This is a genomic window from Pseudomonas sp. TSRC2-2 (assembly GCF_049897785.1).
In the GTDB taxonomy this organism is placed as follows: domain Bacteria; phylum Pseudomonadota; class Gammaproteobacteria; order Pseudomonadales; family Pseudomonadaceae; genus Aquipseudomonas.
Window position 1 is genome coordinate 397,693 of record NZ_JAFCWZ010000005.1, and the last position, 46,599, is coordinate 444,291.

The 46,599-nt window shown below is 59.5% G+C and carries 32 protein-coding genes (1 of these 32 only partly in view); 16 read left to right on the forward strand and 16 right to left on the reverse strand.

Going from position 1 to position 46,599, the window contains the following annotated elements; translation table 11 throughout:
* The 6 genes from ACP7D9_RS12930 to ACP7D9_RS12955 form a co-directional block, all read left to right on the forward strand.
* Window positions 1–331, forward strand: partial view of an amino acid ABC transporter permease gene (locus ACP7D9_RS12930; protein WP_016773392.1) — the 3' end only. Its footprint begins 416 nt before the window's first position; the window shows 331 of its 747 coding nt (coding positions 417–747); its start codon lies beyond the left edge, outside the window; it ends in the stop codon at window positions 329–331.
* Entirely contained in the window at window positions 331–1,002 is a 672-nt protein-coding gene (locus ACP7D9_RS12935; RefSeq protein ID WP_426157809.1) for an amino acid ABC transporter permease, read from the forward strand. Before ACP7D9_RS12930 ends, ACP7D9_RS12935 begins: the two co-directional genes overlap by 1 nt.
* On the forward strand, window positions 999–1,733 hold the full coding sequence (locus ACP7D9_RS12940; protein ID WP_016773390.1) for an amino acid ABC transporter ATP-binding protein: 735 nt from the start codon (window positions 999–1,001) through the stop codon (window positions 1,731–1,733). Before ACP7D9_RS12935 ends, ACP7D9_RS12940 begins: the two co-directional genes overlap by 4 nt.
* A gap of 163 nt (window positions 1,734–1,896) precedes the next feature.
* Window positions 1,897–3,798 carry a sensor histidine kinase gene (locus tag ACP7D9_RS12945; RefSeq protein WP_313001029.1) on the forward strand — a complete coding sequence of 634 codons (1,902 nt, stop codon included), beginning with the start codon at window positions 1,897–1,899 and terminating at the stop codon, window positions 3,796–3,798.
* Window positions 3,799–3,842: 44 nt separating this feature from the next.
* Window positions 3,843–5,120, forward strand: coding sequence for a sigma-54-dependent transcriptional regulator (locus tag ACP7D9_RS12950; protein WP_371918398.1), 1,278 nt, complete (start codon window positions 3,843–3,845; stop codon window positions 5,118–5,120).
* An 8-nt stretch (window positions 5,121–5,128) separates the two neighbouring features.
* Complete coding sequence (locus ACP7D9_RS12955; protein WP_172828174.1) at window positions 5,129–5,458, forward strand: GlpM family protein; 330 nt, start codon at window positions 5,129–5,131, stop codon at window positions 5,456–5,458.
* A gap of 57 nt (window positions 5,459–5,515) precedes the next feature.
* Here ACP7D9_RS12955 and ACP7D9_RS12960 read toward each other — a convergent pair whose 3' ends face one another.
* Window positions 5,516–6,550, reverse strand: a complete 1,035-nt coding sequence (locus tag ACP7D9_RS12960) for an alpha/beta fold hydrolase (protein ID WP_101162121.1) — start codon at window positions 6,548–6,550, stop codon at window positions 5,516–5,518.
* A 213-nt stretch (window positions 6,551–6,763) separates the two neighbouring features.
* Here ACP7D9_RS12960 and metR point away from each other — a divergent pair, with 213 nt between their 5' ends.
* Entirely contained in the window at window positions 6,764–7,681 is a 918-nt protein-coding gene (metR, locus tag ACP7D9_RS12965) for a transcriptional regulator MetR (protein WP_313001014.1), read from the forward strand.
* 167 nt (window positions 7,682–7,848) lie between these two features.
* Here metR and ACP7D9_RS12970 read toward each other — a convergent pair whose 3' ends face one another.
* The 5 genes from ACP7D9_RS12970 to ACP7D9_RS12990 form a co-directional block, all read right to left on the reverse strand.
* On the reverse strand, window positions 7,849–8,346 hold the full coding sequence (locus ACP7D9_RS12970; protein WP_426157813.1) for a GNAT family N-acetyltransferase: 498 nt from the start codon (window positions 8,344–8,346) through the stop codon (window positions 7,849–7,851).
* Window position 8,347: 1 nt separating this feature from the next.
* Entirely contained in the window at window positions 8,348–8,986 is a 639-nt protein-coding gene (locus tag ACP7D9_RS12975) for a LysE family translocator (protein WP_101162108.1), read from the reverse strand.
* Between the two features lie 23 nt (window positions 8,987–9,009).
* Window positions 9,010–9,420: an NUDIX hydrolase gene (locus ACP7D9_RS12980; RefSeq protein WP_426157815.1), complete on the reverse strand. Its 411-nt coding sequence runs from the start codon at window positions 9,418–9,420 to the stop codon at window positions 9,010–9,012.
* 68 nt (window positions 9,421–9,488) lie between these two features.
* Window positions 9,489–10,814, reverse strand: coding sequence for an APC family permease (locus ACP7D9_RS12985; RefSeq protein WP_101162105.1), 1,326 nt, complete (start codon window positions 10,812–10,814; stop codon window positions 9,489–9,491).
* 187 nt (window positions 10,815–11,001) lie between these two features.
* Window positions 11,002–11,817 (reverse strand): carbon-nitrogen hydrolase family protein, encoded by an 816-nt coding sequence (locus ACP7D9_RS12990; protein ID WP_426157818.1) that lies wholly within the window; start codon window positions 11,815–11,817, stop codon window positions 11,002–11,004.
* Between the two features lie 125 nt (window positions 11,818–11,942).
* Here ACP7D9_RS12990 and ACP7D9_RS12995 point away from each other — a divergent pair, with 125 nt between their 5' ends.
* Both ACP7D9_RS12995 and ACP7D9_RS13000 read left to right on the forward strand, forming a co-directional pair.
* Complete coding sequence (locus ACP7D9_RS12995; RefSeq protein WP_426157820.1) at window positions 11,943–12,743, forward strand: response regulator transcription factor; 801 nt, start codon at window positions 11,943–11,945, stop codon at window positions 12,741–12,743.
* A 158-nt stretch (window positions 12,744–12,901) separates the two neighbouring features.
* Window positions 12,902–14,521, forward strand: coding sequence for an FMN-binding glutamate synthase family protein (locus ACP7D9_RS13000; RefSeq protein ID WP_101162099.1), 1,620 nt, complete (start codon window positions 12,902–12,904; stop codon window positions 14,519–14,521).
* 48 nt (window positions 14,522–14,569) lie between these two features.
* Here ACP7D9_RS13000 and ACP7D9_RS13005 read toward each other — a convergent pair whose 3' ends face one another.
* Window positions 14,570–18,124 carry a hypothetical protein gene (locus tag ACP7D9_RS13005; RefSeq protein WP_426157822.1) on the reverse strand — a complete coding sequence of 1,185 codons (3,555 nt, stop codon included), beginning with the start codon at window positions 18,122–18,124 and terminating at the stop codon, window positions 14,570–14,572.
* A gap of 407 nt (window positions 18,125–18,531) precedes the next feature.
* Window positions 18,532–19,953, reverse strand: a complete 1,422-nt coding sequence (locus ACP7D9_RS13010) for an amino acid permease (protein ID WP_426157824.1) — start codon at window positions 19,951–19,953, stop codon at window positions 18,532–18,534.
* A gap of 545 nt (window positions 19,954–20,498) precedes the next feature.
* On the opposite strand from ACP7D9_RS13010, the gene ACP7D9_RS13015 reads away from it, so the two are divergent.
* From ACP7D9_RS13015 to ACP7D9_RS13025, 3 genes are all read left to right on the forward strand, one after another.
* Window positions 20,499–23,648, forward strand: a complete 3,150-nt coding sequence (locus tag ACP7D9_RS13015) for a dermonecrotic toxin domain-containing protein (protein WP_426157826.1) — start codon at window positions 20,499–20,501, stop codon at window positions 23,646–23,648.
* A 238-nt stretch (window positions 23,649–23,886) separates the two neighbouring features.
* Window positions 23,887–27,024: a transglycosylase domain-containing protein gene (locus ACP7D9_RS13020; protein ID WP_426157828.1), complete on the forward strand. Its 3,138-nt coding sequence runs from the start codon at window positions 23,887–23,889 to the stop codon at window positions 27,022–27,024.
* Between the two features lie 192 nt (window positions 27,025–27,216).
* Window positions 27,217–32,328, forward strand: a complete 5,112-nt coding sequence (locus tag ACP7D9_RS13025; RefSeq protein WP_426157830.1) for a dermonecrotic toxin domain-containing protein — start codon at window positions 27,217–27,219, stop codon at window positions 32,326–32,328.
* Window positions 32,329–32,375: 47 nt separating this feature from the next.
* On the opposite strand, the gene ACP7D9_RS13030 is transcribed toward ACP7D9_RS13025, so the two are convergent.
* The 6 genes from ACP7D9_RS13030 to ACP7D9_RS13055 all read right to left on the reverse strand — a co-directional run bounded on the left by ACP7D9_RS13030 (window position 32,376) and on the right by ACP7D9_RS13055 (window position 39,328).
* Window positions 32,376–33,611, reverse strand: a complete 1,236-nt coding sequence (locus ACP7D9_RS13030; protein ID WP_426157832.1) for a hypothetical protein — start codon at window positions 33,609–33,611, stop codon at window positions 32,376–32,378.
* A 17-nt stretch (window positions 33,612–33,628) separates the two neighbouring features.
* Window positions 33,629–34,117 carry a CS1 type fimbrial major subunit gene (locus ACP7D9_RS13035; protein WP_426157834.1) on the reverse strand — a complete coding sequence of 163 codons (489 nt, stop codon included), beginning with the start codon at window positions 34,115–34,117 and terminating at the stop codon, window positions 33,629–33,631.
* Between the two features lie 41 nt (window positions 34,118–34,158).
* The gene (locus ACP7D9_RS13040; protein WP_426157836.1) at window positions 34,159–34,899 is read right to left on the reverse strand and encodes a molecular chaperone; all 741 of its coding nucleotides are present in this window, start codon (window positions 34,897–34,899) and stop codon (window positions 34,159–34,161) included.
* Between the two features lie 34 nt (window positions 34,900–34,933).
* The gene (locus tag ACP7D9_RS13045; protein ID WP_426157838.1) at window positions 34,934–36,181 is read right to left on the reverse strand and encodes a hypothetical protein; all 1,248 of its coding nucleotides are present in this window, start codon (window positions 36,179–36,181) and stop codon (window positions 34,934–34,936) included.
* Window positions 36,182–36,212: 31 nt separating this feature from the next.
* Entirely contained in the window at window positions 36,213–38,735 is a 2,523-nt protein-coding gene (locus ACP7D9_RS13050) for a TcfC E-set like domain-containing protein (RefSeq protein ID WP_426157840.1), read from the reverse strand.
* 107 nt (window positions 38,736–38,842) lie between these two features.
* On the reverse strand, window positions 38,843–39,328 hold the full coding sequence (locus tag ACP7D9_RS13055) for a CS1 type fimbrial major subunit (RefSeq protein ID WP_426157842.1): 486 nt from the start codon (window positions 39,326–39,328) through the stop codon (window positions 38,843–38,845).
* A gap of 496 nt (window positions 39,329–39,824) precedes the next feature.
* Between ACP7D9_RS13055 and ACP7D9_RS13060 the strand changes: the two genes are divergently transcribed.
* Window positions 39,825–40,400: a PadR family transcriptional regulator gene (locus ACP7D9_RS13060; RefSeq protein WP_101162084.1), complete on the forward strand. Its 576-nt coding sequence runs from the start codon at window positions 39,825–39,827 to the stop codon at window positions 40,398–40,400.
* A complete protein-coding gene (locus ACP7D9_RS13065) occupies window positions 40,397–41,182 on the forward strand; it encodes a siderophore-interacting protein (protein WP_426157845.1) in 786 nt (261 codons plus the stop codon). The genes ACP7D9_RS13060 and ACP7D9_RS13065 overlap by 4 nt, the downstream gene beginning before the upstream one ends.
* A 121-nt stretch (window positions 41,183–41,303) precedes the next feature.
* Here the strand turns inward: ACP7D9_RS13065 and ACP7D9_RS13070 are convergent, their stop codons facing one another.
* Together ACP7D9_RS13070 and ACP7D9_RS13075 are read right to left on the reverse strand one after the other, a co-directional pair.
* On the reverse strand, window positions 41,304–41,942 hold the full coding sequence (locus ACP7D9_RS13070; protein WP_426157846.1) for a Pr6Pr family membrane protein: 639 nt from the start codon (window positions 41,940–41,942) through the stop codon (window positions 41,304–41,306).
* 1 nt (window position 41,943) lies between these two features.
* Window positions 41,944–42,174 carry a VF530 family DNA-binding protein gene (locus tag ACP7D9_RS13075; RefSeq protein ID WP_426157848.1) on the reverse strand — a complete coding sequence of 77 codons (231 nt, stop codon included), beginning with the start codon at window positions 42,172–42,174 and terminating at the stop codon, window positions 41,944–41,946.
* A gap of 301 nt (window positions 42,175–42,475) precedes the next feature.
* Between ACP7D9_RS13075 and ACP7D9_RS13080 the strand changes: the two genes are divergently transcribed.
* Together ACP7D9_RS13080 and ACP7D9_RS13085 are read left to right on the forward strand one after the other, a co-directional pair.
* On the forward strand, window positions 42,476–43,837 hold the full coding sequence (locus ACP7D9_RS13080) for a carbohydrate porin (RefSeq protein ID WP_426157850.1): 1,362 nt from the start codon (window positions 42,476–42,478) through the stop codon (window positions 43,835–43,837).
* A gap of 219 nt (window positions 43,838–44,056) precedes the next feature.
* Complete coding sequence (locus tag ACP7D9_RS13085) at window positions 44,057–46,468, forward strand: glucose/quinate/shikimate family membrane-bound PQQ-dependent dehydrogenase (RefSeq protein WP_426157852.1); 2,412 nt, start codon at window positions 44,057–44,059, stop codon at window positions 46,466–46,468.
* Window positions 46,469–46,599: the final 131 nt, after the last annotated feature.

Consider the following 46,599-nt stretch of genomic DNA (forward strand, 5'->3'; position numbering starts at 1 on the left):
CGGTCAGGAATCCGCCGCCCGCGCGATGGGTTTCAAACTGCCGCAGATCTACTGGAACGTGCTGCTGCCCCAGGCCTACCGGATCATCATTCCGCCGCTCACCTCCGAATTTCTCAACGTGTTCAAGAACTCCTCCGTGGCGTCCCTGATCGGTTTGATGGAATTGCTGGCGCAGACCAAACAGACCGCCGAGTTTTCGGCCAACCTGTTCGAAGCGTTCACCCTGGCAACCCTGATCTATTTCACCCTCAACATGAGCCTGATGCTGCTGATGCGCCTGGTCGAGAAGAAAGTCGCGGTGCCCGGCCTGATCTCCGTGGGGGGTAAATAATGGAATTCGATTTCAGTGGCATCGTCCCGGCCATTCCCGGTTTGTGGAACGGCATGGTCATGACCCTCAAGCTGATGGCCATGGGCGTGATCGGCGGGATGATCCTCGGCACGATCCTCGCGCTGTGCCGTCTGTCTCATAACAAACTGCTGTCGAGCATGGCTGGCGCCTACGTCAATTACTTCCGCTCGATTCCACTGCTGCTGGTGATCACCTGGTTCTACCTGGCGGTGCCGTTCGTGCTGCGCTGGATCACTGGCGAAGACACACCGATCGGTGCGTTCACCTCGTGCGTCGTGGCGTTCATGATGTTCGAAGCGGCGTACTTCTGCGAAATCGTCCGTGCCGGTGTGCAGTCGATTTCCAAGGGCCAGATGGGTGCCGCGCAAGCACTGGGCATGAACTACGGGCAGATGATGCGCCTGATCATCCTGCCGCAGGCGTTCCGCAAGATGACCCCGCTGCTGCTGCAGCAGAGCATCATCCTGTTCCAGGACACCTCGCTGGTTTACACCGTGGGCCTGGTTGACTTCCTCAACGCCTCACGCGCCAGCGGCGACATCATCGGCCGCTCCAATGAGTTCCTGATTTTCGCCGGTCTCGTTTACTTCATCATCAGCTTCGCCGCCTCGCGGCTGGTCAAGCGTCTGCAGAAAAGGTTCGCCGTATGATCTCTATCAAAAACATCAACAAGTGGTATGGGGACTTCCAGGTGCTGACTGATTGCAGCACCGAGGTGAAGAAAGGCGAAGTGATCGTGGTCTGCGGCCCGTCCGGTTCCGGCAAGTCGACGCTGATCAAGTGCGTCAACGCCCTGGAACCGTTCCAGAAGGGTGACGTGGTCGTAGACGGCACCTCGATCGCCGACCCGAAAACCAATCTGCCGAAACTGCGCTCGCGCGTCGGCATGGTGTTCCAGCACTTCGAACTGTTCCCGCACCTGACCATCACCGAAAACCTGACCATCGCGCAGATCAAGGTGCTCGGCCGCAGCAAGGAAGAGGCGACCAAAAAAGGTCTGCAACTGCTGGAGCGCGTGGGTTTGTCGGCGCACGCCCACAAGCATCCGGGGCAACTGTCCGGTGGCCAGCAACAACGTGTGGCGATTGCCCGTGCGCTGGCGATGGACCCGATCGTCATGCTGTTCGACGAACCGACCTCGGCGCTTGACCCGGAAATGGTCAACGAAGTGCTCGACGTCATGGTGCAACTGGCCCACGAAGGCATGACCATGATGTGCGTGACCCACGAAATGGGCTTCGCCCGCAAAGTCGCCGACCGGGTGATCTTCATGGACCAAGGCAAGATCATCGAAGACTGCCCGAAAGAGGAATTCTTCGGCGACATCAGCGCCCGCTCCGAACGCGCGCAGCACTTCCTCGAGAAAATCCTGCAGCACTAAGGCAAAGCGCCGCTCCCCACGGTGGGAGCGGCTTGCTCGCGAAGAGGCCGGCACTTTCAACATCATCATTGACTGATCCACCGCTTTCGCGAGCAAGCCCGCTCCCACACTGGATCAATGCTGATCCCGAGATTTGTGTTGTGGTTGACCCAAGGCATCTGTGATGAAATGCGACTCCACTCTTTATCGCGCAGCGCCGCCATCACTTGCCGTGAAGCCCCGTCTGATCCGTCATCTGTTCCTGCCGCCGCTGATCATCGCCCTGATGGTCGGACTGGGTTTCATCGGCTTCTGGACCAGTGAGCATTTCGGCATCCGCAGCCTCGGCGAAAATGGCCAGCGTCAGTTGGAACTGCACGCCCGCGCGGTGGAAAGTGAAATCAGCAAATACACCTACCTGCCCAGCTTGCTGGAACTCGAAACCAGTGTTCCGCAGTTGCTGGCCGACCCGACCCCGGAACACCGACAGACGGTCAACGATTACCTCGAAGGCCTGAACCGCCGCAGCCGCAGTCGGGCCATCTACGTCATGGACACCACCGGCCGCGTCATGGCCACCAGCAACTGGCGCGATGTCGACAGTTATCTGGGTGAAGACCTGTCCTTTCGCGCCTATTTCAAGGATGCCGTGCGCGGTCAGCCCGGGCGTTTCTACGGCATTGGCAGCACCAATGGCGAACCCGGTTACTACCTCGCCCACGGCCTCGAAGAGCATGGCAAGATCATCGGCGTCGCGGTGGTCAAAGTGCGTCTGGAAGCCATGGAAGAGCGCTGGCAGCGCGCGCGTCTGGAAGCCTTCGTCAGCGACGAGAATGGCATCATCATTCTGTCCAGCGACCCGGCCAGGCGGCTGAAATCGGTGATTGCGCTCAGCGATGAGGTCAAGGAAAAACTCGCCCGCAGCCTGCAGTACTACTGGTTCCCGCTCAACGAACTGCAACCGTTGGCCCGCGAGACGCTGGCCGAAGGCGTGGAGAAACTGACCTTTCCGGCCAACAGCGAATTGCAGCCCGATGAGGACGAGATCAGTTATCTGGCGCAAACCCGATTGCTGAGCGACACACCGTGGAATTTCACCCTGCTCACGCCGCTGCAGGATCTGCGCCGCGAAGCGATCAATCAAGGCATTCTGGTGGCGGTGGCGTTCGCCCTGTTCGCCTTTCTTTTGATCGCCTGGAACGAGCGCCGCAAAGTCCTCGCCACCCGCCTCGCCGCCCGCGAGGCCTTGCAGGAAGCCAACAGCCAACTGGAGCGTCGGATTACCGAACGTACGGCCGATCTGCGCGCCAGCAACGAACGGCTGAAGAGCCAGATCCGCGAGCGCCGCCAGGCCGAAGAGACGTTGCGGCGCGCTCAGGACGAACTGGTGCAGGCCGGCAAACTTGCCGCTATCGGCCAGATGTCTACCAGCATCGCCCATGAATTGAACCAGCCGCTGGCAGCGATGCGCACGCTCTCGGGCAACACCGTGCGCTTTCTCGAGCGCGGCCAGCTCGATGTCGCCAGCACCAATCTCAAGACCATCAACGACCTGATCGACCGCATGGGCCGGATCACCGCCAGCCTGCGTTCGTTTGCCCGACGCGGCGACAACAAGGGCCAGGCCAGTCTCGGCAAAGCCGTCGACGCTGCGTTGCAAGTGCTCGGCGCGCGTCTGGAAAACAACCCGTTGCAGATTCACCGGCAGTTTGCCGATGTGCAGTTGCTGATCGATCAGACCCGCCTCGAACAGATTCTGGTCAACCTCATCGGCAATGCCCTCGACGCCATGCACGCACAAGCGCAGCCGCAATTGTGGCTGGAGGGTGAAGAGTTCAACGGCAAGTATCGTTTGCGGGTGCGCGACAATGGCCACGGCATCGACGCCGAAGCGCGCAAGCATCTGTTCGAACCGTTCTTCACCACCAAACCCGGCGAGCAAGGCCTGGGACTGGGTCTGACCCTGTCCGCGAGCCTCGCCGCCGCCACCGGCGGGCATCTGGGTGTCGAACACCCGGCGAGCGGTGGCACCACTTTCGTCCTCAGTTTACCGTTGGTAAGCCCTCTTTCTGCCGAGCCAATATGAACCCCGAACTCAGTGTGCTGATTGTCGAAGACGACCCCCATGTGCTGCTCGGCTGCCAACAGGCGCTGACCCTCGAAGATATCCCGTGCATCGGCGTGGGCAGTGCCGAAGAAGCGCTGGAGCAGGTCGGCGACAACTTTGCCGGCATCGTCATCAGCGACATCCGCCTGCCGGGCATCGATGGTCTGGAATTGCTCACCCGTCTCAAGCAACGCGATCGCAGCCTGCCGGTGGTGTTGATCACCGGCCATGGCGATATTTCCATGGCCGTCGGCGCCATGCAGAAAGGCGCCTACGATTTCATGGAAAAGCCGTTTTCGCCGGAACGTCTGGTGGACGTCGCGCGGCGTGCGCTGGAGCAACGCAGGCTCGCCCGCGAAGTGTCCTCGTTGCGTCGGCAATTGGCTGAACGTGACTCCCTGGAAGGCCGGATCATCGGCCGTTCGCCGGCAATGCAGAACCTGCGCGAACTGATCGCCAACGTCGCCGACACCTCGGCCAACGTTTTGATCGAAGGCGAGACCGGCACCGGCAAGGAACTGGTCGCCCGTTGCCTGCACGATTTCAGTCGCCGCCACGGCAAACAATTCGTCGCATTGAACTGCGGCGGTCTGCCGGAAAATCTCTTCGAAAGCGAAATATTCGGCCACGAGGCCAATGCCTTCACGGGAGCTGGCAAACGGCGGATCGGCAAAATCGAGCACGCCGATGGCGGCACGCTGTTCCTCGACGAAGTGGAAAGCATGCCGCTGCCATTGCAGATCAAGTTGCTGCGCGTTTTGCAGGAACGCACCCTCGAACGCCTCGGCTCGAACCAGAGCGTGGCGGTGGATTGCCGGGTGATTGCGGCGACCAAATCCGACCTCGACGAAGCGAGCAAGGCCGGGGCATTTCGCAGCGACTTGTACTACCGCCTCAACGTCGTGACCCTCGAATTGCCACCGCTGCGCGAACGCCGCGAAGACATCCTGCAACTGTTCGAACACTTCACCCAGCAATCGGCATTGCGCTTTGATCGTGCATTGCCGGAGCTGGACAACCAGACCCTGTCAAACCTGATGAGCCACGACTGGCCGGGCAATGTGCGCGAACTGCGCAACGTCGCCGAACGCTTCGCCCTCGGCCTGCCGGCCTTCAAGAAATCCGGCGCCAGCGCCAGTCAGGGCCTGACGTTTGCCGAAGCGGTGGAAGCCTTCGAGCGCAATCTGCTGGTCGACGCCTTGCAACGCAGCGGCGGCAACCTGACCCAGGCCAGCCAGGAACTGAGCATGGCCAAGACCACGCTGTTCGACAAAGTCAAAAAGTACGGGTTGAGCCACTGATGGATCTGATTCTGAAAGCCGCTATTGGCGCGGCAGTGGTGCTGATCCTCGCTGCGCTGTCGAAGACCAGAAACTATTACATCGCAGGTCTCGTGCCGCTGTTTCCGACCTTTGCCCTGATTGCGCATTACATCGTCGGCAAGGGCCGCTCGGTCGACGACCTGAAGACCACAATCGTGTTCGGCATGTGGTCGATCATTCCGTACTTTGTGTATCTGGCGACGTTGTACGTGATGGTCGACCGCATGCGGCTGGAAGCGTCGCTGGCCGTGGCGGCGGTAGCGTGGTTGATGGCGGCGACCGTGCTGGTAACGGTTTGGGTGCGGCTGCACAGCTGACTTGGCTGTTTCAATCACTAACGAGAAGGAGCCCGAACGTTCACCCCAAATCTGCGGTTAAAGAAGATTGCGCTTCGCCACCGGCTCGACCTGCGCCCAATGCGAAGTGTCCTCGCGATGCGCCTGCAAATACGGCAGCACCGCCGCCAGCAACGGCTCCTTGAACGCCTCCTGAAACCGATGCGCCAGCCCCGGAATCAGTTTCAACTGACTGCCCTGAATGTGCGCCGCCAGGTGTACACCATGCATCACCGGTAACAAAGGATCAGCCGTGCCGTGCACCACCAGCGTCGGCACGCGCAGCTGATTGAGCAATGCCACGCGGCTTGGCTCGGCGAGGATCGCCATGATCTGCCGCTTCACGCCTTCTGGATTGAACGCGCGGTCGTAAGACGCCGCCGCCTGTTGCAGCAAGGCCTGCCGATCATCAGTCACCGCCGGGCTGCCCAGGGCAGCGAGCAGATCGGCCTGCTGTTCCAGCGCCACTTCACGGTTCGGCGCGCCCCGCCGCGAGAGCAATTGCACCAGCGCCGCACTCGGAGCCGGCAGGCCCTCGGCGCCGGAAGTGGTCATGATCAGGGTCAGGCTTTCCACACGCTGCGGCGCCATCGCCGCCATGTGCTGGGCGATCATCCCGCCCATGCTCGCGCCAAGCACGTGGAATTGCTCAACCTTCAGCGCCGTCATCAAACCCAGCGCATCGTCCGCCATGTCGGTCAGGCTGTAAGGGGCCGAGACCGGCAAACCAAGCTTGTAGCGCAGCACTTCGAAGGTCAGATTGGCCTCGATCGGCGCCTGCCGCCAGGTCGACAGGCCGACATCGCGGTTGTCATAGCGGATCACCCGAAAACCCTGCTGACACAGCGCGACCACCACTTCGTCCGGCCAATGGATCAACTGCCCGCCCAGGCCCATGACCAGCAACAGCGCCGGGTCCGAAGGGCGGCCGATGCTCTGATAGGCAAGGCTGACCTGCGCCAGCTCGGCGTGCTCGGTCGGCACGTTCACATCACAGCGCCCGGCGGCAAACGAGCCGGCCCCGAACAAAAGCGCGGCCAACGCGGCCGCGACTGAAACAAATTTCCTGAACATGAAAAACACCAAAACGCAGCACCCCAGTAGAGCGCGAGTGTGATGAAGTTCGTGCGAGCGCGCTGCCACACTTACATGACAATTTGATGAAGAGTGCCGAGCGGTCGGCTGTAGTTTGCATCGCCGGATCTTGACAGATCGACAAAGCGAGCTTCATGAGACAAACTCACCTTCCACGCCGTCGTCACAAGTTTTCCTCATGGAGCCCCGCCAGTGCTTGAAATCCGCCACTTGAAAACCCTGCACGCCCTGCGCGAGGCGGACAGTCTGGTTGATGCCGCTGACCGCTTGCACCTGACGCAATCGGCCCTGTCCCATCAATTCAAAGAGCTCGAAGAGCGCATGGGCATGCAACTATTCGTGCGCAAGACCAAACCGGTGCGCTTCACCAGCGCCGGTCTGCGCCTGCTGCAGCTGGCCGACGCCACCTTGCCGTTACTGCGCGCTGCCGAGCGCGACATCAGTCGTCTGGCCGGTGGCACCGCCGGGCGTTTGCACATGGCCATCGAATGCCACAGCTGCTTCCAGTGGCTGATGCCAACCATCGACCAGTTCCGCGATGCCTGGCCGGAAGTGGAGCTGGATCTCGCCTCTGGTTTCGCTTTCGCGCCCTTACCGGCGCTGGCGCGGGGCGATCTGGATCTGGTGGTGACCTCCGATCCGCTGGACATCGTGGGCATCACTTACGTGCCGCTGTTTACTTACGAAGCGATGCTCGCGGTGGCCAATCAGCATGTATTGGCGAGCAAGGCGTACATCGTTCCCGAAGACCTGCTGACAGAAACGCTGATCACCTATCCGGTGGAACGCGATCGCCTGGACATCTTCACCCGCTTCCTCGAACCGGCCGACATTGAGCCTGCGCAGGTGCGCACTTCCGAGCTGACGGTGATGATGATGCAACTGGTCGCCAGCGGCCGGGGCGTCTGCGGCATGCCGCACTGGGCGCTGCACGAATACAGCTCGCGGGGGTATGTGAAGGGCAAGCGGTTGGGCGAGAAAGGCTTGTTTGCAACGCTGTATGCGGCGATTCGCACGGACATGCTCGATGCGCCGTACATGCGCGATTTCCTGCTGACCGCCAAGGACACCTCGTTTTCGACCCTGGATGGTGTCAGCGCCGTACGCTGAACCGCCTGAGCAGTAGGCCCCCTCCTACATGGAGGCCCGTGTTCGATCGTTCCCCACGCTCCGCGTGGGAATGCAGCCGGGGACGCTCCGCGTCCCTTCTGAAGCCGAACGCAGAGCGTCCGTAGAGGCATTCCCACGCAGAGCATGGGAACGATCATCTGCGCGGCTCAGATTTCACGCCACATGTGGATCTTGTCGAAATAGTCTTCGCCCACCCGCACGGCGAGTGGTTCGAGGCCGTACTGAATGAAGCCGCAGCGCTGATACAACTGAAAAGCCGCGTCATTGCCAGCGGTGACAGTGAGCTGGAGCACTTTCAGTGCCGGATGCTTTTGCGCCTCGGCCACAGCCGCCTGGACCAGATCGAAGCCCAGCCCCTGACGACGGAAATCCGCCGAGACATACATGCCGAACAGCGTGGCCTTGTGGCGCGCCTTCTCACGCGGCTCGAAAGCCAGGCCGACAATCCCGGCCAATGTCCCGGCTTCGAATGCCCCCAGCACCACATCCAGCTTGCTGGTCAGGCGCCCTTCCCACCAACTCAACAGCATCACCGCGCGTTCGCGCACGCTGGAGGTGAACGCCTGCGGATGCCGGTCATAGGCTTCAAGCATGAGTTCGCGGTAAGCCAGGGCATGGCTGGCATCCAGCCGTTCGATCGACATTTCAGGCGGTCCGCCGCTGTTCGAGCATCAGCCGTACAGCGAGGCCGCCGAGCACCAGGCCCATGAAATAACGCTGCATCGCCAGCCACGTCGGGTTGCGCACAAACCACGAGGCGATGCCTGCGGCGAACAGCGCGATCAACAGATTGACGCTGAAGCTGACGCTGATCTGCGTCAGGCCGAGGATGATGCTTTGGGTGAACACCGATCCGTGCTCAGGGCTGATGAACTGCGGAAACACCGACAGATAGAACACAGCAATTTTCGGGTTCAGTGCGCTGGTAAGAAAGCCCATGGTGATCAGCTTGCGCGACGAGTCCGGCGGCAATTGCTGCGCTTCGAACGGCGAACGTGCGCCGGGTTTCAGCGCTTGCCAGGCCAGCCACAGCAGGTACAGCGCGCCGGCCCATTTCAACACTTCATAAGCCATCGGCACGGCCAGAAACACCGCCGTCAACCCCGCCGCCGCGGCGAACATATGCACGAAGAACCCGCCGACCACACCAAGCAACGAAGTCACCCCCGCGCGGCGCCCCTGACAGATCGAACGCGAGATCAGGTAGATCATGTTCGGCCCCGGCGTCAGCACCATCAGCAATGCAGCGGCGGCGAAGATCAGCAGGTCTTGCAACGGGATCATGGCAACGTCCTTTGCGGGAATGATCAGGCGAGTGCAGTCAGTGAACGGCGATAAAACGGCAGGATGTGTTCGCGTGTCAATGGCGCCAGCTCGAGCGCCGGATCAGTGGCCGGATCGACCCAGATGACCTCTTCGATTTCCGCCGCCGGGCAGACGTCGCAATCGATCGTCAGTTGAAAGATCTCGGCATGCACGATGAAGCCCGGCTCGTTGGCGGCGGGGGCGGAAAAACTGTTGAGGAAAGTCGCCTGCGCCGGGTCGATCTGCAGCCCGAGTTCTTCTTCCAGTTCACGGGCCAATGCGTGTACTGGCAACTCGTGGGCTTCGATCTTGCCACCCGGCTGCATGAACGCCGTGGTGCCGCGCTTGCGCACCAGCAGGGTCTGGCCTTGGGCGTTGAGCAACAGCGCAGCGGCGATATGAATGGTCGACATAAAGGAATCCCTTGGCGCAAAAGCGCCAAGGATCCCATGCCCGTCAGAGGTAAGCCAAGCCGCCTGGCTCAGGTCGCTTCCTGAAAATCCAGTTCCGGTGGCTGACGGCGAAAACCACCCGTCAGCACGGCCAGGTACACTACGCCAATCGCCAGCCAGCTCAGGCCCAGCCAGACCGCCAGGTGATCGAGGCTGACCATCAGCCACAAGTCGGCGACCAGACCAATCAGCGGGCAAAGCAAAAACAGCAGCAGCTCGCGCGGGCCTTTTTTCTCGCCGCCGATCCAGTAATGGAAGATCACCGACAGGTTGACCAGGCTGAACGCCAGGAACGCGCCGAAGTTGATGAACGAGGTCGAGGTGGTGACGTCGAGTTTCAGCGCCAGCAACGCCACCGCCGCGCAGAGCAGAATGCTGTTGACCGGGGTGCCGAAGCGCGCGTGCAAGGTGCCGAAAAACGACTTCGGCAACACCCCGTCGCGGCCCATGGCGAACAACAGTCGCGAACCGCTGGCCTGGGCCGACAGCCCCGAGGCGAACTGGCCGACAATCAGGCCGATCAGGAAAATCGACACGAAGAGGTCGCCACCGATATTGCGCGCAATTTCATAAGCAGCCGAGTCGACGCTGTCGAACTGGAACGACGGATGAGCGATCTGCACGAAGTACGAGACGCCGACGAAGATCAGGCCACCGATCAAGGTGATCAGCATGATCGCCCGGGGAATGGTGCGGCGTGGATCGCGGGTCTCTTCGGTCAGGGTGCTGACAGCGTCAAAGCCAAGGAATGAATAGCAGGCAATCGCCGCGCCGCTCATGATCAGCGGCATCTGCATGTCGCCGTTGAAGAACGGTTTGATCGACCACAGCGGCGTGCTCGCGTCGCCGCCGATGTAGTGCACGCACAGCGCCACGAACGCAATCAATACGAGGAACTGCACCAGCATCAGCAAGGCATTGATGCCGTTGGCCAGTTTCAGCCCGACGATGTTGATCGCACTGGTGATGCCGATAAAGGCGAGCACCCAGATCCACTGCGGAATCGACGGGAACGCCGAGGCCAGATAGGCCGAGCCGATCAGCCAGATCGCCATCGGCAGAAACAGGTAATCGAGCAACACCGCCCAGCCGGCAATGAAACCGAGTTTCGGGCTGATCGCTTTGCGCACATAGCTGTAAGCCGAGCCAGCGACCGGGAAAGCGGCGGCCATGCGTCCGTAGCTCATGGCGGTGAAGAACATCGCCACCAGCGCCGCCAGGTAAGCGGCCGGCACCATGCCGGCGGTGGACTGGGCGAGGATGCCGAAGGTGCCGAGGACAATGATCGGCGTCATGTAGGCGATGCCGAACAGCACCACCGACCCTAGCGAAAGGGTGCGTTGCAAACGAGCCATGGGCGACTTACTCCGAATGTTATTGGATTTATGGCAGAGCCGGGTTCGGCGAAAATTTCGGGTGTGGCTGATCGTTCCCACGCTCTGCGTGGGAACGCCTCAATGGACGCTCTGCGTCCGCTCTTGGGACGCGGAGCGTCCCGGGCTGCATTCCCACGCAGAGCGTGGGAACGATCGGAGTAAGGGATTAGGGAATCAATAGCTCGCGAACACCGCAAGCCTGTTCCACCACCTCACCCGGCAACTTCAAACGCTGATCATCCAGATAGCGGTAATCCCTGCGCGCCACTGCCAACTGCTGCAGATCCAGCTCGACCCCGAACTGCCCTTCTTCGCGCCCAGCCTCGAACAGCAGCGCCCCCAGCGGATCGACCAGGGCACTGCCGCCAGCGAACACCAGACCGTCATCCCCCGCTTCGACACGATTGACCATCAATGCAAACGCCTGATTCTCCTGAGCTCGAGCCATGATCGCAGTGCGGTGGGTCGGGCCGTACGGGTCCATGTTGCCGTTGGTCACGATCAACAGTTCGGCGCCCAGTTGCGCCAGGGCGCGGGCCGACTCCGGAAACTCGATGTCGTAGCAGATCAGCAGTCCGACGCGCACGCCGTTCCACATACAGGTCGCGTAACGGTCGCCGGCTTCGAACACGCCGCGATCCGAGGCCCACAGATGGGTTTTGCGGTATTTCAGGGCAATGCCTTCGGGGGTGATCAGCAGCGTGGTGTTGTAGAAGCGGCCGTTGTCGTCTTCGGCCATGCCGATCACCACGGCGATGTTGCGCTCGCGCGCCGCCGCGAGGACGGCGCTGACGGTCGGGCCGTCGAGCGCTTCGGCGACCTGCGCCACGGTCCCGGTGTTGGGGAAGCCCATCAGGTGGGTCTCCGGGAACACAATCATTTGCGTGTCCGCCGCGCAGGCAGCGATGGCCGCCAGTGCGCGCTCCAGGTTGTAAGCCGTGTCGTTGTCACGGCCCGCCAATTGGGCGAGTTCTACTTTCATGGGTATCCCTTGTTATGGGCGCCGGGCCTGGAAAGATTGCCCGGTGCCTGTCTGTGGGCCAGTATGCGCAGCAAGCAACCGGCCAGGGAATCACGCGGCCGGGGTAACCCGATAGGGGTAGATCGATGACACTTTCGTTGAATGACATCACTTGGCACCGCGCCGTCGGGCAACTGATCGACGCGCTCGACAAGCCGAACTTCTGGGCGCAACTGGTGCGCCTGCTGGAACAGTACGTGCCGTTCGATAGCTGGGTGGTGCTACTGTTCAGCGCCGATCAGCACCCGCAAGTCTTCGCCGAATGCCCCGGCGAGGACGGCAGTCCGGACCCGTTGTTCCAGGATTATCTGCGCGGCCTGTATCTGCTCGACCCGTTCTACATCGCCTGCCGTGAGCAGTCGCGCACCGGGCTCTATCGGCTGTCGGAAGTCGCGCCGGAGCATTTCGAGCTGACCGAGTACTACCAGCGATACTTTCGTCTGAATGTGGTGGCCGATGAAATCCAGTTCAATTGCCAGCTCGAAGGCGAGCGCACGCTGTGCCTGTCGCTGGGCAGTGAAAAATACTTCACTGGCGAACAGATCGCTTTGCTGTCCTTGATTCAGCCGTGGGTACTGGGTCTGTTGCGTCAACGCCTGCCATACGAGATCAACGAAACCGTGGCCCTCGCCGCCGCGCCAGCGCAAGCCAATTGGCGCGTGCAACTGGAGGCGTCGGTGCAACAACTCAAGGGCGCCCAACTGACCGCGCGCGAGCTGGATGTCGGGCGCTTGATGCTCAGCGGTTGTTCCAGCAAGGAAATCGCCCGTAAGCTGGAAATCTCCGTGGAAACCGTGAAAGTCCATAAGAAACACATGTACAGCAAGCTGGGGATCAAGTCCCAGTCCGAGCTGTTTTCGATTTTTCTACAGGCGCAGAACGCCTGATTGCAATCTCGAACAGCTTTTGTGGGAGCGGGCATGCTCGCGAAGAGGCCTTCACTTTCAACATGGATGTCATCTGACACACCCCCTTCGCGAGCAAGCCCGCTCCCACAGAAATGTGTGCCGTTGTACAAATTTGAGTCCGAACCCAGGGAAACCGTATGAGCCTGTCGCTGCTGAGCCGCTACGCCTTCTTTGCCGTCTGTGTGATTTTCACCCTCGCCAGCCTGCCCTTCCTCGAACATGACTGGCTGTGGCCGATCACCGCCGTTACTGGCGTGCTGAGCCTGCTCGGCGTGTTCGACCTGCTGCAGACGCGCCACGCAGTGCGCCGCAATTACCCGATTCTGGGCAACATCCGTTATCTGGTCGAAGGCATCCGCCCGGAGATTCGCCAGTACCTGCTCGAATCCGACAGCGATGCCCTGCCCTTCTCCCGCGCCCAGCGTTCGCTGGTGTATTCGCGAGCGAAAAACGAAACCGCTGACAAACCGTTCGGCACGCTGATCGATGTCTATCAATCGGGTTTCGAATTCATTGGTCATTCGATGCGCCCGGCGCCGTTGAGCGACCCGAACGGCTTCCGTGTCATCGTTGGCGGCCCGCAGTGCACGCAGCCGTATTCGGCGTCGATCTTCAATATTTCGGCGATGAGCTTCGGCTCGCTCAGCGCCAACGCCATTCGCGCGCTGAACCAGGGCGCGAAACTCGGCAACTTTGCCCACGACACTGGCGAAGGCAGCATCAGCCCGTATCACCGCGAACACGGCGGCGACCTGACCTGGGAACTGGGCAGCGGCTACTTCGGCTGCCGCACCAGCGACGGGCGTTTCGACCCGGAGCGCTTCGCCGTTCAGGCGCAGAATCCGCAAGTGCGAATGATCGAGATCAAGATGAGTCAGGGCGCCAAACCCGGCCACGGCGGCATCCTGCCCAAGCACAAGGTCACCAAGGAGATTGCCGACACACGCGGCATCCTGATGGGCGAAGACTGTGTTTCGCCGTCACGCCACAGCGCGTTTTCCACGCCGATCGAAATGATGCAGTTCATCCAGCAACTGCGCGAACTGTCCGGTGGCAAACCGGTGGGCTTCAAGTTCTGCCTCGGCCATCCGTGGGAGTTCATGGGCATCGCCAAGGCCATGTTGGAAACCGGCATTCTTCCGGATTTTATCGTCGTCGATGGCAAGGAAGGCGGCACTGGTGCGGCACCGGTCGAGTTCACCGACCACATCGGCGTACCGATGCGTGAAGGCCTGCTGTTCGTGCACAACACGCTGGTCGGCCTGAACCTGCGCGACAAGATCAAACTCGGCGCCAGCGGCAAGATCGTCAGCGCCTTCGACATCGCCAGCGTACTGGCCATCGGTGCCGACTGGGCCAACTCCGCGCGCGGCTTCATGTTCGCTATCGGCTGTATCCAGTCGCAAAGCTGCCACACCAACAAATGCCCGACCGGCGTCGCCACGCAGGACGCCCTGCGCCAGCGTGCCCTGGTGGTGCCGGACAAGGCCCAGCGCGTCTACAACTTCCATCGCAGCACGCTCAAAGCGCTGGCGGAAATGCTCGCGGCGGCCGGTCTCGAACATCCATCGCAACTGTCCGCCAAGCATCTGGTGCGACGCATGTCGGCGACCGAGATCAAGTTGTTCTCGCAGCTGCACGTGTTTTTGAAACCGGGGGAATTGCTCACTGGTGAAGTAAATGGCGAGTTTTACTCACGCATGTGGCAGATGGCGCGGGCGGACAGTTTTGAACCAATGGAAGTCGTAGCGGCGTAACCGCAAAGCGCCAATCTGAAAGATGGATTGGCGCTCCGTATTCATACCTTACGCGGCCACGGCGCCGTCCGTTATCGTCAGTGGCCGGATGACGGTTTTCCTTACGCTGGTGTTTGGATAAACGCTCACCAGCGTGTCTGGCGTGGTTAACCAGCCGGGTTTCGCCGAGGAATATTTCATGATCGAGGCAACACCTTCGCTGGACTGGAAATAAAGCTTCCAGGCTTGCCCCGAACGGTCATATTTCATGAACGCGAAACCCAGCATCCTCGAGTCCGCCTGACCGCTTGCATCCACGCGCAAACCATAATCGGGATACTCCATCGACGCACTGAGACCCAGACCATGTTCATGCCTGGCCAGGCCGTTGTACTGCGCGAGCTCTTTTCCGCCTTCAACGTGTCTGACCCGCAGGCGGCTGCTATCCATCTGATCCACCACCAACGAGCAACCACTGAAACCAGGCGTAAACACGTGATCCGGCTGGCCCCATTTGGGGTGTAAAGGGATATCGACATAGCCTCCTTGAGCCGCCCAGTAGCCCACCACGGCATTCGACGGTTCGGGCAGCTTGTCGATGTGTGGGTCATGAATTTTCAGCGCATTGAATTCAGCCCGAACCGCATTGGCAGGCTGAACGCGCTCCATCACAAAAACGAAGCTTGAACCGCCCTCCTTGTTGACCAGTTGTGCAGCGATTTCGGCGCTGTAGTTGACTCGCCCCGGCTGCAGCAACTCTGTCGCCACCGGGAACCGGCTCAGTTCAGAGGGCGCCAGGGCCTGGTGGATGCTGGTGCTTTGGAGCGAATAATGCGTCAGCGCAGGTTTCCCCCAGTCGTACCCCAGATGCGCAACCTGATTGGCTGGAACAACCTCAATGGCTGGCTCCCATAAACCGTTGGGCAGACGTTCGCGCACAAATGCCGTGTCGGGACGCAGCGGATTGTTCGAGGTGTGGACAAGCTGATTGGCCAGACGCGTCCCTTCATCGACAATCACCCCCGTCGGCACTTCCCCCGGCCCCGACGGTAGTTCGCCGCCGCGCAGCGACACCGCTTGCCATTGATCAGGCGCAACTTGCCTGAGCCGGCTGCCGTGCGCTCGACCGGTTGCGCGGTCGACAATGACGACATCCGTAAAATCTGCATTCAGGGAGAAATCGCTGCTGATCCTGTAGTAAGCCTGTTGGCCGGCTGCATCGATATTGCGAATGTAAAAGCTCTGGCCGTCAGTACTTCGGAAAATGCCTTTGGCATTGGCTTCAAGACCGGCAACGACCGATGGTTTGATGGCGAAGCCAAGCATCTCACTGTTGCCAAACCCGCCGAGTCCAGAGGGCCGAAAGTTGCTCGATACACCATACGGCCGTTGGGTCAGAGGACTATAGGGATACCAGTCAGCGCCTTTCAACACGGCCACGCTTTCATAACTGTGCTCACCCACTTTGAATGTCCCCAGCGCGGCCGGGCCGTGCTGTTTGCTCACGCCAAGCAGCAGGTCGTAGCCAACCACAGCGTCGCGAAACCTGTCCAATTGCTGCAACCCTTTCAAGCCCAGATACTTGCCTCCCGTAACCAGAAGCCTGCCTCCCGACACTATTGCAGTGATCGGATTGAGTTCGCTGATGACGAAGGCCCCGATGACCCTTGCCGCCCTGAGCCCCCGGCTGAGTGCCGAAGCACTCCTGCCGACAATCTGCGTCAACTTCGCCACCGTCGACGCACCGGCAGTAACGAAGCCCAATACATCGAAAAACAAATCCACTGCACCGTCGAAATACTTGCCGTTCAGGAAATTGGTGATCGCTGACTTGAACGGGATCAGGTCCACCATGAAATCGATAACCTTCTGCGCAATCGCATTTTCCCGGTCTTGCGTAGTCTGGCCCTTGGCTACCTTGAGAATATCCTCGCTATCCAGATCTAGATGTTCAACGAAAGCCTGGGCAATCAGCTCGGTCCTTTCGCTGGAATAACTGGCGGGCACCGACAAACCGTTCGAGGTCTGTGCCAGCAACTTCCCGGCTTTCGCCTCGTCAGCCAGCGTGAATGGCTCGATGGTGTACTTGATGCTCGGAACGGATGGGTTGGTGCGCTCGGTCGCTTCTGCTGAATCATACTTTGTGGATTGAATCACTCCCTTCTTCAGGTCGATTTCATACAGCTTCGATTCGTCTCCCAAATTAACCTTCACTCTCAGGATGCGGCTTGTGGATATCAGGTTCCGGCCCCACAGATCAAGACTCAAGCGATAGGTCTTGTATTGGTAAAACGAGACGTGACCGTATTCGAGATTTTTTCTGTCCTCCAGCGGCAACTCGGCGATCAGATGTTTGACAAACAGCCGCGCGCCCTGCTTGAGATTGCTGACAGCGCTTTCAAATTGCGCCTGGAAGGCCCCTGCCACGCCAAGTTCCAGCGGTGCATTGATCTGGTCAAGCAGGGGCAACAAGCGTGGATCGCGGGTCGTCCATTGATAGTAGGGAGGCCCTCCCATCATGGCGATGTCGAGCAGCGAATATTGCCCGTTAAGTGTCGGATGCAGGAAGTAACCATCGACTGCGGCGACCTTGCGCTGCTCCAGAAGGCGTTCTTCAAACGGTATGTCGCCTTTGAACTTCGTCCTCAGTCTCGCCAAAGCGATGGCCTTGCGGCTTGGTAATTCGCTGTTCAACAGAATCGAGGTATTGAGCCGATCGGCCAGTTGCAGGTTGAAGTGTGTCTTGGCGTTTTCCAGATCGTCATGGGTGTAATGTTCATTGTGGTTCTTTTTCGTCACCCCGTTGACTACACCCCAATCGGCCAGCGCGGCGGCCTGGACGTGCTGAACAACTTGCGAGTTGATCCGCGCAGCGCTTTCAGCGCCGGCCATGACTTGGGCGAACGTCATGTAGGCGACTTTCCCGGGTGTGTGAGCCTCGATCGTTCGCGCCGCGACGGTCAGGTTGAACCATGCCGTGGTGCCGTATTTCAAGTCAGGGGGCAACTTTTCGATGAGAAACTCGGGCGCCTTGCGAACCAGCAACAGGGCGGCGGTCAATCCGGCCAGTCTGCGGCTGCTCAAACGCTCCTTGACCAGGTAATCCGCCAGATTATTGAATACTTGCAGAGCGGGTTTGCCCCAGAGTGTCTCTGCGGCCAGATCGAAACCGGCAACTTTACCGCGTAACGGTTGATCTATATCGCCCTGATGCACACTCAAATGGATGCCGGCCATTGCGTATTCGCTGGCGCTGACATCGGTGGCGATGCCGTTCAAGCGGGTCTGGATTGCAAGTCCCAGTGCCTGCCCGCGAGGACTGTTGATGAGGCTCTCCAATGCCGTGGGCGGATCACTCAGCGCCTCATTCGAAAGCCGCTCGTCAGCGTCCAGATAGTCCAGCACTCCGGCACCCGGCAGCGCAATGAAATCGAGGCTATCGAGATAAACACCGGTGGCTTGCAAAACTTCTTTTTGTTGCGCAACCGTCAATGGAACAGGCCAGGACAACGCCCCGGCAAAGTCACCCAATCGGTGGGGATTGATTTTTTCGAGTTCAAGACTGGCTGCAATTTTTTCCAGCTGATCACTCTCGGACGTCGACACTTCGTCAACTACGTTCATATTGAATTCTGACATTGGATCTTACTTTGAAGGAAATAAAATGGAATCCAAAGTAAGCAATAGAACCCAGCAAGAAATGAAGTCGAGAAGTATTACCAATAAACCAGAACAGCACGACCAGACATCAGTCAACTACGCAACAATACAAAAGCATTACCGAATAAATACCACCAAATAATATTTCGCGTAAAACTGGCCACTATCGCTCACACTAAAACCGGCATCAGGCATCAAATCACATGACGTGGAAATACTCGTAAAGCTAATTCTCCAAATTACAAAAGAGAACCTTTCAAGTACTGCAACAACAAAAAAAGATCGCTTCCTGCAACAATATCTACATCACTTTACGTGTAGACACTACTGCAGGCAGCGATCTTTTCCGATGACCTTGCGCGCTTTAAAACTTACGGCGCAGAACGCACGGCACCCCGCGACAGGTTATTTGGTTGCAACTTGAACACATAAAACAACACCGTCAGCAGTACCAGAAACGCCGGCCCCACATACAGCGCTATGCGTGTATCCGGGAAGTACGCCATCAGACCGACCACCAACACCAGAAACGCCAGTGCGAAGTACGAGCTGACCGGGTACAGCCACATCCGGTATTTGAGGCCGGCACGTTCGCTGGCGCTCAGACCTTTGCGGAATTTCAGCTGGGCGAGGAGGATCATTACCCAGGTCCAGATCGCACCGAAAGTCGCGATCGAAGTGACCCAGACGAAGACTTTCTCCGGCACCAGATAGTTGAGCATCACACCCAGCAGCAATACCGCAATCGACAGCAGCAGCGCACGACGTGGCACGCCGTTGTTCGAGGTCTTGGCGAAACCGGCCGGGGCCTGGCCGTTTTGCGCCAGGCTGTAGAGCATGCGCCCGGTGCTGAAGATGCCGCCATTGCACGACGACAGCGCGGCGGTGATCACCACGAAGTTGATGATCCCGGCGGCAGTCTTGATGCCCAGACGTTCGAACGTCATCACGAACGGACTGCCCTGGGTGCCGATTTCATTCCAGGGATAGATCGACAGAATCACAAACAACGCGCCAACGTAAAACAGCAGAATCCGCCAGAACACCGAGCCGATTGCGTCAGGAATGGTCTTCTGCGGGTTCTTCGCCTCACCGGCAGTCAGGCCGATCATTTCGACACCGAGGTAGGCGAACATGACCATTTGCAGGGACATCAGCACACCGGTCACGCCGTTGGGCATGAACCCGCCATGCGCCCAAAGATTGGAAATCCCCAGCGCCACGCCATCGTTACCGAAACCGAACGCGATGATGCCGACGCCGCCGATGACCATCGCGATGATCGTGACGATCTTGATCAGGGCGAACCAGAATTCGAATTCGCCGAAGGCTTTCACCGCAATCAGGTTGATCGAGCCCATGCTGATCAGCGCTGCAAGCGCCCAGATCCAGCGCGGCACATCGGGAAACCAGATGCCCATGTACACCGCCACCGCAGTGATTTCCGCCACGCAGGTCACCAGCCACAGGAACCAGTAGTTCCAACCGGTGAGGAATCCGGCCAGCGGGCCAAGATAGTCCTGCGCGTAGCGGCTGAACGAACCAGCCACGGGGTTATGCACCGCCATTTCACCGAGGGCGCGCATGATCACCAGGATCGCCAGACCGCCAAGAATGTAAGAGAGCATGATCGCCGGCCCGGCCATTTCGATGGCCTTGGCCGAACCGAGAAACAGACCGACGCCGATACAGGCACCGAGCGCCATCAGGCGAATATGCCGTTCGCCGAGTTCACGTTTGAGCGGACCGCCCTGAGCGGTGTCGCCGTACGGTGGAGGATTGCCAACTGGCATAGGGGTACAACCTCGTCTTGTTATTGGATATGACCACCGGGTTTCGAAGCGTCGGCCGATAGGCCTTGGCTGGGCAGGAAACCGCGTCGGCTTCGTGGGCAGACGCGTCTTGCAGGGCAACCTGAAAGATCAGCGGGACGTCAGTATAAAAACCTTGGTGCAGGTCTTTTCACTCTATAAAACACGAGATTCAGTGGGAATTGTCGCGTCAGATCGAGAGCGCGAGCTCATCGACTGGAGAATGTAGGAAAACTCGCCACCGAAAAACGGCGGCGAGTATTGCACAGCACGCGTGATTTTTTCATCTGCGCCTCGGATGAGCGAGGCACGATAGGTGTGAAGATGCAGGCTGGGTCAAACATTAAGAGGGACGGACATTGAACCAGACACACCACTTGAACCGCGCCAACCTTATCCAACCCATAGTTTGCCAACGCACACGCATATACAAATATTGCTAAAGACCAGTCATACATTGAACATCCTGCCCGACTACGACTGGTGTTTACTCTGTGGACATTATCAGTACCGCAAAGGTTGTCCTCATGTCCGCGATGAACACTGTTACCCATCAACTACCCCCGACACTGAACACACGTCGAGATTACGCCACCGATGCACACGTCAGAATAATCAAAGCGGCAACGCCTTCGGCATTGCTCAACATGTCGAAAGAAAATCTCAAGGCGTTACAAAACTGCGATACCGAAACACCGGACTGGTTGAAGACCGCCCCGACAACACTGCGTTACCAAGCACAACAACTGGTTGAAGAAAGTATTACCGCTCACACGCAGCTGAATAACGCGATGGCATCGATAAAATCGCCTTACGAATTCGTCGCGCCGCTTCTCACCCAAGCGATCAAAGCCGCGCACGGGCTCGATCTGAACGTTTTCGAAGTGCAAGTGAACCTGTCTTCAGACACCGATTTCCAACATGCCAACGTCGCCCCCGCCAGCCTGCTCGAAGCGGCCTTGCACAATAGTCGAGACGACAAGCGACAGAAGCTGTTCTCAACGCCGCATTGCTTTATCTATGGGACGGAAGGCGAGCGGATCAGTACGGAATTAGGGGTCGAGGATTTCCTCAAGGTGTGCCGATCTCTGGACTTGGGCATGCAGTATCAAAAGCATTTGTCGCACACATTGAAACGCCCCGACGCCAACCCTGAACTTCGCGAACTGTTTGTGAATTATCAAAAGTCAGCCATCGAAGCGGCCAGCTACATCGCATTGCATAAAGGAGACATCGAGCTGAAACATCACACGGTTCTGACCGCAATCACCAGCGGCAAGCGTGATGTGCGCATTGATGGCATGCCTGTTTTTATACGCGGCTTAAGCTTTAACGACATGACGATGCACAGTTGCATACTCTTCGAAATCGGTGATCCAGAGGGCCCTTCGCTGGGCGATGTTCTGCCGGTTTTCTTTTCGCCTGACGATGACCACCAGCTCATCGCTTATATACCTGACGATCCCGACCATCCGATCAGACATTACCCTTGCATGCAGGCATTCAAGGATCGACTGCGCGAACAGTTTGCCCGCACGCACGAAAATAAAATGGCGCAGAATCTGACGCCTTATCAACAATTCTTCAGCCGTTTCTGCTGGTATGGAAATCGCACCAGATTCGTTTCCGCTTTTATCGAGGAACACATTGCGCGAGATGACCAAGGCAGCCTGAGGCTATGGGACAAGCCGGTTCGTCAACAAAAGCACGATGCGGATTTCAAGTTGCAATTCATCAACTATGGGCCTCCCGAGGATCTATGGCGTCAAGACGTCGACCTATGGACGAAACTGTTTGAAGATTTCATCACTGTGCATTACGCGAACGCTAGAAAAGTGGTCGTCACGAATGCCGATGCCGATGAGCGCGACTCGCCCTCAACGCTGGACATTGCGTTTGACGTGATATTGGCAGCCATGAACGTGCTGTCCTTCGCCATACCGCCACTGGGAGTGGTCATGCTCGGCGTGTCGGCGCTGCAATTGATGGGCGAAGTCATCGAAGGGATGGTGGAACTCGACAAGGGTGATAAAGACATCGGATGGGCACATATTACTGATGTCCTTTTGAACCTCGGCATCGCTGTAGCAAGTCTCCCCGCATTGTCGGCCCTCCAGTCGGAGTTCGTGGTAATTGAAACAATCGAGGGCCACCAGCGACTGTGGAAACCCGACCTTGAACCTTATCGTCGCGATGTGTCGCTGGAGGGGCTGGTCACCGATGCCAATGGTCAGTATCAGATAAAGGGCCAACACTATGTACAGATCGAAGATGGCGTTTACGAAAGAATCGAAGACGCCACCGGTCGATCGCGAATCACCCATCCCAGCCGACCGCAAGCCTATCAACCGGTCATCGAGCAGGACGCCGCCGGGCAATGGCGACCCGCCATCCCGCGCCCGTCACGGACCGCTGCGCCACCTCGTGGGTTCAGCAACGAGGACGCCCAGCGTCTGGCGGTCAAACCAGGCGAAATCGCTGGCCTGTCCCCGTCATCCAAAGGCATTTACCGCAGCGCCGATGGTCAACACTTCTATATTCGCAATATCGATGCACAGGGCAAGACCGGCGTGTATCGGATCAGGAATGACTTTCAGCTTGGCGCAGACATTGTCGATGTCACGATTGTCGACCCGCAAACCAATCGGGCCAGCGGCGCCCGGCTCTGGCAGGCGGCACCGGATCAATGGCAATCGTTGTCATTGCGCGGTGGGGAAGCAGAGGCGAGCGCAGAAACAATCTCCACCGGGTCTGCCGCTCCAAGCGCGGCCGACAGGCCAATCTGGGTTCGCCCACCCTTCAGCCGCAAGCGTTTGCCGAACGGGCTGTGGGAAACGAAGATTGAAGCCGTGCCGCTCAATGATGTCCGCCCTCTGCTCCACGAATGGAATAACCCTCAGACCACCGCCTATGCGGCCAGCCCCGCTGACATTCACCAGGCCTTGTCTTTACCTGAGTTCGGCGAGCTGACGATGTGCGGGGATCTGCTGGCGCCGCAAAAGGGGCAATACACCACGATCACCCGCCCCTTCGATATCGCTTCCCAGATTTCCCATCGCTCGGGCGCCGACCTGTTGTTTTCCATGCAACGGATGACCCATTCCGCGACGCCGCAGGGCAGCTTCAACGCCATCAGGGTAGTCGATCTTGCAGCTGGAGAATTGCCCGGCCAATCCAATGTCGTGCGCGGTTACTGGGCTCCGCAGGGCGGTTATGTGGACATACCCGTCAATCCGCAACGGTCTCACGCCGATCATGTCTTCACTCCCTCTTTCAGCGGCTGCTCACTGGTAGTGGATCAATTGGACGAAAGCACCTTGCGCGTACGCCATGTCGAGGCCGGCAAGGAAGCCGCCCAATACAATGATCTACCCGCTCACGAGCATGGTTGGGGGTTGAGTACCGCTATGGAATATCCGGATTACGGGCTGATGTTCGATGAGAATGGCAACGCCTACGCCAGCCTGACAGGGTTTGCATACATGAGATATGACCGGTCCGCAGGGCACTGGACTCTCTGCTTTCAATCCCAGCGAGGAACACCGACGATCGTTCGTTATTCCACCAAGGAGCCGGGGTGGTTCGGAAAGTCCGTCAATGAGGTCAGGTTGTTCTCAGCGGAAAAGATTATCCGCACGGGTTCCAAAGTCGTCACAACACAGAGCTCCCCGGCCTGATGCCACAACCTTCGTTGCCACTCGGACAGGGCATGATGATTGCTAACCATTTGGCGTCCATACGCTCAGCGACGCCAGCGGATGCAGATAGCGGGAACGGTCGGTAACGGCCGGTCCCACAGGACCACGCCTTTCAGCGCCTCGATTCGCGCAGGCATCACAATTCCCTCGCCCCGCGCCAACCACCGTCTAAGCTTCAGACAAGTCCGATCAATCTGCGTGTATGGATCAATCGACTATGGGCGCTTTATGGCAAACCGATTCGAGTAAAACCGTGGTTCCGACTGAACGTATGGATCAAGCGCCTGTTCCTGAAAAACCCCGTCGCCATCGGCACGGGTGGAAGGCTTTCTGGTTGTTGCTGCTGATCATCGCGATCGTGGTGGGGCTGGCTGCGTCCAGGGAAATGCGCACCTCGCGCTTTCAGGCGCGAGAACTGAGCCAGTACGCGGCTTCGCTGACTTACAAGCTGGAACCGGGGCCCAGCGAGGCGATTCGTTATCCGGGCAACGGGCCGTTCGACCTGCGTCTGGGGTACAGCTCGCTGGATGAGTTTCTGCCGCGTTTGCTCAAGCGCAATTACGTGATTACTGAACAGACACGGTTTTCGCCGGCGCTGCTCAGCTATACCGACAAGGGCCTGTTCGTGCCCTATTCGGAGAAGATCCAGGCCGGGTTGTCGATCACCGACTGCCGCGCCGCACCGCTGTACCGCTACAACTATCCGCAGCAGCTGTATGCCGATTTCGCGGCGATCCCGCCGGTGGTGGTCAACAGCCTGCTGTTCATCGAAAACCGTTTTTTGCTCGACGCCAGGCAACCACTGGCCAACCCGGCGGTGGACTGGCCGCGTTTCGGCATGGCGGCGTGGTCGCAAGTGGCGAAACTGCTGCACCTGCCGGGGCAATCGGCCGGTGGCAGCACATTGGCGACGCAACTGGAAAAATATCGACACTCGCCTGAAGGCCTTACCGCATCGGGGGCGGAAAAACTGCGGCAAATGTTTTCCGCCAGTGTCCGCGCCTATCAGGATGGCCCGCAGACATTGGCCGCGCGGCAGAACATCGTGCGCGATTATCTCAACAGCGTGCCGCTGTCGGCGGTGCCAGGGCACGGCGAAGTGCATGGCATGGCTGAAGGCTTGCGGGTCTGGTACGGCAGCGATTTTGCCAAGGCCAACGAGCAACTGAACAGTCCGGCCAGCGACCCGCAGACCATGGCAGCCAAAGGCCTGGCCCTGCGTGAAATGCTTTCGCTGATGATCGCCCAGCGCCGCCCGTCGTATTACTTGACCAAGGGCCGCGAGGATCTCGCCAGCCTGACCGACAGCCACCTGCGCCTGCTCAAACAGAACGGGGTGATCGACAGCGCGCTCGCCGATGCCGCGCTGGTGAGCATCGTGGCGTACCGTGACTGGCAGACGCAACCGACGATTCAGCCGATCGAAACCAACAAGGGCATCAGTGCCGCCCGCAGTCGTCTGGCGAGCATGCTCAACCGGCCGCTGTATGACCTCGACCGCCTCGACCTGTCCGCCACCAGCACCTTGCAGGGCGACCTGCAGACCCAGGCTACCGCGTACCTTAAAAAACTCGCCGACCCAGCCTACGCCGCCGAAATCGGCTTGCTTGGCGAGCGCCTGCTCACGCCGACCAGCACCACTCAGGTGCGCTACAGCTTCACCCTGTTCGAACTGACCGCCGACGGTTCCCGCGTGCGGGTGCAGACCGACAGCACCGACCAGCCGTTCGACATCAACGAAGGCAGCAAACTCGAACTCGGCTCGACGGCGAAAATGCGCGTGCTCACCACCTACCTGCAAATCATCGCCGAGCTGCACGACAAGTACGGGGCGATGAACGCGGCCGAGCTGAAGAAAGTTGAAGTCCCCGATCAGGACCGGCTGAGCCGCTGGGTCATCGATTATTTGATGCAAAACAAGGACCACGACCTGTCGAAGCTGCTCGCCGCTGCGCTGGATCGCAAATATTCAGCCAGCCCCGGCGAGGCGTTTTTCACCGGTGGCGGTTTGCACACCTTTCATAACTTTCGCAAAGAGGACAACGGTCGTCTGCCGACCCTGCGCGATTCGCTTCGCGAATCGATCAACCTGCCGTTCATTCGGCTGATGCGCGACATCGTCCGTTACACCACCTATTCCGGGCCGAACGCCGAATTGCTCAAGGATGATCGCGACCCGCGCCGTCAGGAATACCTGGCCAGTTTTGCCGACCGCGAAGGCACCTCGTTCCTGCTCAAGTTCTGGAAGAAGTACAGAAACAAGGACACCCAGGCGCGCCTCGACACGTTTCTCGACAGCATGCGCCCGACGCCCATTCGCATGGCCGCCGTGCATCGCTATCTGCTGCCCGAGGCCAGTCAGGAAGATTTCAACCGCTTCGTGCGCTCGCACCTCAAGGGCACCAGACTCAATGAAAAACTCACCGACGAGCGCCTGATCCGCCTGTACGACGCCTATGGCCCCGGCAGTTACGATCTGCCTGACCAAGGCTTCATCGCCAAGGTACATCCACTGGACCTGTGGATGATCGGCTACCTGCTGCATCACCCCGAGGCGACGTTCCAGGACATCGTCAAGGCCAGCCATTTCGAACGCCAGGAAGTCTACAGCTGGCTGTTCAAGAGCCGACACAAGGGCGCGCGTGACAGCCGCATCCGCACCATGCTGGAAATCGAAGCGTTCCTCGACATTCACCAGCGCTGGCAAAAAGTCGGCTACCCGTTCGATCATCTGGTGCCATCGCTGGCCACCGCCATCGGCAGTTCCGGCGACCGCCCCGCCGCCCTCGCCGAGTTGATCGGCACCATTCTCAACGACGGCGTGCGCATGCCGACGCTGCGTATCGACAGCCTGCATTTCGCCGCTGGCACGCCGTACGAAACCAAAGTAGTCAACGACCCGCATGTCGGTAAACGGGTGATGCCCGTTGAGGTTGCCAGAGCCATGCGCGAGGCGCTGTCGCAGGTGGTCGATGCCGGTACGGCCAAACGTGTTTCCGGCAGTTTCAAACTGGCCGATGGCACGCCGCTGGCCATGGGTGGCAAGACCGGTACCGGCGACAACCGCATCGCGGCGATCGGCTCGGGCGGGCGCATCATCAGTTCGAAGTCGATCAACCGCACTGCGACCTTCGTGTTCTACATTGGCGACCACCATTTCGGCACCCTCACCGCGTTCGTTCCGGGGCGCTCGGCAGAGAACTTCAAGTTCACCTCGGCCCTGCCCACGCAGGTGCTCAAGGGCATGGCGCCGATCCTGACGCCGTATCTGCAACCGGGCAGCGACTCGCAATGCCAGCCGACGCAGACCGCGAGCGTGGCGCTGAACGACACGCCGCGCCCGACAGCGAGGTAACAAATCGTGTCGGGGGATTCGCAATCAGGGTGAGGTTTTTTCCCGGCGGCGGGTGGTACTCATGCATTTTTTCGATTCGAATTTTCGTCGGGTTAGTCACCCGCAGCAGCATTTGCCTGCCGAACTTTGAACTTTTGTTTTGCCCTGCCGTGGGTAGGCTGATCATTCCTCAACAATCAAGGATGATTGGCCATGTCTCCCGCTCCCCTGCCTGCCGAAACTCCGGACAAAGGCCCGCACTACGAATTCATCAAGTCTGCCATTGATAACAATTTCCAGACCGCCACCCTCAGTCGCGCCCGCGCCCTGGCCGACGTGTCCCTCAAGCCCCAGGCCTGGTTCACCTCGGCACCCGCTGCCTGGCTGAAAAAACTCGCTGCGGCCAACCTCAAGGCGTGGAATTCGCAGAATCAGGTCGATCATCTGCTGGCGAAAACCGACCTGTACGCCTTCGCCGAACCGTTGCTCAAGGCGAAAATCAAAGCGCTTTACGGCATCGAACCGGACGTCAAAAACACCTGGTTGCGCCTGTATCTGCCCGCTGAAAGCCCTTGGTACGCGATCAACGTTTCCGAGGGTACGGTCACCCGCACGGTGTCGTTGCTCGATGCTGCGCTGCACAACTTCGCCAGCCGTGAAACGGTCGGGCCTGACTCGGACTACATCAGCCAGCCCGACGAGCGCGGTCATTTCGACATCCTGCCGATCAAACGCACGATGCCGATCAGCGCTTTTCAACAGCTATGCCGCGATCTGGACCTCGGTGCGAAGTACAAGACGCATCTGGAAAGCTACTTGTTGCCCGGCGAACCGCTGGCCGAAAGCGTGCTGCAATACAAGGTCAGCCAAAGCCAGCAGGATGCCCTCGCTGCGGCCGCGCATTTGGCGCTGATCAAGGACGACATCGCCTACGACGCGTACAAGATGGTTCTCAGCCTGAGCGAAAACAAACCGTTGTTGATGCTCAATGGCCGCTCGCTGGTGTGCGCCGACCTGTCGCTGCTCGACACCCGACTGGTCGGAATTCTGCTGCTGACCCATGCGCAGCCGGACAACCGCGGCATTCGGCGCCTGATCGTCTACATTCCCCACGACCCGGATCACCCGCTCAAGGAATACGCCTCGCTCAAGGCCTTTCGCGAGGAACTGGCCCGGCAGCTGCGCGAAGACCGCTTCAGCGACGCAACGCAACAGACCTACCGGCAGTTTTTCAGCCAGTTCGTCGAGCATCAGCAACGCGGGCACTTTTTCGCCGAGCTGGAACAACGCCTGTTCACCACCCGCTATCACCCGCGAGTCGACCCGACCGATCAGCGCCCGGCGTGGCGCAAGGACGCCGTGGACAATCCCCACCTGCAATTCGCGCGGCTGAAAGTGACAGGCGACTACTGGCGCCATACTTATCAGCAGAAGCTCAACAAGATTCTCAATGACGCCCGCGAAATCGCCGTCTCCACTGCCGACACCGACAGCCAGGCGCGCTGGGCCTGGTGGGACAACTTCAAGAAAATTCTTTCCGACATTTTCAATGTCGCCCTGTTGATCGCTACACCGTTCGTGCCGGGGCTGGGCGAGCTGATGATGGCCTACACCGCTTATCAACTGACCACCGACGTCATCGAAGGGATTGTCGATCTCGCCGAGGGCCTGTGGCAGGAGGCTGGCGAGCATGTCATCAGTGTGGTCACCCACCTCATCGAACTGGCGGCGTTCGGCGCCGGGGCGGAAATCGCCGGCGCGTTCAAGGTCAGGTTGTCGCCCGTGGTCGATGGCATGAAACCGGTGCGCTTGCCCGATGGCACAGCATCGTTGTGGCACCCTGACCTTGGCCCTTACGAACACAAGAACCGCTCGCTCGATGCCGCCTCGAAACCCGACGCTCACGGTCTGCACGATCACGGCAGCGAACGCCTGCTGCCGCTCGATGGCAAGCTCTACAGCGTGGAAAAGGCCTCGTCGCGTCCCGAGGTGAAAACCTGGCGGGTCAAGCATCCCGAGCGCCCTAATGCCTACAAGCCACTGCTGGAACACAACGAGCACGGCGCCTGGCGGCACGAGGCAGAAAACCCGGCGCACTGGCACGACAGCGCGCTGATGCCGCGCCTGGGCCATCGTGCCGAGCGGTTCTCGCCCACGCAGCTGGAGCAGATCCGCATCAGCAGCGGTACCTCCCACGATCACCTGCGCCGGATGCACAGCGACAGCAGCCCGCCGCCGCCCTTGCTGGCCGACAGCCTGACGCGTTTTGCAGCCTACGATGATGCACAGCTCGCCAGTGCCAACATCCGCTCCGGCAAACCGATCGCTGCCGAGTCGGACTGGTTCGAGCCGATTGCCACCAGTCTGCCGGGCTGGCCCTACGAGCGGGCGCTGAAAGTGCAATACGAGCACCTCGATGGCTACTCGCGGCAATACGGCAACCCAAGTGCCAGCGCCGCCGACACCCTGAGCATTACCCAGTCCGAGCTCAGTGCCGGACAGTTGCCGGAACGTCTGTTGACCTTCCTCGACGAAGGGCAAATGCGCACGCTGTTGGGCCGTGACGTGCCCGTCACCGAACGGCTGCAAGCGCTGCGCGATGTGCTTGCCGACGCCGTCGACAAACGCCGTAGCGATGTGTCCAAGCGTCTTTATCAAGCCGCCGACCGCACCACTCAGGCGGACCTGCAGGTGGTGCGCAAAACCTTCCCCGAGCTGCCGTTGCCGCTGGGCGAAAAACTGCTCGCCGAGGCCAGTGCCAGCGAACGGCAGCGCACCCTGGATCAACAACGCTTGCCGCTGCGCCTGAAAAATCAGGCACGAGAGCTGGATTTCGAAGCCAGAACCAGCCGCGCCTACGAGGGCTTCTACCGCGCCGAGCCCCTGAGCGCCGACAGCGAACGCCTGGCGCTCGGCACGCTGCGGCTGCACACCGACACCTTTGCCAGTCTGCGCATCGAGGTCCGCGACGGCAGTTACGACGGGCCGTTGCGCTGCAGCGTCGGCGCAGAGGACGCCCGCACCGGCAGACGCCTGATCAGAGACGAACACGGGCGCTACGAAGTGCTCGACGAAGGCGGCCGCTCGCTGCACGCCGCAGACGAGTTCCATGAAGCGCTGTTGCACGCCGTGCCTGAACCGACACTGGCGAACGTCGGCTACCGACGCGGTCAGGGCCGTGCGCTCAAAGACTGGCTGATGGCGCTGGCCGCCGAGCCTGCCGAGCGCCGCACGGTTCTGGCCGAACCGCCGATTCGTCCGGTAATCAGCATCGAAACCGAAACATTGCTGGGCTTGCCGAGGTTTATGCGCCGCTCGACCGCCGAGGAACGGATCCGTGACCTGTTTCCGAAGATGACGGAAAGAGAAGCCAGTACCTTCCTCGAAGCGTTGACGCGCCGGGGCGAGCCGATCGACGCCATCGCGCGGCTGGAGCAGGAACGCAAGGCGCTGCAAAACGAATTAACAGACTGGCGCAACGGTTATACAGAGACGGATCCGATAACAGGCTATCCGGGCCGATCCTCTGATTACATGCGCAAGGGTGGCGACTTCATCGAGCAGCGACTTATCAAGTGTTTCGAGCGCCGCAGCAAATGGTCCGGCGAACGCAGCGTGCATCCCGATCAAGGCTACATCCTCGATTTGTCCTCTGAAATGCTCGGCCCCGATCTCGAACGCTGGTGGAACGCACTGCTCAAGCGTCCGAAGATGAAGCAGTACTTTGATCGCATCACTGCACTCAAACTGGACCGGGCGCGTCTTTCCGCCGACCCGAGTGCGCTGCTCAGCAGCCTGCCCAACCTGCGCCAACTGAGCGCGCGTAACTGCGAACTGCAGGTGCTTCCCGACATCCTTGGGCTGATGCGCCCGTTGCGCGACCTGGATCTGGCCGATAACAGCATCAGGCTGAACACGGAATCGAGGCAGCAGCTTGGCAAGCTTGAGCAACTGCGCACGCTGAACCTGAACGGGAACCCGCTGGATCTGCCTCCCGATGTCGGGCGCATGGATCATCTGACCGAGCTGAGTCTGGCCAAGACCCGAATCGAAACCTGGCCAGAGGGCTTGTTCAGGGTAGGGGCTGTGGATAAACAGCGACCGCGCAGTTTCCTGCTGGACATGCGTGAAGCGCCCATCAAAACGATGCCCGAGGTCGAACCCGGCTCCGTACAAGCGCATATCCTCAGCCGGGCGCGGTTCGATATGAACCGGCTCTCCCCCGAAGACCATGTGCGCTACGGCAACTACCGCACCTCCACAGGTCTCACCTTCGTACCGCGCTATTTCCGCGCTGCCGATGACGAGATCGACCACTGGCGATTGCTGCCCGGGCAACCCGACGTGTTCAGCCCCTCGAATTCGCTCAGCAAATACCGCGAAGAGTCGTGGCATGACCTGATGGCAGAACCGGATTCGGCGGGGTTTTTCAGCGTGATCCAAAAGCAGAGACAAAGCGCTGACTACCGCACAGACGAAGGACGCAAACGCCTGACCCGGCGTGTCTGGGAAATGGTCGATGCCGCAGCCACGGACGCGCAATTGCGCGAAAAGCTGTTCAGATACGCGGTGTCACCCGACGACTGCGGGGACCTGGGCGCGCAGCTGTTCAATTCCCTGGGGCTGAAAGTGCTGGTGTCCAAAGCCTACGGCGAATCGACATCGCCGGCCGAGCTCGAAGACAAGCTGGTGCAACTGGCGCGCGGCGCGGCGCGTTTGAACCGGGTGGCGGACGAAGCCCGGTTTGAATACGAGACACAAGTGCGGTTAAACAAAGACGACCCGCACAATCTCGCGCCTGACGAAGTCGAAGTGCATATGGCCTATGAAACAGGACTGGCAGACCGTCTGCACTTGCCCTGGCAAACCGAAAACATGCTCTACCGGCCGCGCTCCGGTGTGACCAAAGAGAAAATCGACGCCGCTTACGCAACGATCATCAAGAGTGAACACGGCGATGGTCTGGTCATGCGCATGCTGGACTTGCCCGTCGATAATTTCTGGGCGGATTTTTTGAGAAACAATTATCCCGACCAATACGAACTCAACGACCGCCTGTTCGACCCCCATGAAGGCCTGCTCGATGAACTCTTCGAAGCCAAGGCTGAATGGGCCAGCCCGCGACAGCAGACCGACCTGCACGCGCTGACCCGCAAAATGCGAACCCTCGCCGAGCAGCTGGGCATTGTTGACGCCCCGGATTTGTTCGACGACGCCCCGATGAGCAACGAGCGCCATACAGAGCTGTTGAACGGTATCGGCGACAAACGCAACGAACTGTCACGCCGCCTGACTCGCGAAGCGCTGGCCAGAGCGGGTCTCTGACGCGACGCTGCTGCACTCGGCCCGCCACGGCTGGCCGAGTTGCCGGGCTAATTGACTTCCGAATCCCAGATCACCGTGATGTTGCCTCGATAGCGGCGGGGCGTGTTGGGTTTGAGCATTTCCTCGACCGCGTCGCGGGCCACTTCGAAATGCAACGTGCCGGGTTTGCGCTCCACGTAAAACGCTGGCTGAAACAGCTCGGTTCCCACACCGTCACGACGCAAGGGGCGGCGGTTCACCGGATTTCCCGTCGAGTCGGTCAAGCCGCCGGGCAGTGTGACGCTCATTTCAACCGGCACCTCGTGCCCCGTGTTCGCCTCCCACAGTGCGCAGTTATTACCGAGCGCGTACTGACATTCCAGATTCATTTTGAAGCGCGAAGAGGCAGACAGGTTGAAAGTCTGATCGCGAAACAGGCGGGTGGGTTTACGCCCCTGATTCAACCACGCTTGCCAACCGCCCTGAGGCAGGAGCTCAACTTGATCCCCGCCGGGTGGTACCTCAACCTTCAACTGATGCTGCACATCCAGGGTAAAGCTCAACGACAAGCTGTTGTCATTCGGAATCATTACGTTACCCATGTCAAAATCCCCTCCGGGACCAATGGTGTACGTCACGACCCCTTTGTATTCTCCGCTCTCCATACTCAAGGGGTTGGGCGTCTTTAGTTCGTAGGCATATTCCATGTGCTGATAGCTGAGCCAGGACAAGGTTGCAATTACCTGCCGGGAACATACCCCCGCATTCTCCGGAAAAATCCAGAACCACAACATGTAAGTGATAGACGCTGCCAAGTAGTTCACGCCTTCACAAGGGCTCGGTGCGTGGCGGAATGCGTTGGTTCCATTTGCCCAGGCGCCTTGCCCTGGTGGCCTGGGAAAATCCATCCGCGTCCCGATCGCGGCGATTCGCACTTGCAGGTTCTGCACTTTGCCGGTTTGCGTATGCACAACCTGTACATCTCTGAACGTCGAGGGAACCTTGTACATAGTCCCTTCCTGGGGCGTGGCGTGCCCCTCTTCCATAGGTCCGTTGCTTCTGAAATTGATGGCGGTGTTACGCAGGCTGAAAATATTCCGCGCCTTGCACAGCGGTATTGCGGGTGCGTGCCAAGCGCAAATGCCGGACTCCGGGGTGGTATTGACGAACTTATTTGATTGCGGATTAGAAGGGTCAGGCCTGAATACCGCCGTGATTTCATCGACCGCCGCTAATGCTGACGGCCCCGTGAACCCCAGCAGCGCACCTGATACCAGAAGGATCCAAGCTTTAATACCGTTCATATGAACCTCTGTGCGGATCAAGGCGCCAGCGCTTCAAAAATCATGTGCACGCTGCCGTAATAATTGCCCGGTTTATAACCGTCCACCGGTACCATTGCGGCAATCTCCAGTCCCACCCGCTGACCCGCCTGGCCATCGAGCGCCGTGATGACCTGCTCGGCCACCAGGCTCAAGCGCTGGCGATTGAACGTCACCGTCAGCGGGATGTGGTCTGTGTCCCTGCCATTGCTCAGGTAGGGCTCGACACTCAGACGGGCGCTGATGCCGCCATTGACGTTTTTTACGTCGAAGTTTTTTCGCAGTGGCGTGAACGCCCCCGCTACCGAATTGAATGGCAGGGTCTGCTCTTGATGAATCCAGTCGGGCTCGGACGGAATCACATAGAACTCTGCCGAAGGAATACTTACCGAAACCTCGAACGTTTCGCGCTCGACAATCGCGTTCACGACACCGCTCACCGGTATCAGCAGCGCCAGCGCCATGGCTGCGCGTGTGGCGTTTGACATGTTCATCACCTGTTGCTTGCACATCGACACGGCCCGGCTTTTCAACCCTTGACCTCGATCGGTTTAGTGGCCTTGCCCTCGATCAGCGTGAAGTGGTATTCACGCCCGCTCTGCTTGTCGAAGGCGAAGGCACGGCCAGGCAGGACGTGATGTTTGGTGGTCGGCTGGCAGTCGCTTTCATTGTTTTCTGCACAGTTCCTGAACTCGTCGACAACGATGGTGCTGTTGCCGTCATTGCGCACTTCATACGTGCTCGTCTGGTTGCTGATCACGCTGTTGAACCGGGTTTCCTTGGGACGCACAAAAAACACGGTGCCGTAACCGGCCAGCACGTTGACGCCGGCGGAGAGGCCTTTTTTGTAGTCCTCGCGATCCGCTTCGGCGATTGCAAATTCATCTTCCTTCTCGGGCACCACCGGGACAAAACGCACCCGGAAGTAACGCTCTTTTTCCCGCTCGCCCATGAACACCAGGCGACTGCCCTGCATGCCGTTGGCCGGGACGATCAGGCGCGCGGGGCTGGCCATCAGACCGTCGCGGGCGTTGGCGTCGGTCTGGTTGGCGAGAGGCATTTCCCGCGGAGTGCCATCGGCGTCGTAGACGATTTCCAGGATATTGATCTTGACGAATGCGGTAGCGTCGCCGCCGTTGAACACACGTTTCAAGTACGTGCTTTTATCGCCCTCGAGGTAGTCGTACACCACCCCGACATTGATCGCTGGCCCGGCTTGGGCAATGAGCGGGAGCCAGGCTGCGAGCAACAGTGTCCATCGAACATTCATTGTATTTGACCTCTTGAAAGTAAACGGGGGGTGATCAGACTTCCGAATCCCAGATCACTGTGGCGTTGCCCGCGTAGGTTTTGGATTCACCGCTGAGCATGTCCTCAACCGCGTCGCGGCCGACTTCGAAATGCAGGACGGCCGGTTTCCGATCGACGTAATAGCTCGGCTCGAACAGTTGTGTGCCAGTGCCATCGAGCAGCAACGGGCGCCGATTGACCGGCTGCCCGGAGGCGTCCGCCATGCCGGGTGGCAGGGTGACGGCAATAGTCAGCGGCACCGTATGGCCGGATACCGCATCGCGTATCGCGCAGGTGTTCCCGCCATCGGGGTACTGACATTCGAGCTGCATCTTGAAGCGGCCCGAACTGGAGATATTGAACGTCTGATCGCGAAACAGCCTTTCCGGTCGGCGGTTGCGCTGGAGCCAGGCTTGCCAGCCACCCTGCGGGATCAGCTCGACACGATTGCCGCCGGGCGGCAATTCGATTTTCAAGGCATGTTCGACGCTCAATACAAAATCGATGGTGGCCAGCGAATCGTGCGGCCGAACGGCGTCACCGAGGTCGAAGTCCAGTCCCGCGCCAACGGTGTAGGTGATGCTGCCTCGATAGGTCCCGGTCGACATTTGCAATGGATTGGGCGTACGAAGCTCGTATCCGAAGTATATGTATCGGTATTCAAACCTGGGCAGATCGAACAAGGCCGTCGTTGTGCAAGCTCCTGCATTCTCCGGCACCAGCCACATGAAGACAACGTAGTAACTGGTCCCATTTAACCCACCGCCGGAAAGACAGGGAGGGGGAGCGAGATGCCAGCGCCCTTTACTCCACAACTCGTTATAGCCACCTCCACCTGTCAACTGTCCGACATCGCCACCGTGATCGGCGCGGCCTCCGATGCCGGATATGCGAATCTCCAGATCAGCTTCGTCGCCCTTCTCATTCTTCACGGCCAGTCGACGCCATTCCGAGGGCGCTTTCAGATAAGCGCCTTGGCGCGGGTCGGGATGATTGGCCGGCACAGCTTGACCGGTGGTCACTGGATATGGGCCCAGAGGCAGATCCAGACTGAACAAATTGTTGGCTTGGCAATGCGCCCAGAAATTACTGCAGTAACCGGAGCTGGGCGTGGTATTTGTGAATTTGTTCACCATCGGGTTTGTCGGATCGGGCCGAAATGACGCGGTTACCTCGACATTGCCCGCTTGCACAAGCAGCGGCATTGTCAAAAAAAACAGCGCCGCGGTGTATCGCTCAGCATGTCGCTTCAGTAAGCTCATTCTCTTCATCATTTGATTCCCTGCTGCGTCGTTAACCTGCTGTTCGCGGAGATGGCGTGGCATCTGCCAGCGTGTCCGGCGTACAACGCAAATCGCCAATCATCAACACATCGTTCTCACTGCGCGCATTGGCTGGGTCGAGGCGGAACTGACACAGCAATTGCTCGCCGGAGCGGACTTCCAGCGTCGGCGAACCGGCGTTCATTTCCATCGAGAAGAAACCATCCACTTCGCTGACCCCGCGACTCGCGTGATTGATGATGTGGTGGCCTTTAAGCGGCTTGCCCTGCGGATCGAGCAGACGTCCCAGCACAGTCAGGGTTTTGCTCACCGTGATCTTGCGATAGTCCACTCCGCCCTTGTTCAGGTGATAGCGGGTGCGCTGCGGTTGAATGCTCGCCGAGGGCACGTGGTTGCCTTCGAAATCGAAGCTCACCGAACTGTTTTTATAGGCGGTCAGCGCCACGTAATTGCGCCCCGGGCGCAAGGTCGTGCTGCCGCCGCTGAGGTCGTCGGCGCGCAGGGCGATGTCATCCAGATCAGTTTCCACATCGATGATCATCCCGGCCCCACCGCTGGCGTGCTGGCTGGTCATGACCATCTTGTCGGCACCTACTGCCACCGTGCTGTCGAGGTTCAAGCCACCGGTGTAATTGCCGTTGTAAGACGAACGCTGGATGAAGGCATCGCCACTGAAAGCGTCCGCACTGAAACTGCCGAGCCCGGAAACGCCGACGCCATAGGTATCCGCCAGCGCCGTGACCGAAACGTTCTGCAGCACATGGTTTTCCAGAGTTTTGCTGTAGGTCAGCGAGCCGTTGTTATCGCGACCACCCTCGCGGGCGGTGCGTGTACCGATGCTGCCCGACCATTGCTCGCCGGGGCCGCCGAGGGCCAGGCTGACACTCAAATCCACACCGCGATTGCGCTCCTGCCCACTGCTGAAACTGGCAGGCCGGTCGAACACCGAAAATCGCCAACTGGCATCGCTGCCGAACAGCTGGCTGCGTTGCGTCCAGCCCAGATCAATGCCGACGCCTTCGACATTGCCTTCGCTGTGTGACACGCGCCCATTCACCGACTGTTTGCTGTTGAGTCGATGATTGATCGCCAGGGAGGTGTTGGCCGTCTGGCCGATGAACACGTTGCGCTGCCGCACTCGCGTACCGTCCGGCAAGGTTTCGTAGGTATTGGTGGTGTCCAGCCAGCTGCGGTTATGCGTAGCGAACAGGTTGCCCGAGCCATAGCTGTAGATGGCTTGCAGGTCCATCCCGGTGCCGTGGTCCTCGGTCTGGTAGACGTTTGCGTACAGGCTGGTGTTGTTGGCCAGCGTCCAGTCGACTGACGTCGCGATCTGCTGTTTGCCTTGCAGCTGCCGCGCCGACGCGCCGAGGATCACCCGTGGATGCAGCAGATAATTGACTGCTGCACCGGCGGTCATCTCGCCGCGCGACTGCTGGTCCCAGTTGCTCAGCAATTTGCTTTCCTGACCGGCGAACAGGCTGTAGCGCCAGCGATCATCGTGATTGCGCCAGTTGCTCGGTTTGTACACCAGCTCCTGAGTGGTCGAGGTGATCTGGCCGTCTTCGATCAGCCGGACTTCCACTTCGTAAATGCCCCCGGGCAACGGCCGGGTATCAAGGGTTTGCAAGCCGGCGCTGACCGCTTGCGTGTTGATCAGCACGCCATTGCGATAGATCTCTACCGACGCCTGGCGGTTGGCGGTGACGTACAGCGGGTAGACGCTGGGCTTGGGGCTGTTGATCGCCAGACTGTCGGAACTGCCGAACATCACGCCCGCCGCCGTATCGGGGCTGGCGCCGAACGAACGCAACTGCCGTGTCAAACCTTCGGAACTCGGGGTGAAATAGCCCAGGCGCAGAAAACTGCCCTGCAGCTCGCGCTGACCATACAGCTCGTGCACAGCGTGATACAGCGTGTCGTCCGGACCGCCGAGCCGTGCCAGTTGCAGATTGACGCGGTGCGTCCAGTTGCCGAGGCTGCTGCTGGCGTCCAGGCCGTAGCGCCCGCCAAGATCCTGCTCCTGTCCGCCGTTGAGATTCAATTGATTACGCAGGATCAAACCGGTACTGCCGTTTTCGGGCAACGTGTAAAACCGCGCGGTTTCAGCGTCGCGTTCGGCGTTTTCGGTGGCGATCGATACCAGCGAATTCTGCAAGTTGTAATGCACCGCCAGCACCTGTTCCGGGCAGTTGCCCTGACACGCGCCCAAGACGACACCTTGTTTAAAATACGCACCGAGTGCATCCCGTTCACTGGCAGGTATCTGGCTGTCTTCGGTGTCGGTAAATTCCAGCAACGTGACGCGATCATCTTTGGTTAATACAACCATCGCCTCACCGAGAAACTGTTGATCACGCTCTACCCGAACAGCTAATGGCACATCGAAGAAATGTTCTTCGAATTCTGCCGGCAACCCTTTAGCCTGAGCGAGCAGGCTGCGCGGAGTGTTAGCGTTATCAGCGGGCGCGGCCGAGGCACTGGCACACAAAAAAAGTGCAAGCGCCGCCGCGATGGGCGTCATCGGGAACATTATCTTAATACTCGAGTTACTTGATGAGTTGGCATCTACTGGTCATTCATAGATGACCAGTGGATGCCAAGACTATTGAATAAATGCAGCGCTATTCAAAAGCTGTATTAAGGCGTAATCACAGGCTCGAAAACCACGGCGAAGCTGCCCGAGTAGTTGCCAGTCTGAGTGGCGGTCGGGGTGGCAGCCTTGATTTCCATGGTTCGCTGAACCCCAGGCACGGAGTCGGTTGCATTGACGACTTCAGTACTGACATCGCTCAGCTGGACACTGCCGATTTTCAGGGTAAGCGGGATGCTGTCGCGGCCGTTGTACAGCGCCGCAGTGCCGTCGATAAAGGCGTTGATGGAGCCTTTGGTATCAGTGTGCTTCATATTGAAGGTTTCGGTGATCGTGCTCAGTTCACCGCTGGGTTGCTGGTACATGGTTTCGTCAACACCGAAATCAGGCTTCTGAGGGGCTACGTTGAACAGCGAAGTGGGGACAAATGCCTTGATATTGATGACCTGATTAATCGGGTCTGCGGCAAACACCATGGAGGAACTCATTGCCAGAAGAGCCAAAGGAGCAGCGATTGCGATTTTCTTGAACATTGGTAGTTACCTGGTTTCTTGATGGATTCGGTTCATTGAAGTTAAAACTGCGCGGTCCTTTCCGGGCTGCTTTGTTTCAACCTGCAACGCCGGTGCATCTTCAACGTTTCGATCCGGGAAGTAAGCAGGCAACTTCCGACAAGCTCGTAGTTCAACAGCCCGACACCCCGCCAGAAAAAAGAACAAAAAACAGATACTTGCGAAATTGGCTGTAAGTTGCAGACTACACACAGTTTCACGCAAAAAACCATACAGCATCTATGCCGCTGTAACACGGCAACTTGCGGAGAATTAGACTATATACTCAAGCTCAACTAGAGCGATAACTTTAACTTCAAGGTCACCCTTTTTTCTCGAGTAATAAATAATATTTTTTCGCTTTTTTTTGCGTCGACCACTCGTCCATTGCAGGGCGGACCAGCTAAAAACGTCTTGCAGAGCGATTAAGATATATCTTAAGTTGTATCTAAATACGACGAGAGAGAGAAAAGCAGACATGAGAGACCCTCATTCCCCCCACCGCGAACACGGTGATGGCCGCGACGGCTTCGAGAAGCGCCCGGGTCGCGAACGTGGCGGCCGCGGCCCCCGGGTGTTCGCCCCCGGTGACCTGAAATTACTGTTGCTGGCGTTGATCGCCGAACAGCCGTGCCACGGCTACGACCTTATCCGCCAGATCGAAGGCATGTTCGACGGCGCCTACAGCCCGAGCCCCGGGGTGATCTACCCGACCCTGACCTTTCTGGAAGAGAGCGACCTGATTGCAGGTGACGCCGAGGCCGGCAAAAAACGTTACAGCGTGACCGACGCTGGTCGTTTGTCTTTAAGTGAACAGGCAGTGGCGCTCGACGGCGTCCGTATGCGCATCGATGTCAGCAAGCGCTCGCTGCGCGGCCACGACCGGCCGCCGGAAATCCACGAAGCCGTGCACAACCTGCGGCACGCCTTGCAAATGCACCACGGGCGCTGGAGCGCGGAAGAAATCCTGCGCGTACGCGATCTGCTCAACAACACCGCCAAAGCCATCGTCGACGGCCCCGCCGCTCGACCCGCTACGGAGAAAGCCGAATGACCGCTGTCGATACTCAGACCATTCACCGCGTGATGCACGAAATCAAACGCCGCAAGCTGCAAGTGTTGCGCGTCACCGATCTGACCCCACGCATGCGCCGCATCACCCTCGGCGGGCCGGAACTGGCCGGGTTCATCAGCCTGGGCACGGACGACCACGTCAAATTGCTGTTTCCGCAGACCGCCGAACAGGCGGCGGCGCTGGACACACTGCAACTCGGCGCCGGCAAGGACAACGGCACGATGCCCGAGATGCGCGACTACACGCCGCGTCGCTATGACCTGGAAAAAATGGAGCTGGACATCGATTTCGTCCTGCATGGCGATGGCCCTGCTTCGACCTGGGCCGAACAGGCGCAACCCGGTCAGTTCCTGCACATCGGTGGGCCACGCGGGTCGATGATCGTGCCGGACATCTTCGACAGCTACGTGCTGATCGGCGACGAAACCGCCCTGCCCGCCATCGCCCGCCGGCTCGAAGGCCTGGCAGCCAATCGCAAGGCGCTGGTGGTGATCGAAGTGGAAAACGGCGCCGAACAGCAGCGGCTGGAAAGCGCAGCGCAGGTCAATGTGATCTGGGTGCTGCGCGAAGGCGGCAAGGACAACCTGCTGACCACGGTCAAACAATTGCAGGTGCCCAAGGGCAATCTGTATGCGTGGGTCGCGACCGAAACCAAGGTCTCACGGCAGATCCGCCGGGTACTGATCGATGAACATGGACTGGATGAACAGTTCATCAAGGCTGCCGGCTACTGGCGCGCCGAGGGCTCTGACGAAGAATAATCGCCTCCCTGCAATTTCCCCTGTGGGAGCGGGCTTGCTCGTGAAACTGGTGTGTCAGTCAACATTTATGCAAACTGTTACACCGCGTTCGCGAGCAAGCCCGCTCCCACAATGGATGATCTCAACTTCGTGCGGTCTTTCTGCGATCCAGGCCAATCACCAGCAGCCCCACCAGCACAAACCCCACCAAAATCCCCCCGGCGTTCGCCAGCACCTGTGGATAACCCAGCACCGCCACATCTATGAACGGGTACGCATACGCGCCAAGCAGGTGCCCACGCAGCAAGGCGTAGATGAAGTACACCAGCGGATAGATCATCCACACTGGCAAGTGCCACAGGCGCAACGTGCCTTTGGGGACGCAGCACCACCAATAGCCGATAAACAGCACCGGCATGACATCGTGGAGCAATTCATCAGCGATGAACTGCCAGCCTTCGGGGTGCCACAAATGCCGCAGCAGAATGTTGTACGCCAGACCGACCACGGCGATGCTTACGGCTATGCCACTGCTGACCCACGGTTGCAGAAACCAGCGCCGCGCGGCGGATTCACGCTGGCTCACGGCGCAGGTCAACACGGTCGCCACCAGCGTGTTGGTCAATATCGTGAAGTAGCTGAAGAAGCTCACCAGCCCGCCCAGCAGGCTGGCGCCGATGCTCAATCGCGCAAAGAAAATCAGGTACAGCTGAATCGTCAATCCGGCCCAGCCCAACACGGCCAGGCAGGTAATCAGGCGTCGCTGCCTCGCGCTGTCCATCTCAGAGCGGTCGCTTGGTGCGCATCAACTTCACGTACAGGCGCTCGACCTTCTCCCGCGCCCACGGGGTTTTACGCAGGAAGGTCAGGCTCGACTTGATGCTCGGATCGCTCTTGAAGCAACGGATATCGATACGCTCGGCCAGCCCCGACCACTCGTAGTGAGCGACGAGTGCATTGAGGATCTGTTCGAGAGTCACGCCGTGCAGCGGATCAGGGGTTTGTACGTTCATGCCGGGCCTTTGAGCGAAGTGGAGATGCGTAAAGCCGCGCACCTTAGCCGAGGGGCCGAGCGGGTGGAAGGCCTTCCTGAAAATGTAGGCCAACCCGGGAAGATCGCAGGCTGTGAGCCGCCCCACAATGCGCCCGTTTGCCGCACTGTTACCGAATCCGAAACGCTGCATGTCTGCAAAAGCCCTTTCTCAATTTGTTACAGATCATTATCCTGCCGCCCTTCCGCTGAAACGCTTCACTGCCTGCGACATTCTGAAGCGCTCGGCCTGCACTCGAAAAACATCAAAAAAAGACTTCTTCATGCCTGATTTTTCCTTCTCCCGAGACAGCGCTATCTCCACTCTGCGCACCCTTGGCGGCTGCGCCGCAGTCGGTCTTGCCACCTGCGCCCATGCGGCGCCGGCCTTCGACAGTGAATCCCCGTACATGCTCGGTGACTGGAATGGCACGCGCACAGAACTTGCGGAAAAAGGCTACGACTTCAAACTCGATTACACCGGCGAAATGGGCAGCAACCTGCACGGCGGTTACGACCATGACCGCACCGCGCGCTACAGCGACCAGTTCGGCCTCGGCACGCATCTGGACCTGCAGAAGATCCTCGGTTGGGACGACGCCGAGTTCCAACTGACCATCACCAAGCGCAGCGGCAACAACATCAGCAACGACCGCATCAACGACCCGCGCGTTGGCGGCTTCACTTCCGCCCAGGAAGTCTGGGGCCGTGGCCAGACCACCCGCCTGACACAGATGTGGTACCAGCAGAAATTCTTCGATCAGAAGCTCGACATCAAGGTCGGCCGCTTCGGTGAAGGTGAAGACTTCAACAGCTTCCCCTGCGACTTCCAGAACCTGGCCTTCTGCGGCTCGCAGGTCGGCAACTGGGTTGGCGGCATCTGGTACAACTGGCCGGTCAGTCAGTGGGCGCTGCGGGTCAAATATCACCTGACGCCCGAGCTGTACGCACAGGTCGGCGCCTACGAGCAGAACCCGTCGAACCTCGATCGCGGCAACGGCTTCAAACTCAGCGGCAGCGGCACCCAGGGCGCGATCCTGCCGGTCGAACTGGTGTGGACGCCGAAGCTCAACGGCCTGCCGGGCGAATACCGTGCCGGTTACTACTACAGCAACGCCAAGGCCTCAGACGTCTATAAAGACCAGAACGGTCAACCGGCAGCGCTGAGCGGCGAAGCCTACCGCAGCGCGTCGAGCAAGCACGGCGTGTGGCTGGGTGTGCAGCAGCAAATCACCAGTATGGCCAGTGATAACAGCCGTGGTCTGAGTCTGTTCGCCAACGCGACGATGCACGACAAGAAAACCAACGCGATCGACAACTATGTACAGGCCGGCCTGACCTACAAGGGCCCGTTCGATGCCCGCGCCAAAGACGACATCGGTTTTGCTCTGGCACGCGTCCACGTCAACCCGGCCTATCGCAAGAACGCCGAAGCGAGCAACCGCACCAACGCCGTCTACGACTACGACAATCCGGCGTTCCTGCCACCGCAGGACACCGAATACAGCGCCGAGCTGTATTACGGCGTGCACGTGACCAACTGGCTGACCGTGCGCCCGAACCTGCAATACATCCGCCACCCCGGTGGCGTGAACGACGTCGACGACGCCCTGATCGGCGGGATCAAGATCCAGTCGTCGTTCTAAGCGCCCGGTCAAAATCAAATGTAGGAGCGGGCTTGCTCGCGAAGGCGGTGTATCAGGTGACACCTGCGCAACTGACAGATCGCCTTCGCGAGCAAGCCCGCTGCCACAGGAATGCATTTCGTTAGCCCAACAAGTTTTTATCTGAACCATGCCTGCGCCAAATCGTCATCTAAAGTGACTACAGCGCGGGACTACATAAACGTCACGGAGAATCACACTATGAGCACCGAAAGTGCTGCGAGCCGGGGTCGGCTACTACCCGCCCTGCTCGGCATCCTGCTTCTACTGATGGGCCTGGCCATGCTGGCCGGGGGAATCAAGCTGAGCACGCTTGGCGGCTCGCTGTACTACCTGCTGGCCGGCATCGGTATCGCCTTGACCGGCATTCTGCTGCTGATGCGCCGCCGCGCGGCGCTGGGCCTGTACGCCATCGTGCTGTTTGCCAGCACTGTCTGGGCGTTGTGGGAAGTCGGTCTGGACTGGTGGCAATTGGTGCCACGTCTGGCGCTGTGGTTTGTCCTCGGCTTCGTGATGTTGCTGCCGTGGTTCCGTCGTCCGCTGCTGCTCAACGGCCCGGCGAAATTGGGCACCGGCGGTCTGACCGTCGCGGTGATCCTGGCCGGCGTTACCGCTTTGGCCAGCCTGTTCACCCACCCGGGCGAAACCTTCGGCGAACTGGGCCGCGACACCGCCGACATGACCAGCACCGCACCGGCCATGCCCGATGGCGACTGGCAAGCGTACGGTCGCACCGAGTTCGGTGACCGCTACTCGCCGCTCAAGCAGATCACCCCGGAAAACGTCGGCAAGCTGCAGGAAGCCTGGCGCATCCAGACCGGCGACCTGCCAACTGCGGATGACCCGGTCGAGCTGACCAACGAAAACACCCCGCTCAAAGCCAACGGCATGGTCTACGCCTGCACCGCGCACAGCAAAGTGCTGGCGCTGGATCCGGACACCGGCAAGGAAATCTGGCGCTTCGATCCACAGATCAAGAGCCCGGTCGGCTTCAAGGGCTTTGCGCACATGACTTGCCGTGGCGTGTCGTACTACGACGAAGCCGCGTACGCCAAGTCTGAAAACGCCGGCTCGGCCGTCATCTCCGAAGCGGGCCAAGCCGTTGCTCAGGCCTGCCCGCGTCGCCTGTACCTGCCAACCGCTGACGCCCGCCTGATCGCACTGAACGCCGACACCGGCAAGATCTGCGAAGGCTTCGGCACCAACGGCGTGGTCGACCTGACCCAAGGCATCGGCCCGTTCACCGCCGGTGGCTACTACTCCACGTCGCCAGCGGCAATCACTCGTGATCTGGTGATCATGGGCGGTCACGTCACCGACAACGAATCGACCAACGAGCCATCGGGCGTGATACGCGCTTTCGACGTGCGCGACGGTCACCTGGTGTGGAACTGGGACAGCGACAAGCCGGACGCCACCGAGCCTCTGGCCCCGGGCGAAACCTACAGCCGCAACTCGGCGAACATGTGGTCGCTGGCCAGTGTCGACGAAAAACTCGGCATGGTTTACCTGCCACTGGGCAACCAGACCCCGGACCAGTGGGGCGGCAACCGCACCCCGGGCGCCGAGAAATTCAGCGCCGGCCTCGTTGCCCTGGACCTGGCCACCGGTAAAGTGCGCTGGAACTACCAGTTCACCCACCACGACCTGTGGGACATGGACGTCGGCAGCCAGCCAACCCTGCTCGACATGAAAACCGCCGACGGCGTGAAACCTGCGCTGATCGCCCCTACCAAACAGGGCAGCCTGTACGTCCTCGACCGTCGTGACGGCACGCCGATCATCCCGATCCAGGAAATCCCGGTACCGCAAGGCGCTGTGAAAGGCGACCACACCGCACCGACCCAGGCCCGTTCGGACCTCAACCTGCTGGCCCCGGAACTGACCGAAAAAGCCATGTGGGGCGCGAGCCCGTTCGACCAGATGCTGTGCCGCATCCAGTTCAAGGAACTGCGTTACGAAGGCCAGTACACCCCGCCATCGGAACAGGGCAGCCTGATCTACCCGGGTAACGTCGGCGTGTTCAACTGGGGTGGCGTCTCGGTCGACCCGGTTCGCCAGATGCTGTTTACCAGCCCGAACTACATGGCCTTCGTGTCGAAAATGGTTCCGCGCGAAAAAGTCGAAGCCGGCAGCAAACGTGAAAGCGAAACCTCGGGTGTGCAGCCAAACACCGGCGCGCCATACGCGGTGATCATGCATCCGTTCATGTCGCCACTGGGCGTACCGTGCCAGGCCCCGGCCTGGGGCTACGTCGCCGGGATCGACCTGACCACCGGCAAAGTCGTGTGGAAACGCAAGAACGGCACCAGCCGCGACAGCTCGCCGATCCCGATCGGCTTCACGCTCGGCGTGCCGAGCATGGGCGGTTCGATGGTCACTGCCGGCGGCGTCGGCTTCCTCAGCGGCACCCTCGACCAGTACCTGCGCGCGTACGACGTCAACTCCGGTAAAGAGTTGTGGAAATCGCGTCTGCCAGCCGGTGGTCAAGCGACTCCGATGACCTATACCGGCAAGGACGGCAAGCAATATGTGCTGCTCGTCGTCGGCGGTCACGGCTCGCTGGGCACCAAGATGGGTGACTACATCATTGCGTACAAATTGCCGGAGTAAGTTTTAGCCGGCTGTCTAGTCCTGAAATAGGTTTACACCTGTTTCAGTTTCAAAACGCCCGATGCACCGCATCGGGCGTTTTGTATTTCAGGGACAAATGAGGTCGCTTACGGTTATAGATTTCTATCGAT

Coding starts and splice junctions, on each gene's coding strand:
- ACP7D9_RS12935 (WP_426157809.1), top strand. CDS start 331: ATGGAATTCGATTTCAGTGGCATCGTCCCGGCCATTCCCGGTTTGTGG.
- ACP7D9_RS12940 (WP_016773390.1), top strand. CDS start 999: ATGATCTCTATCAAAAACATCAACAAGTGGTATGGGGACTTCCAGGTG.
- ACP7D9_RS12945 (WP_313001029.1), top strand. CDS start 1,897: ATGAAATGCGACTCCACTCTTTATCGCGCAGCGCCGCCATCACTTGCC.
- ACP7D9_RS12960 (WP_101162121.1), bottom strand. CDS start 6,550: ATGTTCAGGAAATTTGTTTCAGTCGCGGCCGCGTTGGCCGCGCTTTTG.
- ACP7D9_RS12970 (WP_426157813.1), bottom strand. CDS start 8,346: ATGTCGATCGAACGGCTGGATGCCAGCCATGCCCTGGCTTACCGCGAA.
- ACP7D9_RS12975 (WP_101162108.1), bottom strand. CDS start 8,986: ATGATCCCGTTGCAAGACCTGCTGATCTTCGCCGCCGCTGCATTGCTG.
- ACP7D9_RS12980 (WP_426157815.1), bottom strand. CDS start 9,420: ATGTCGACCATTCATATCGCCGCTGCGCTGTTGCTCAACGCCCAAGGC.
- ACP7D9_RS12985 (WP_101162105.1), bottom strand. CDS start 10,814: ATGGCTCGTTTGCAACGCACCCTTTCGCTAGGGTCGGTGGTGCTGTTC.
- ACP7D9_RS12990 (WP_426157818.1), bottom strand. CDS start 11,817: ATGAAAGTAGAACTCGCCCAATTGGCGGGCCGTGACAACGACACGGCT.
- ACP7D9_RS12995 (WP_426157820.1), top strand. CDS start 11,943: ATGACACTTTCGTTGAATGACATCACTTGGCACCGCGCCGTCGGGCAA.
- ACP7D9_RS13000 (WP_101162099.1), top strand. CDS start 12,902: ATGAGCCTGTCGCTGCTGAGCCGCTACGCCTTCTTTGCCGTCTGTGTG.
- ACP7D9_RS13005 (WP_426157822.1), bottom strand. CDS start 18,124: ATGAACGTAGTTGACGAAGTGTCGACGTCCGAGAGTGATCAGCTGGAA.
- ACP7D9_RS13010 (WP_426157824.1), bottom strand. CDS start 19,953: ATGCCAGTTGGCAATCCTCCACCGTACGGCGACACCGCTCAGGGCGGT.
- ACP7D9_RS13015 (WP_426157826.1), top strand. CDS start 20,499: ATGTCCGCGATGAACACTGTTACCCATCAACTACCCCCGACACTGAAC.
- ACP7D9_RS13020 (WP_426157828.1), top strand. CDS start 23,887: ATGGGCGCTTTATGGCAAACCGATTCGAGTAAAACCGTGGTTCCGACT.
- ACP7D9_RS13025 (WP_426157830.1), top strand. CDS start 27,217: ATGTCTCCCGCTCCCCTGCCTGCCGAAACTCCGGACAAAGGCCCGCAC.
- ACP7D9_RS13030 (WP_426157832.1), bottom strand. CDS start 33,611: ATGAACGGTATTAAAGCTTGGATCCTTCTGGTATCAGGTGCGCTGCTG.
- ACP7D9_RS13035 (WP_426157834.1), bottom strand. CDS start 34,117: ATGTCAAACGCCACACGCGCAGCCATGGCGCTGGCGCTGCTGATACCG.
- ACP7D9_RS13040 (WP_426157836.1), bottom strand. CDS start 34,899: ATGAATGTTCGATGGACACTGTTGCTCGCAGCCTGGCTCCCGCTCATT.
- ACP7D9_RS13045 (WP_426157838.1), bottom strand. CDS start 36,181: ATGAGCTTACTGAAGCGACATGCTGAGCGATACACCGCGGCGCTGTTT.
- ACP7D9_RS13050 (WP_426157840.1), bottom strand. CDS start 38,735: ATGTTCCCGATGACGCCCATCGCGGCGGCGCTTGCACTTTTTTTGTGT.
- ACP7D9_RS13055 (WP_426157842.1), bottom strand. CDS start 39,328: ATGTTCAAGAAAATCGCAATCGCTGCTCCTTTGGCTCTTCTGGCAATG.
- ACP7D9_RS13060 (WP_101162084.1), top strand. CDS start 39,825: ATGAGAGACCCTCATTCCCCCCACCGCGAACACGGTGATGGCCGCGAC.
- ACP7D9_RS13065 (WP_426157845.1), top strand. CDS start 40,397: ATGACCGCTGTCGATACTCAGACCATTCACCGCGTGATGCACGAAATC.
- ACP7D9_RS13070 (WP_426157846.1), bottom strand. CDS start 41,942: ATGGACAGCGCGAGGCAGCGACGCCTGATTACCTGCCTGGCCGTGTTG.
- ACP7D9_RS13075 (WP_426157848.1), bottom strand. CDS start 42,174: ATGAACGTACAAACCCCTGATCCGCTGCACGGCGTGACTCTCGAACAG.
- ACP7D9_RS13080 (WP_426157850.1), top strand. CDS start 42,476: ATGCCTGATTTTTCCTTCTCCCGAGACAGCGCTATCTCCACTCTGCGC.
- ACP7D9_RS13085 (WP_426157852.1), top strand. CDS start 44,057: ATGAGCACCGAAAGTGCTGCGAGCCGGGGTCGGCTACTACCCGCCCTG.